The sequence below is a fragment of the Pseudonocardia nantongensis genome, assembly GCF_046546495.1.
Classification (GTDB): Bacteria; Actinomycetota; Actinomycetes; order Mycobacteriales; family Pseudonocardiaceae; genus Pseudonocardia; species Pseudonocardia nantongensis.
The window spans coordinates 115094-172032 of record NZ_JBKGXT010000007.1 but is presented as its reverse complement, the minus strand read 5'-3'; the positions used below and the strand labels follow the sequence as shown (position 1 = coordinate 172032).

The 56939-nt window shown below is 74.4% G+C and carries 50 protein-coding genes and 3 pseudogenes (2 of these 53 running past the window's edge); 30 read left to right on the top strand and 23 right to left on the bottom strand.

Going from position 1 to position 56939, the window contains the following annotated elements:
• A protein-coding gene (locus ACLFMI_RS09915; protein WP_410947467.1) for a 2Fe-2S iron-sulfur cluster-binding protein crosses the window boundary here: on the top strand, positions 1 to 962 show its 3' portion. The gene continues 250 nt to the left of window position 1, outside the view; 962 of the gene's 1212 nt are visible here — the last part of the coding sequence; its start codon lies beyond the left edge, outside the window; it ends in the stop codon at positions 960 to 962.
• Here ACLFMI_RS09915 and ACLFMI_RS09910 read toward each other — a convergent pair.
• Positions 913 to 1086: pseudogene (locus ACLFMI_RS09910) on the bottom strand (AraC family transcriptional regulator); the annotation flags it as partial. The gene ACLFMI_RS09915 and the pseudogene ACLFMI_RS09910 sit on opposite strands and share 50 nt — an antisense overlap.
• Positions 1087 to 1233: 147 nt before the next feature.
• Here ACLFMI_RS09910 and ACLFMI_RS09905 point away from each other — a divergent pair.
• Genes ACLFMI_RS09905 through ACLFMI_RS09895 form a run of 3 tightly spaced genes read left to right on the top strand, consistent with a single transcriptional unit; the run spans position 1234 to position 3038 of the window.
• Entirely contained in the window at positions 1234 to 2151 is a 918-nt protein-coding gene (locus ACLFMI_RS09905) for an SDR family oxidoreductase (RefSeq protein ID WP_410947466.1), read from the top strand.
• Positions 2148 to 2906 carry a TSUP family transporter gene (locus ACLFMI_RS09900; protein WP_410947465.1) on the top strand — a complete coding sequence of 253 codons (759 nt, stop codon included), beginning with the start codon at positions 2148 to 2150 and terminating at the stop codon, positions 2904 to 2906. Before ACLFMI_RS09905 ends, ACLFMI_RS09900 begins: the two co-directional genes overlap by 4 nt.
• Before the next feature lie 18 nt (positions 2907 to 2924).
• Entirely contained in the window at positions 2925 to 3038 is a 114-nt protein-coding gene (locus tag ACLFMI_RS09895) for a VOC family protein (RefSeq protein WP_410947464.1), read from the top strand.
• Between the two features lie 15 nt (positions 3039 to 3053).
• On the opposite strand, the gene ACLFMI_RS09890 is transcribed toward ACLFMI_RS09895, so the two are convergent.
• The 4 genes from ACLFMI_RS09890 to ACLFMI_RS09875 all read right to left on the bottom strand — a co-directional run bounded on the left by ACLFMI_RS09890 (position 3054) and on the right by ACLFMI_RS09875 (position 8172).
• Complete coding sequence (locus ACLFMI_RS09890; RefSeq protein WP_410947549.1) at positions 3054 to 4229, bottom strand: MFS transporter; 1176 nt, start codon at positions 4227 to 4229, stop codon at positions 3054 to 3056.
• Between the two features lie 65 nt (positions 4230 to 4294).
• Positions 4295 to 5137 carry a methyltransferase domain-containing protein gene (locus ACLFMI_RS09885; protein ID WP_410947463.1) on the bottom strand — a complete coding sequence of 281 codons (843 nt, stop codon included), beginning with the start codon at positions 5135 to 5137 and terminating at the stop codon, positions 4295 to 4297.
• A gap of 3 nt (positions 5138 to 5140) precedes the next feature.
• Positions 5141 to 6649, bottom strand: coding sequence for an amidohydrolase (locus ACLFMI_RS09880; RefSeq protein ID WP_410947462.1), 1509 nt, complete (start codon positions 6647 to 6649; stop codon positions 5141 to 5143).
• Positions 6649 to 8172, bottom strand: a complete 1524-nt coding sequence (locus tag ACLFMI_RS09875; RefSeq protein WP_410947461.1) for a phosphatase PAP2 family protein — start codon at positions 8170 to 8172, stop codon at positions 6649 to 6651. Before ACLFMI_RS09875 ends, ACLFMI_RS09880 begins: the two co-directional genes overlap by 1 nt.
• A 96-nt stretch (positions 8173 to 8268) precedes the next feature.
• Here ACLFMI_RS09875 and pafA point away from each other — a divergent pair, with 96 nt between their 5' ends.
• Complete coding sequence (gene pafA / locus ACLFMI_RS09870) at positions 8269 to 9627, top strand: Pup--protein ligase (protein ID WP_410947460.1); 1359 nt, start codon at positions 8269 to 8271, stop codon at positions 9625 to 9627.
• Positions 9628 to 9676: 49 nt separating this feature from the next.
• On the opposite strand, the gene glsA is transcribed toward pafA, so the two are convergent.
• Both glsA and ACLFMI_RS09860 read right to left on the bottom strand, forming a co-directional pair.
• A complete protein-coding gene (gene glsA / locus ACLFMI_RS09865; protein ID WP_410947459.1) occupies positions 9677 to 10726 on the bottom strand; it encodes a glutaminase A in 1050 nt (349 codons plus the stop codon).
• 47 nt (positions 10727 to 10773) lie between these two features.
• Positions 10774 to 11022 carry a hypothetical protein gene (locus ACLFMI_RS09860; RefSeq protein WP_410947458.1) on the bottom strand — a complete coding sequence of 83 codons (249 nt, stop codon included), beginning with the start codon at positions 11020 to 11022 and terminating at the stop codon, positions 10774 to 10776.
• A 201-nt stretch (positions 11023 to 11223) separates the two neighbouring features.
• Here ACLFMI_RS09860 and ACLFMI_RS09855 point away from each other — a divergent pair, with 201 nt between their 5' ends.
• The 10 genes and pseudogenes from ACLFMI_RS09855 (at position 11224) to ACLFMI_RS09810 (ending at position 22551) form a co-directional block, all read left to right on the top strand.
• Positions 11224 to 12132: an ABC transporter substrate-binding protein gene (locus ACLFMI_RS09855; RefSeq protein WP_410947457.1), complete on the top strand. Its 909-nt coding sequence runs from the start codon at positions 11224 to 11226 to the stop codon at positions 12130 to 12132.
• Between the two features lie 389 nt (positions 12133 to 12521).
• Positions 12522 to 13508 carry a helix-turn-helix transcriptional regulator gene (locus tag ACLFMI_RS09850; RefSeq protein ID WP_410947456.1) on the top strand — a complete coding sequence of 329 codons (987 nt, stop codon included), beginning with the start codon at positions 12522 to 12524 and terminating at the stop codon, positions 13506 to 13508.
• Positions 13505 to 14308 (top strand): annotated as a pseudogene (locus ACLFMI_RS09845) (helix-turn-helix transcriptional regulator); the annotation flags it as partial. The gene ACLFMI_RS09850 and the pseudogene ACLFMI_RS09845, both read left to right, overlap by 4 nt.
• Before the next feature lie 312 nt (positions 14309 to 14620).
• Positions 14621 to 14776, top strand: a pseudogene (locus tag ACLFMI_RS09840) (WCX domain-containing protein); the annotation flags it as partial.
• A gap of 211 nt (positions 14777 to 14987) precedes the next feature.
• Complete coding sequence (gene tatA, locus ACLFMI_RS09835) at positions 14988 to 15299, top strand: Sec-independent protein translocase subunit TatA (RefSeq protein ID WP_410947455.1); 312 nt, start codon at positions 14988 to 14990, stop codon at positions 15297 to 15299.
• Between the two features lie 61 nt (positions 15300 to 15360).
• Entirely contained in the window at positions 15361 to 16332 is a 972-nt protein-coding gene (gene tatC / locus ACLFMI_RS09830; RefSeq protein ID WP_410947454.1) for a twin-arginine translocase subunit TatC, read from the top strand.
• A 117-nt stretch (positions 16333 to 16449) separates the two neighbouring features.
• Positions 16450 to 17196: a UMP kinase gene (gene pyrH / locus ACLFMI_RS09825; protein ID WP_410947453.1), complete on the top strand. Its 747-nt coding sequence runs from the start codon at positions 16450 to 16452 to the stop codon at positions 17194 to 17196.
• A 71-nt stretch (positions 17197 to 17267) separates the two neighbouring features.
• The gene (locus ACLFMI_RS09820) at positions 17268 to 20294 is read left to right on the top strand and encodes a DEAD/DEAH box helicase (RefSeq protein ID WP_410947452.1); all 3027 of its coding nucleotides are present in this window, start codon (positions 17268 to 17270) and stop codon (positions 20292 to 20294) included.
• A 23-nt stretch (positions 20295 to 20317) separates the two neighbouring features.
• Entirely contained in the window at positions 20318 to 21265 is a 948-nt protein-coding gene (locus ACLFMI_RS09815; protein WP_410947451.1) for a DUF4333 domain-containing protein, read from the top strand.
• A 62-nt stretch (positions 21266 to 21327) separates the two neighbouring features.
• Positions 21328 to 22551, top strand: a complete 1224-nt coding sequence (locus ACLFMI_RS09810) for a GNAT family N-acetyltransferase (RefSeq protein ID WP_410947450.1) — start codon at positions 21328 to 21330, stop codon at positions 22549 to 22551.
• Positions 22552 to 22591: 40 nt separating this feature from the next.
• Here ACLFMI_RS09810 and ACLFMI_RS09805 read toward each other — a convergent pair whose 3' ends face one another.
• The gene (locus ACLFMI_RS09805) at positions 22592 to 23656 is read right to left on the bottom strand and encodes an NAD(P)/FAD-dependent oxidoreductase (RefSeq protein WP_410947449.1); all 1065 of its coding nucleotides are present in this window, start codon (positions 23654 to 23656) and stop codon (positions 22592 to 22594) included.
• A gap of 67 nt (positions 23657 to 23723) precedes the next feature.
• Between ACLFMI_RS09805 and ACLFMI_RS09800 the strand changes: the two genes are divergently transcribed.
• Positions 23724 to 24305: a helix-turn-helix domain-containing protein gene (locus ACLFMI_RS09800; protein ID WP_410947448.1), complete on the top strand. Its 582-nt coding sequence runs from the start codon at positions 23724 to 23726 to the stop codon at positions 24303 to 24305.
• A 45-nt stretch (positions 24306 to 24350) separates the two neighbouring features.
• Here ACLFMI_RS09800 and ACLFMI_RS09795 read toward each other — a convergent pair whose 3' ends face one another.
• From ACLFMI_RS09795 to ACLFMI_RS09780, 4 genes are all read right to left on the bottom strand, one after another.
• The gene (locus ACLFMI_RS09795; RefSeq protein ID WP_410947447.1) at positions 24351 to 24989 is read right to left on the bottom strand and encodes a TetR/AcrR family transcriptional regulator; all 639 of its coding nucleotides are present in this window, start codon (positions 24987 to 24989) and stop codon (positions 24351 to 24353) included.
• Between the two features lie 34 nt (positions 24990 to 25023).
• Complete coding sequence (locus tag ACLFMI_RS09790; protein WP_410947446.1) at positions 25024 to 26346, bottom strand: cytochrome P450; 1323 nt, start codon at positions 26344 to 26346, stop codon at positions 25024 to 25026.
• Between the two features lie 110 nt (positions 26347 to 26456).
• Positions 26457 to 27797, bottom strand: a complete 1341-nt coding sequence (locus ACLFMI_RS09785; RefSeq protein ID WP_410947445.1) for a M20 family metallopeptidase — start codon at positions 27795 to 27797, stop codon at positions 26457 to 26459.
• 21 nt (positions 27798 to 27818) lie between these two features.
• On the bottom strand, positions 27819 to 28796 hold the full coding sequence (locus ACLFMI_RS09780; protein ID WP_410947444.1) for a 5'-3' exonuclease: 978 nt from the start codon (positions 28794 to 28796) through the stop codon (positions 27819 to 27821).
• 132 nt (positions 28797 to 28928) lie between these two features.
• Between ACLFMI_RS09780 and ACLFMI_RS09775 the strand changes: the two genes are divergently transcribed.
• The 5 genes from ACLFMI_RS09775 (at position 28929) to ACLFMI_RS09755 (ending at position 34170) form a co-directional block, all read left to right on the top strand.
• Positions 28929 to 30056: a M24 family metallopeptidase gene (locus ACLFMI_RS09775; RefSeq protein WP_410947443.1), complete on the top strand. Its 1128-nt coding sequence runs from the start codon at positions 28929 to 28931 to the stop codon at positions 30054 to 30056.
• A gap of 157 nt (positions 30057 to 30213) precedes the next feature.
• On the top strand, positions 30214 to 30408 hold the full coding sequence (locus tag ACLFMI_RS09770; protein WP_410947548.1) for a PspC domain-containing protein: 195 nt from the start codon (positions 30214 to 30216) through the stop codon (positions 30406 to 30408).
• 253 nt (positions 30409 to 30661) lie between these two features.
• A complete protein-coding gene (locus tag ACLFMI_RS09765) occupies positions 30662 to 31471 on the top strand; it encodes a PIG-L deacetylase family protein (RefSeq protein WP_410947442.1) in 810 nt (269 codons plus the stop codon).
• 145 nt (positions 31472 to 31616) lie between these two features.
• Positions 31617 to 33398, top strand: a complete 1782-nt coding sequence (gene lnt / locus ACLFMI_RS09760) for an apolipoprotein N-acyltransferase (RefSeq protein ID WP_410947441.1) — start codon at positions 31617 to 31619, stop codon at positions 33396 to 33398.
• Positions 33391 to 34170 carry a polyprenol monophosphomannose synthase gene (locus ACLFMI_RS09755; protein ID WP_410947440.1) on the top strand — a complete coding sequence of 260 codons (780 nt, stop codon included), beginning with the start codon at positions 33391 to 33393 and terminating at the stop codon, positions 34168 to 34170. The genes lnt and ACLFMI_RS09755 overlap by 8 nt, the downstream gene beginning before the upstream one ends.
• Positions 34171 to 34221: 51 nt before the next feature.
• On the opposite strand, the gene ACLFMI_RS09750 is transcribed toward ACLFMI_RS09755, so the two are convergent.
• From ACLFMI_RS09750 to ligD, 6 genes are all read right to left on the bottom strand, one after another.
• On the bottom strand, positions 34222 to 35946 hold the full coding sequence (locus ACLFMI_RS09750) for a DUF885 domain-containing protein (RefSeq protein WP_410947439.1): 1725 nt from the start codon (positions 35944 to 35946) through the stop codon (positions 34222 to 34224).
• Between the two features lie 85 nt (positions 35947 to 36031).
• Positions 36032 to 36373: an RNA polymerase-binding protein RbpA gene (locus tag ACLFMI_RS09745; RefSeq protein ID WP_410947438.1), complete on the bottom strand. Its 342-nt coding sequence runs from the start codon at positions 36371 to 36373 to the stop codon at positions 36032 to 36034.
• A gap of 219 nt (positions 36374 to 36592) precedes the next feature.
• The gene (locus ACLFMI_RS09740; protein WP_410947437.1) at positions 36593 to 37957 is read right to left on the bottom strand and encodes an MFS transporter; all 1365 of its coding nucleotides are present in this window, start codon (positions 37955 to 37957) and stop codon (positions 36593 to 36595) included.
• Positions 37958 to 38033: 76 nt separating this feature from the next.
• Positions 38034 to 38645 (bottom strand): maleylpyruvate isomerase family mycothiol-dependent enzyme, encoded by a 612-nt coding sequence (locus tag ACLFMI_RS09735; RefSeq protein ID WP_410947547.1) that lies wholly within the window; start codon positions 38643 to 38645, stop codon positions 38034 to 38036.
• An 18-nt stretch (positions 38646 to 38663) separates the two neighbouring features.
• Positions 38664 to 39437 (bottom strand): glycerophosphodiester phosphodiesterase family protein, encoded by a 774-nt coding sequence (locus tag ACLFMI_RS09730; protein WP_410947436.1) that lies wholly within the window; start codon positions 39435 to 39437, stop codon positions 38664 to 38666.
• A 5-nt stretch (positions 39438 to 39442) separates the two neighbouring features.
• A complete protein-coding gene (gene ligD / locus ACLFMI_RS09725) occupies positions 39443 to 41401 on the bottom strand; it encodes a non-homologous end-joining DNA ligase (protein ID WP_410947435.1) in 1959 nt (652 codons plus the stop codon).
• A 176-nt stretch (positions 41402 to 41577) separates the two neighbouring features.
• On the opposite strand from ligD, the gene ACLFMI_RS09720 reads away from it, so the two are divergent.
• The 6 genes from ACLFMI_RS09720 to ACLFMI_RS09695 all read left to right on the top strand — a co-directional run bounded on the left by ACLFMI_RS09720 (position 41578) and on the right by ACLFMI_RS09695 (position 45467).
• Positions 41578 to 41775, top strand: a complete 198-nt coding sequence (locus ACLFMI_RS09720) for a (2Fe-2S)-binding protein (RefSeq protein ID WP_410947434.1) — start codon at positions 41578 to 41580, stop codon at positions 41773 to 41775.
• A gap of 124 nt (positions 41776 to 41899) precedes the next feature.
• A complete protein-coding gene (bfr, locus tag ACLFMI_RS09715; protein ID WP_410947433.1) occupies positions 41900 to 42385 on the top strand; it encodes a bacterioferritin in 486 nt (161 codons plus the stop codon).
• 98 nt (positions 42386 to 42483) lie between these two features.
• Positions 42484 to 42711 carry a DUF3072 domain-containing protein gene (locus tag ACLFMI_RS09710; protein ID WP_410947432.1) on the top strand — a complete coding sequence of 76 codons (228 nt, stop codon included), beginning with the start codon at positions 42484 to 42486 and terminating at the stop codon, positions 42709 to 42711.
• Between the two features lie 390 nt (positions 42712 to 43101).
• Complete coding sequence (locus ACLFMI_RS09705) at positions 43102 to 44304, top strand: alpha-amylase family glycosyl hydrolase (RefSeq protein WP_410947431.1); 1203 nt, start codon at positions 43102 to 43104, stop codon at positions 44302 to 44304.
• 151 nt (positions 44305 to 44455) lie between these two features.
• Positions 44456 to 45016, top strand: a complete 561-nt coding sequence (locus ACLFMI_RS09700; protein ID WP_410947430.1) for a histone-like nucleoid-structuring protein Lsr2 — start codon at positions 44456 to 44458, stop codon at positions 45014 to 45016.
• Positions 45017 to 45053: 37 nt separating this feature from the next.
• Positions 45054 to 45467, top strand: a complete 414-nt coding sequence (locus tag ACLFMI_RS09695) for a hypothetical protein (protein WP_410947429.1) — start codon at positions 45054 to 45056, stop codon at positions 45465 to 45467.
• Between the two features lie 95 nt (positions 45468 to 45562).
• Here the strand turns inward: ACLFMI_RS09695 and ACLFMI_RS09690 are convergent, their stop codons facing one another.
• On the bottom strand, positions 45563 to 48970 hold the full coding sequence (locus ACLFMI_RS09690) for an arabinosyltransferase domain-containing protein (protein WP_410947428.1): 3408 nt from the start codon (positions 48968 to 48970) through the stop codon (positions 45563 to 45565).
• 226 nt (positions 48971 to 49196) lie between these two features.
• On the opposite strand from ACLFMI_RS09690, the gene ACLFMI_RS09685 reads away from it, so the two are divergent.
• The 3 genes from ACLFMI_RS09685 to ACLFMI_RS09675 all read left to right on the top strand — a co-directional run bounded on the left by ACLFMI_RS09685 (position 49197) and on the right by ACLFMI_RS09675 (position 52798).
• Positions 49197 to 50936 (top strand): purine-cytosine permease family protein, encoded by a 1740-nt coding sequence (locus ACLFMI_RS09685; protein ID WP_410947427.1) that lies wholly within the window; start codon positions 49197 to 49199, stop codon positions 50934 to 50936.
• 220 nt (positions 50937 to 51156) lie between these two features.
• Positions 51157 to 52110, top strand: coding sequence for an esterase/lipase family protein (locus ACLFMI_RS09680; protein ID WP_410947426.1), 954 nt, complete (start codon positions 51157 to 51159; stop codon positions 52108 to 52110).
• Between the two features lie 34 nt (positions 52111 to 52144).
• Positions 52145 to 52798 carry a pentapeptide repeat-containing protein gene (locus tag ACLFMI_RS09675; RefSeq protein WP_410947425.1) on the top strand — a complete coding sequence of 218 codons (654 nt, stop codon included), beginning with the start codon at positions 52145 to 52147 and terminating at the stop codon, positions 52796 to 52798.
• A gap of 29 nt (positions 52799 to 52827) precedes the next feature.
• On the opposite strand, the gene ACLFMI_RS09670 is transcribed toward ACLFMI_RS09675, so the two are convergent.
• The 4 genes from ACLFMI_RS09670 to ACLFMI_RS09655 all read right to left on the bottom strand — a co-directional run.
• On the bottom strand, positions 52828 to 53481 hold the full coding sequence (locus tag ACLFMI_RS09670; RefSeq protein WP_410947424.1) for a hypothetical protein: 654 nt from the start codon (positions 53479 to 53481) through the stop codon (positions 52828 to 52830).
• Positions 53482 to 54871: 1390 nt separating this feature from the next.
• Complete coding sequence (locus ACLFMI_RS09665; protein ID WP_410947423.1) at positions 54872 to 55303, bottom strand: hypothetical protein; 432 nt, start codon at positions 55301 to 55303, stop codon at positions 54872 to 54874.
• A gap of 101 nt (positions 55304 to 55404) precedes the next feature.
• Positions 55405 to 56388, bottom strand: coding sequence for a 5-oxoprolinase subunit C family protein (locus ACLFMI_RS09660; protein WP_410947422.1), 984 nt, complete (start codon positions 56386 to 56388; stop codon positions 55405 to 55407).
• Positions 56385 to 56939 carry the 3' portion of a 5-oxoprolinase subunit B family protein gene (locus tag ACLFMI_RS09655; RefSeq protein WP_410947421.1) on the bottom strand. Its footprint extends 318 nt past the window's final position, so 555 of the gene's 873 nt are visible here — the last part of the coding sequence; its start codon lies off the right edge, out of view; its stop codon occupies positions 56385 to 56387. The genes ACLFMI_RS09660 and ACLFMI_RS09655 overlap by 4 nt, the downstream gene beginning before the upstream one ends.

Sequence of the window (56939 nt, the reverse complement as noted above, 5' to 3'; positions counted from 1 at the left end):
GGCTGGCCGGCGGACCGGTGATGCTGGGCCCGATCCGGCGGATGGTGACGCTCTCGCTGGACGGCGCCGAGGCCCGCGTCCCGGAGGGCTCGACGATCCTGGAGGCACTGCACGGGGAGGGCACCGCCGAACAGGCCGACACCCCGACGCTGTGCTGGGCCCCCAACATGGACCCGATCAACGCCTGCCGGGTGTGCGTCGTCGAGGTCGAGGGCTCCCGCACGCTGGTCCCGTCCTGCGCTCGGAAGTGCGAGGACGGGATGGAGGTGCGCACCGACACCGAGAAGGTGCGGCACAGCCGCCGGATGGTGCTGGAGCTGCTGGCCTCGTCGGTGGACATGGACCAGGCGAGCGATGACGTGCAGCGCTGGATGTCCGGCTACGGCGTCGACCCCACCCGGTACGGCCCGCCCGCGGCGCCCGCGGCCGCGGGGGAGCGGGACCGTCGGCACCCGGGGCACCACCCGCTGCCGGACGGGTCCACCGCGGCCACCGTCGCCCAGCCCGTCAAGATCGACAACGAGCTGTACGTGCGGGACTACTCGCGCTGCATCATGTGCTACAAGTGCGTCAACGCCTGCGGCACCGACGCCCAGTTCACCTTCGCGATCGCCGCCGCCGGGCGCGGGTTCGACGCCCGGATCGCCACCGAGCACGATGTCGAGCTGCCCGACTCGGCCTGCGTGTACTGCGGCAACTGCATCGGGGTCTGCCCGACCGGGGCGCTCAAGTCGGTGGCCGAGCACGACAAGCGCGAGGCCGGGGACTGGCACCCCGACGAGGAGACGGTCACGACGACGGTCTGCTCGTTCTGCGGGGTCGGCTGCAACCTGGAGCTGCACGTCCAGCAGGGCGAGATCGTGAACGTGACCAGCCCTTCCGACCACTCGGTCACCCACGGGCACCTGTGCATCAAGGGCCGGTTCGGGTTCCGGCACGTGCAGAACCTGCCGGAGGCATAGCCCGTTCGGGCCCGACGCCACGACCGGTGCGCCGGAACTCGCCGGGGTTGACGCCGCGGACGCGTGTGAACGCCGCGCTGAACCCGAAGGCGTCGGGGTAGCCGACGGCGCGGGCGACCTCGGCGGCCAGGAGGTACCGCACGGCGTCGGCACCCGGAGGCGGTGCACCGCTTCACGTTCTGAACGCCGGGCCCGGCCGGCCGGGGCTCCGGAACGCGGCGCGCCAGGTCGGGACGGGCTCGCTGTCGGGGGCCGGTGCGATGCTGCGCGCATGACAACTCCGGACCTCACCGGCACCGTCGCCCTGGTCGCGGGGGCGACCCGCGGCGCGGGCCGCGGCATCGCCGTCGAGCTCGGTGCCGCGGGCGCCACCGTCTACTGCACCGGGCGCAGCACCCGCGCGCAACGCTCCGAGTACGACCGCCCGGAGACGATCGAGGACACCGCCGACCTGGTGACCGCGGCCGGCGGCACCGGGGTCGCGGTCCCCACCGACCATCTCGACCCGGAGGCGGTCGCGGCCCTGGTCGAGCGGATCGAGGGCGCGCACGGCCGGCTGGACGTGCTGGTGAACGACATCTGGGGCGGTGAGCTGCTGGTCGAGTGGGAGACCCCGGTGTGGGAGCACGACCTCGCGAACGGGCTGCGCACGCTGCGGCTGGCGATCGACACCCACCTGATCACCGCGAAGAACGCGCTGCGGCTGCTGGCCCGGAAGCCGGGCGGGCTGGTCATCGAGGTCACCGACGGCACCGACGCGTACAACGCGGAGAACTACCGTCTCAACGTCTACTACGATCTCGCCAAGATCGCGCCGATCCGGCTCGCCCGGTCCTGGGCGCACGAGCTGCGCGATCACGGCGGGACCGCCGTGGCCGTCACCCCGGGCTGGCTCCGGTCGGAGCTCATGCTGGAGCACTTCGGCGTCACCGAGGAGACCTGGCGGCAGGCGTGCGCGGGCGTGCCGCACTTCGCGATCTCGGAGTCGCCGCGGTTCGTCGGCCGCGGGATCGCGGCGCTGGCCGCCGACCCGGACCGGCACCGCTGGAACGCCCGCTCCACCTCCTCCGGCGAGCTCGCGGCGACCTACGGCGTCGACGACCTGGACGGGTCGCGCCCGGACGCCTGGCGCTACATCGTGGAGGTGCAGGACGCGGGGAAGCCGGCGGACGTCACCGGGTACCGGTGATCCCGCCGGAACCGGGGGTCTTGCTCGCGCTCACCGTCGTCGTCGCGGCAGGGACGGCGGTCCAGGTGCTGCTCGGGTTCGGGGTGAACCTGCTGCTGGTCCCGGCCGCGCTGCTGCTGTGGCCGGGCCTGGTGCCGGTGCCGGCGATGGCGGTGAACCTGCTGCTCTCGGCCGGTGTGGCCGTGCGCTGGGGCCGGTACACCGATCCGCTGGTGACCCGGTGGGCGCTGATCGGCGCGGTACCCGGGCTCGCGGTCGGGGTGTGGCTGCTGGCCGTGCTCCGCCCCGCCACGCTCGGGGTGCTCGGGGCACTGGCGATCCTCGCTGCCGTGGCGATGACGGCCCGCCGACCGGTGCCGCCGACGGCCCACGGCCCGGCGGCGGTGCGGGTCGGGCCCGGGGCGAGCGGTGTCGCCGGGGCCGGGTCCGCGGTGCTGGGGACGACGGCGGCGGTCACCGGCCCGCCGATCGCGCTGCTCCTCGCCGGGGCCGACCCCCGTCGTGCCCGGGCGACGGTCGCGGTGACCGGCACGGTCACCGCCCTCGTCGCGCTGGTCGTGCTGCTCGCCGGCCCGCTGCGGGGCTCGACGGCCGACACGGTCGCGGGGGTGCTGTGGCTGCTGCCCGGGATGGCGCCGGGATGGGTCGCCGGGCACGTGCTGGAGTCGCGGGTGCGCCGCACCGCGCTGCGCCGGGCGGTGCTGGTGATCTCGGCCGCGTCGGCGGTGGCGGTGCTGGTACGGGCGCTCGTGTGATCCGGCACGATCGCAGGCGTGCACCACATCACGATGCCGGTGGCCGACATCGAGCGCAGCCGCGCCTGGTACGAGTCCGTGCCGGGCCTGCAGGTCGAGCACGAGATTCGACTGTTCGGCCCGCAGAACTGACCGACACCGGCGCGATCAGGCCGCTGCGCCGACGGTTTCGGCCCGCCGCGTGTTGCGGCGCTGCAGGACCAGCAGCGCCGCCAGCGCGACCGCGGCCAGCGCCGCGACCGCGACGGCGAACACGATCCCCGCGGTGACCAGGCCCCAGGCCATCGACGCTGCACCGATCCCGACCACCGGCAGCGAGATCGCCACGTAGAGCACCACGAAGTAGGACGAGGTGACCCCCGCCCGCTGCGCCGGGTCGACCCGCGCGTTCACCGTGGCCAGTCCCTTGCTGAACGACATGCCCTGCCCGACGCCGGCGACCAGGGCGCCCACCACGAGCTCGACGAACGATGCGGTCGCGATCGAGAGCCCGACCAGCAGAATGCCGACGATCAGCAGCACGCAGCCCAGGTTCAGGGTCCGGTCGGTGTCGAAGCGGCGCAACGTCAGCTGCGCCGTCGCGGACGCGGCGAGCAGCAGGAACGCCATCAGTCCCGCGACCGCGTGGTTCTCCACGCCGAGGACCTCGGACACGATCCGCGGCGAGATCGCGGTGAACAGCCCGAGAACCGCGAACCCGGCGAACCCGGCCGTCGCGGCGCTGACGAACACCCCGCGCACCTCCGGCGGGACCGACACCGTCTGCGGGCGCAGCCGCGGGTGCGCCGCCCGGGTGACCGTCTCCGGGGCCAGCAGCACGAGCACCCCGCACAGGGCGACCGCGACCGCGTGCACCACGAACGACAGATGCAGCGGTCCCGGCAGGAACTGGACGGCCAGACCGGCCAGGATCGGCCCCAGCCCGAGCCCGCCGGTGTTGGCCGCAGTGGCCACGGCGGGCCCGCGAGCGCTCCAGGACGGCGGTGCGGCCTCGATCACCGCGGCTGTCGCGGCCCCGGCGAAGATCCCGGCCGACACCCCGGACAGCAAGCGTCCGACCAACAGCACCGGTACCGGGCCGGCGAGCAGGAACACGATGGAGCTGGCCAGCGCGAACCCTACCCCGGCCAGCAGCAGCGGCCGCCGGCCGAGCAGGTCCGACCACCGCCCGAACAGCAGCAGCGCGGCCAGTACGCCGACCGCGTACACGGCGAAGATCACCGTCTGGACTACCGCGGAGAACCCGAGCTCCTGCTGGTACAGCACGTACATCGGGGTGGGCATCGTGGTCCCGATCATCACCACGGTGAACGTGACGACCAGGCCGGCGAACGCGGCGCCCTGCGGCAGGCGGGGGATGGCGGACTCCTTTCACTGCGCACTGACGTTCACGGTAGCCCGCCCCTCCTCGACCGGACCGGCCGGACCGGCCCGCGCAGGCGGTGCAGGAGCACGCCCGGCACCGCCGAGGCACGCGTGTCCACCTCGCGCCACCTGCCGCGGGCGTCGGCGAGGAACTCCGCGGCGAGCGGTCGGCGGGGATCGGTCAGCCACACCTCCCCGTCGTCCGCCACGAGGCGGGTCAGCAGCGAGGCCAGCACGGTCAGCGCCTCCTGGTCATAGATCACGTCCGCAGCCAGCACGACGTCCCACGGGCCCTGCTCGACGAGTGACCCCGCGCCGTCCCAGGCACAGGCGGCGCTGCACAGGCCGATGCCCTCGCGCGCGGCGGACGCGGCGACGTAGGCGACCGCTCCCGGGGAACGGTCGGTGGCCAGTACACGGGCGCCGGCACGGGCAGCGGCCAGCGCCGGTAGCCCGAGCCCGCAGCCGAGCTCCAGCACCGGCCGCCCGCGCACGACGATCCGCCCGCCTGGGCGGCCCGCGCGCTCGCAGTTCGCCCCGCCCTCCTCCCCGTCCGGCCCGGTCGCATCGGACGGGTCGGGCTCGATCGCGTGGGCCAGCGCGATGCCGGACGCCCACAGCCGCGCCCAGTGCGGCGGGTGCAGCTCCTCGACCGCGGTGCCCGGGGCGCTCACGGTCTCGAACGCCACGGCCTCCGGATCGCGCGGGCGCAGCAGGCGGATCGGTCCGCCCGGAAGCTCCACCGGCACGGCGACGACGTCGTGCGGCGGCTCCGCGGCGCCCCCGTGGCCGTCGATGCCACCGGTCGGCCGCTCTGCTGCCCGGACGATCGCGTCGACCAGAGGGGATCGTCCGGGCCGGTGCACGGCTCAGACCCCGGTGCGGTGTGTCCAGCGCCCGCCCAGCAGCGTCCCGGCGACCGGCATCGAGCGCAGCGTCGCCGGGTCGCAGGCGGTGGGGTCGGCGTCGGTCACCACCAGGTCGGCGCGTCGGCCCGGCATGATCGGGCCGTCCGGACCGGCCGAGGCAACCAGGGCGACGTCGCGGCCGATCTCCTGCTCCGGGTGCCAGCGTTCGCGCCCGTCCGCCGTGCGGTGCACGGCCGCGGCGATCGCGACCCACGGATCCAGCGGGGCGACCGGCGCGTCCGATCCCAGTGCCAGACCGGCCCCTGCGGCGTGCAGCGCCGCGAACGCGAACGAGCGGTGCGTACGACCCCGCCACAGGGCGTCGGCCACGTCTCGGTCGTCGAGGGCGTGCTCGGGCTGCACACTCGCGACCAGGCCCAGCTCGGCGAAGCGGGGGACGTCGGCGTCGTCGAGCAGTTGAGCGTGCTCCACCCGCCCGCGCGCTCCGGTGGCCGCGAACGCGTCCAGGACCTGGGTGTTCGCGTGGTCACCGATCGCGTGCAGCGCGGCGTCCAAGCCCGCACGGTGCGCCCGCGCGAGAAGCGGTGCCAGCTCGTCCGGCGGGACCAGCAGCAGCCCGCACGAGTTCTCCAGGGTCGCGGTGCCGGGCCCGACCCCCGGGTAGGGGTCGTAGCAGTAGGCGGTGCGGGTGTTCAGCGACCCGTCGGTGATCACCTTCAACGGGCCGGCGGTGAGCAGGCCGTCCGTACCGGGTACCGGGTCACCGGTGCGCAGCCCGGTCGCGATCATCTCGTCGAGCCGGTCCGGCCACACCGAGGCCTCGACCCGCAGCCCGGTCAGGCCGGCGTCGATCCGGCGCTGCCAGGCGGGCACCGACCAGGACGCCTCGAAGTCCACGATCCCGACCACGCCGCGCGCGGCGGCCGCCCGCGCCGCGTCGGCGACGAAGCCGTCCAGCACGTCCGGGGGCACGTCCTGCAGGGCGACGGTGACCGCGAAGAACTCCGACTCCCGGATCCGGCCGGTCGGGTGGCCGGGGTGACCGAACCGGTCGCAGGCCGCACCGTTGAGCCAGCCCTGGTGCAGGTCCCCGGACACCAGCACCACCGGGACGTCGCCGGCCACGTCGTCGAGCAGCGACCGGTGAGCCTGGTCCGGCCACAGCGCGTCCCGGAACCCGAACCCGACGAGCACCTCGCCCGGGTCGGGTGGGGCGTCCCGGAGCCGGGTGGCGACGCGGGCGGCGGCGTCCGCGGCCGAGCGGGCGCCGGAGACGTCGAGCCGGCGGCGGGCCAGCGCCCACTGCTCCATGTGCACGTGGTGGTCCCACAGCCCGGGCAGCAGGGCACGGCCGCCGCACTCGACGATCTCGGCGCCGCCGGCCGCGAGCCCGGGGCCGACCGCGGCGATCCGGTCGCCGGCCAGCAGCACGTCAACCGGCTCCCCGAGCCCGGCGTACCCGGGCCGCAGCGGGCGAACGGAGCGGAGCAGCACGGTTCGGCGGGGCATCAGGCCTGGAAGGGGCGGTCGCGGCCGGTCCAGCGGACCTCGTCGCGCCGGTAGACCGGGATCGGCCGTTCGGCGACCCGGAACGTGTACCGGCCGGCCTCCTCGACCACCTCGCCGTCGGTGGCGAGCATGCTCGGCTCGTACAGCTCGACGTCCAGGCGGGACACCTCGCGCTGGTGGTAGACCCGGGAGTGGCCGAGCGCGCCGAGGATCAGCGCGATCACCACGCGCAGCCGGGAGAACCGCACGTCGGCGCGCAGGTACCGGACGTCGAGCAGGCCCGAGTCCAGCGTCGGGCGCCACGCCGGGACCGCGCCCCGCGGGTGGTACGGCCCGTTCCCGACGAACAGGAACCACACCTTCCGCCACCGGTCGTCGATCTTGACGCTGATCTTCTCGGAGCGCTGCAGCACGGTGACCAGCGCGGCTGCGAACGCCGGCCACTTGCCGTAGCGGGGCTGCCACTCCTCGCGCAGCTGCACCAGCTCCGGGTAGGAGCCGATCGAGGCGGTGTTGAGGAAGAACCGGGTCCGGGTGACCGAGAAGTCCTCGGGGTCGTCCAGCCGGCCGGGGTGTGCCTCGACCAGTGCCAGGTCGACGGCGACGGCCTCGCCGGCCTGGGTGGCGTCCACCGCCTCCTGGGTGTCGTAGACACCGACGTCGCGGGCGAAGTGGTTCAGCGTCCCGCCCGGAACCACGACCAGCGGCAGCCCGTGCCGGTCGGCCACCGCGGCCGCGGTCCCGACCGTCCCGTCGCCGCCGGCGACGCCGACAGCCCGCACCCACTGCCCACGCTCGACGATCGCCTCCTCGAGCATGTCCATCACGTCCCGGCCGTCGCCGACGACCAGGTGGTGCGCGGCGGGCAGCCGCTCGGCGACCTCCTTGGAGACGTCCTGGTCCGGCGGCCCGGAGAACGGGTTCGCCACGATCACCAGGCCCTCACCCTGCGGCAGCACCGGCACAGTGTCCAGCGGCCGGGCCCGGGCCTCGTCGGACGGGCGGACCGGCCACCAGCGCCGGGTCAGCTGCGCGACCACGGTGCCCAGCGCGGCCCCGGCAAGCACGTCCGAGGTCCAGTGCACGCCCACGTGCACCCGCGTCCACCCGACGAGCGCGGCCAGCGGCACGATCACCGGTGCGACCCGGCGGTGCTCCATCACCACCGCGGTCGCGAACGCCGCAGCCGAGGCCGCGTGCCCGGAGGGGAACGACGACGACGACGGCGGGTCGGCCACCGTCCGGTAGGCCGGCAGCTCGGCCGCGGCCGGGCGCCGGCGCGGCAGCAGCGGCTTGAGGATGGCGTTCGCCGTCATGCTGGTCAGCGCGATCGACGCGACGCCGCGCATCGCGGCGTGCCGGCCGGCGCCCCGCCGGACGGCCAGGACGCCGCCGATCGCGAACCACAGGACGCTGTGGTCGGCCGTCCGGGTGAGTCGGCGCAGCGAGGTGTCGACGCGGCTGGGCGGGCGACTCGCGATGAACTCCGTGATCGCCCGATCCGTGCCACTGACGGCGGCCATACCTCCGTTCAGACGACGGGACCGGCGTACGACGCGCTCGAACCATCCGCTCACATCGCTGACAGTAGAGGGGGTCTGGCGCATACCCTGAAGGGCATGCAGCGTCGGATCTTCGGGATCGAGACCGAGTTCGGTGTCACGTGCACCTTCCACGGGCAACGCCGACTGTCCCCGGACGAGGTCGCCCGATACCTGTTCCGGCGGGTCGTGTCGTGGGGCCGCTCGTCGAACGTCTTCCTCCGCAACGGTGCCCGGCTCTACCTCGACGTCGGTTCGCACCCCGAGTACGCCACCGCCGAGTGCGACTCGTTGACCCAGCTCATCGCGCACGACAAGGCCGGTGAGCGGATCCTCGAGGACCTGCTCGTCGATGCCGAGCGGCGGCTGGTCGACGAGGGCATCGGCGGCGACATCTACCTGTTCAAGAACAACACCGACTCCGCGGGCAACTCATACGGCTGCCACGAGAACTACCTGGTCGCCCGGCAGGGCGAGTTCTCCCGGATCGCCGACGTCCTGCTGCCGTTCCTGGTCACCCGCCAGCTGATCTGCGGTGCCGGCAAGGTCCTGCAGACCCCGCGCGGCGCCGTCTACTGCCTGTCCCAGCGCGCCGAGCACATCTGGGAGGGCGTCTCCTCGGCGACCACCAGGTCCCGCCCGATCATCAACACCCGGGACGAGCCGCACGCCGACGCCGAGCGCTACCGGCGGCTGCACGTGATCGTCGGCGACTCGAACATGTCCGAGGTCACCACCCTGCTCAAGATCGGCACGGCGACGCTGGTGCTGGAGATGGTGGAGGCCGGCGTCCAGTTCCGGGACTTCACCCTGGACAACCCGATCCGGGCGATCCGCGAGATCAGCCACGACCTCACCGGCCGCCGCCCGGTTCGGATGGCCGGCGGGCGTGAGGCCGGCGCCCTGGACATCCAGCGCGAGTACCACGCCCGCGCCGTCGAGTTCCTGCGCGACCGGCCGGAGGACCCGGTGATGGACCGGGTCGTCGAGCTGTGGGGCCGCACGCTGGACGCCGTCGAGACCCAGAACCTGTCGCTGATCGACCGCGAGATCGACTGGGCGATCAAGCAGCGGTTGGTGCAGCGGTACCAGAACAAGCACGATCTGGAGCTGTCCAGCGCCCGGATCGCCCAGCTCGACCTGGCCTACCACGACGTCCGGCGCGGGCGCGGGCTGTTCGACATGCTGCAGCGCAAGGATCTGGTCGACCGGGTGACCGACGACGGCGAGATCGAGGCCGCCAAGGACACTCCGCCGCAGTCCACCCGGGCCAAGCTGCGCGGCGACTTCATCGCCGCCGCGCAGTCCGCCGGGCGGGACTTCACCGTCGACTGGGTGCACCTGAAGCTGAACGACCAGGCGCAGCGCACCGTGCTGTGCAAGGACCCGTTCCGGGCCGTCGACGAGCGGGTGGACCGGCTCATCGCGTCGTTGTAGGCGCTGCGCGCCTGTGAGTGGTTATCGCGGTCAGGACCGCGATAACCACTCACAGGCCCTCCGGCAACCACCCGTCGCCGGACGGGTAGATCTCGGCCGGCATCCCGTGCCGGCCGGGGCGCACGATCCGGCCCAGCGACGACTCGGACGGGTCGGCGAACACGTGCAGCCCGAACCGGTCCGACAGCGCCCGGCAGACCGCGACCCCGCGTACCGAGTTGCCGTTGCGGTCCAGCCCGGGCGAGTACACGCCGACGCCGATCGCGTCCGGGATCACCGCCAGGATCGCGCCGGACACGCTGGACTTGGCCGGGATGCCGACGTCGTAGAACCACTGGCCGGCCGCGTCGTACATCCCGCACATGCTCATCACGCTCAGCACGTCCCGGATGTAGGTGCGCGGCAGCGCGGGTACGCCGGTGAACGGGTTCGCGCCGCCGTGCGCCAGCGTCGCGGCCATCACCGACAGCTCGGTGGAGGTGACGGTGACCGAGCAGGCGGCCAGGTAGACGTAGAGGTTGTCCTCGATGTCGCCGTGCAGCATCCCGAGGCTGCGCATCAGGTAGGACAACGCCACGTTGCGGTCGTTGGAGACCAGCTGCTCGGCCAGGATCTCCTCGTCGACGGCCAGGTCCGGGTTGCCGGAGTAGATCCGCAGCCGGGTCAGCAGCCGCTCGACCTTCTCCTCCCGGTCCGCGCCGTGTAGCAGGTTCGACGCGACCAGCGCCCCGGCGTTGATCATCGGGTTGAACGGGCGGTGGTTCACCTCGTCGAAGGTGATCGAGTTGAAGGGGTCGCCCGAGGGCTCGACGCCGACCCGGCCGAGTACCTCCTCGCGGCCGTTGTCCTCCAGCGCGAGGCCGTAGGTGAAGACCTTCGAGATCGAGTGCAGCGGGAACCGTTCCTCGAAGTCGCCGACCTCCCACTGGGTGCCGTCGACGTTGGTCGCGGAGAGCCCGAACAGATGGGCCTGCGCCGCCATCGACGGGGGGTAGTAGGCGACGACCCGGCTGTCCGGGATCCCGCCCGGCCTGCCGCAGACCTGGTGCAGCTCGACGAGCTGCCGCTGCACGATCTCGCGCTCCACCTGCGCCACCACGGGACGGAACCTAGATCACCGATGCCCGGGGCGGTGCGGCGAGGCGCTCACTCGATACCGGGCATCATCTTCCGACGCAGCTCGGTCAGCTCGTCCTGGATCTCCGGGTCGGCCGGCCCGGCCTTGTCCGGCGCGGGGGCGATCCCCAGGGCACCCAGCAGGTCCTTCGCCGCGGCGGCGGGGTCACCGGTCTCGCCGAGAACCGGGTGCAGCCCCTGGTCGGCCAGGTGGTGGAAGACCAGGTTCACCACCGTCCAGGGGTTGAAGGTCTCCTGCTCCGGCTGCGACGCGGTCATGATCGTCCTCCCAGGTGGTGGCCCGCGGCCGTCGCCGCATCCTCCCGGGCAGACCCTTTCGCCGGAGGCGGGGAGCGTCAACACCGCCGGGGCCTCTGTCGCAGGATGAGACACCGCAGCACCGCCTGGAGATTATGTTAGCCTTCCCTTCCTCGCAGGCCGACGAAGGAGTCCACTGTGGTGCGACAACGAGCTGTATCGGTGGCGTTCCTGGGGGTGCTGGCCCTGGTGGCGACGGCATGCGGCACCCAGGACGATCGGCCGGCCGGCCCGACCCGCAGCGTGCCGCACGCGATGGGGACCGCGCAGGTGGGCGTCGATGCGCAGCGGGTGGTGGTTCTCGATACCGGTGAGCTGGACTCGGTCCTGGCCCTCGGGGTGACGCCGGTCGGGACGGTCAGCGCGGACGAGGCCACCGGGCCGCAGTCCTATCTCGGGCAGCAGGCGGCGCAGATCGGGCAGGTCGGCACGATCCAGTCCCCGAACCTGGAGGCGATCGCGGCGTTGCAGCCGGACCTGATCCTGTCCAACGCCGTGCGCCACCGCGACATCTTCCAGCAGCTCCAGGGCATCGCGCCGACGGTGTTCTCCCAGTCGGTCGGCAAGAGCTGGCAGCAGAACCTCCTGCTCGCCGGGGACGCCCTGGGCAAGCGCGCCGAGGCCGAGCGGATCCTGGCCGGCTACCGCGGCAAGGCCGACGAGGTCGGCGCGGCGTTCGGGGACCCCGCGCGGACCGAGGTCAGCATGGTCCGGTTCATGTCCGGCGGCGTCCGGCTCTACGGCGCAGGCTCCTTCATCGGCACGGTCCTCGCCGACGTCGGGCTCGGCCGACCGCCGATCGCACGGACCGACCGGACGTTCGTCGAGGTGGGGCGCGAGGAGATCGCGAAGGCCGACGGTGACCTGCTCTTCTACGCCGGCTACGGCGAGGACGGCCGGGCCCGGCAGGCCGAGCTGTCCGCGGGTCCGCTGTGGCAGCGGCTGACCGCCGTCACCCGCGGCGCGGCCCACCCGGTCGACGACGATCTCTGGTACCTCGGGATCGGCCCGCTCGCGGCGGACCGGGTCCTCGACGAGCTGCGCAGCTACGCCCCCGGAACCCGGGACTGAGCCGGTTCACCGCCGCGGGGACCGGCCTCCCGGGCGCGGACGATCGCCTCCGCCCGGTCCGCCACGCCGAGCTTCACGAAGATCCCCGACACGATGATCTCGCCGCCGGGGCACCCCCCCGGGGGGCCCGGCAGAGGCCAGAGTGCCCCTCGGGGCGTTCGAACCGGCGCAATGCGCACTCCGGCGGGCACTCCGGTAGCGGGGACCGGAGGAGCGCCGCGAGCACCGTCCGATACCGCTCTGACTCGGCCGGGGCCGGCACGGTGATCGACGCCGAGGGCCACCGGTCATCCCGCCGGACCGCGTGCGAGGGGGAGCGTGCGCGGTTCCCGGTGCCGGACGCCCGGGGCGCCGGGGTCCGGGACCGGTCCGCCGATACGATGCCGTCCGTGTCCACCGTCCGTGCCGAGCGACTGGTCAACCTGGTCCTCTGCCTGATGTCGACGCGGCAGTACCTGTCCGCCGAACGGATCCGGGCGACCGTCCCGGGCTACGCCGAGGCACCGAGCGACGAGGCGTTCTTCCGGATGTTCGAGCGGGACAAGTCCGAGCTGCGCGAGCTGGGCGTCCCGCTGGAGACCGGGCGGACCTCGGCGTTCGACACCGGTGACGGGTACCGGATCGCCCGCGCCGACTACGAGCTCGGCGAGATCGAGCTGGCGCCGGACGAGGCGACCGCGGTGGCGCTGGCCGGGAACCTGTGGGACTCCCCGGAGCTGGCCGGGGCCGCGCACGGCGCGCTGGTGAAGCTGCGTGCGGCCGGCGTCGAGGTGGACGAGTCGCCCGCCACCGCGGTCCGGCCGGGGGTGCATGCCGGGGAGCCCGCGCTGGCCCCGCTGCTGGCCGCGACCCGGTCCGGGCGGGTGGTGAGCTTCGAACACCGGCGCGGGCCCGGTGGTGAACCGGTGACGCGCACCGTGGAGCCGTGGGGCGTGGTCTCCTTCCGCGCCCGCTGGTACCTGGTCGGCCACGACCGGGACCGGGACGCCGTGCGCTGCTTCCGGCTCTCCCGGGTCCGCGGAGCGGTGCGGACGACCGGCCGGGACGGTGCCGTGCGGGTGCCCGACGGCGTGGACCTGCGCGCCGTCGTCCGCGAGTCGGCCGGGCCGCGGCCGGTGTCCGGCACGGCCCGGGTCTGGGTGGCCCGGGACCGGGCGGCCGGGCTGCGCCGGCTGGGCCGGGACCGGGGCCCGCTCGAGCACGCCGGGCGGCCCGGCGTCGCCCTGGAGCTCGACGTGCGGGACCCCTCGACGGTCGCCCGCTGGCTGGCCGGGCACGGCCCGGACGTCGCGGTGCTGGACCCGCCGGAGCTCGCCGCCGCGGTGCGTGCCCTGTGGGCGGGCGCGGCCGGGGATCTCGCGGAGCGTCCGGCATGAGCCGGCAGGGGGTGGCGCAGCGGCTGCCGCGGCTGCTGTCGCTGGTGCCCTACCTGCGCGCGCACCCCGGGGTGCCGGTCGCGGAGGCGGCCGCCGACTTCGGGGTCGACGAGCGGCAGCTGCGCAAGGACCTGGAACTGCTCTGGATGTGCGGGTTGCCCGGGTACGGGCCGGGGGACCTGGTGGACCTGTCGTTCGCCGGGGACACCGTCGACGTCGTGTTCGACGCCGGCCTGACCCGGCCGCTGCGGCTGACCACGGCCGAGGCGACGGCGCTGCTGGTCGCGTTGCGCCAGCTGCACCAGACGCCCGGCGTGGTCGACTCGGACGCCGTCGCCCGGGCGATCGGCAAGATCGAGGCTGCTGTGGGCACGGTGGGGGAGTCGGCCGGGCCGGACGCGCTGGACGGGGTCGTGGCCGTCGAGGGCGGCGGCGACGAGCGTGCGACGACCGCGGTGCTGCGCGGTGCGCTGAGCCGCGGACGGGCGCTGCGCATCGTCTACTTCACCGCCGGGCGGGACGCGGTGTCCCGCCGCGTGGTCGACCCGATGCGACTGCTCGTCGTGGAGGGCCGCGGCTATCTGGAGGCCTGGTGCCGGCGCGCCGAGGGGGTGCGGCTGTTCCGGCTGGACCGGGTGGAGCAGGCCGAGGAGCTGGACGAGCCGGCCCGGCCGCACCCGGACGCCGAGCCGACCGACGTCTCGGCCGGGTTGTTCCGTCCGCAGGCCGGCCAGCGGCACGCCGTGCTGGAACTGGCACCGGACGCGCACTGGGTCGCCGAGTACTACCCGGTCGACGAGTGGAGCACCGACCGGCCCGGGCCCGGCGCGGGCCTCGCCACGGACCCGGATACGGACACGGGCGCCGGTCCGGACACCGCCGGTGACGTACCACCGGGCGCCGACCGCGCGACACCGCCCGGGCCCCCGGCTGCCGCTCGGTCGGAGGCCGCGGGGACCGGCCCATCGGACGACGCGGTAACCGGCCGGGTAGGCCATCCTTCCGGCGGCCGGTCGGACGGCCCGGGAGCAGGCGGGCCGGGAGCAGGCGGACCGGGTGACCCGGCCGTTGACGGCACCGCCCCGGACGGGCCGGGCGCGCCGGGGCCGGACGGGCGGCTGCGGGTGCTGATCCGCTACACCGATCCGGACTGGCTGGTGCGGCTGGTGCTCGGCCTCGGCGGGGCGGCCCGGATCGTCGAGCCCGCCGCGCTGGCCGGCACGGTCCGCGAGCGCGCCCGGCAGGCCCTGGCCCTCGCCGACGGCTGACCCGGCCGGGCCCGCGCCCAGGCCCGCATGCCCGCGCCGTTCCGGATCCGCTCGACGGGCGGTCGGTCCCGGATGCCCAGCGGTCGAACCGGACGCGTCCGGCACCCGAACTTCGGGCGAGTGGCCGAGGCCACGCGCGGGGACACCGACCGGGGATGCGTACCCTGGGCGAGCAAGCCGCACCCGTGCCGACATCAACGGAGGTTGCCCCATGCCCGGTGGCTACGAGTGGCTGATCATCATCGTGGTTCTGCTGCTGTTGTTCGGCGCGAAGAAGCTCCCCGACATGGCGCGCTCGGTCGGGCAGTCCGCCCGCGTGTTCAAGGGCGAGATGAAGGGCCTCAAGGACGACGAGAAGGCCAAGGACGAGAAGGCCAAGGACGAGAAGGCGAGGAACGCCGAGGAACCGCCGGCCGCCGCGCCGCAGGAGCTGCCCACCGCGCAGCCCGCCCCGCGGGCCCAGGCCGACCCGACGGCGTCGCAGAGCGGGCCGCAGGAGCGCGGCACCGGTTCCGCGAGCTGAACCACGCCCGGTGGTGAAGTCCCCGTCCCGGCGGCGGAGCCCGAAGAGCACCGACGGGACCATGACGCTCGTCGAGCACCTCTACGAGCTGCGGAACCGGCTGGGCATCTCGCTGGCCGCGATCGTCGTGACCACGGTGTTCGGCTACATCTGGTTCGAGGTGCCGTTCTTCGGTATGCCGAGCCTGGGTGAGCTGCTCAAGGCGCCGTACTGCGAGCTGCCGGCGTCGTCGCGGGCCTCGTTCAGCGCCGACCCGAACGCCTGCACGCTGCTCGCTACGACGCCGTTCGACCAGTTCATGCTGCGCCTCAAGGTCGGCGCGACGGCCGGGGTCGTCCTGGCCTGCCCCGTCTGGCTGTACCAGCTGTGGGGGTTCATCACCCCCGGTCTGCACCGCAAGGAGCGGCGGTACTCGCTCGGCTTCGTCTCGGCCGCGGCCGTGCTGTTCGTGGCCGGCGCGGTGCTGGCCTACTTCGTGATCTCCGAGGCGCTCGGCTTCCTGCTCACCATCGGCAGCGAGATCCAGACCACCGCGCTGACCGGCTCGTCGTACTTCAGCCTGGTCGTGAACCTGATCGTCATCTTCGGGGTCAGCTTCCTGATCCCGCTGGTGGTCGTCGCGCTGAACGGCGTCGGGGTCGTGTCCTACGACCGGCTCCGCCGCTCCCGGCGAGGGCTGGTCTTCGGCCTGTTCGTGTTCGCCGCGATCGCGACGCCCGGCCAGGACCCGATCTCGATGATCGCGCTGGCGGCCGCGCTGACCCTGCTGTTCGAGATCGCGATCCAGGTGGCGCGGTTCAACGACCGGCGCCGGGCCCGCCGCCGCGCCGCCGAGGGCTGGGACAGCTGGGACCCGGACGCGCCCTCGCCGATCGACACGACGCCGTCGGACGTCGGCGGGCCGTCGCCGGTCGCCGAACCGTCCGAGATCGACCCGGTGGCCCCGGTGCCCGGCCCGGCCACCCCGCCGGCACCCGCCGCGGGCGCTGACCCGGCCGGTCCCACGGCCCCGCGCTACGACGACATCACCTGAGCGACTCGCACCGCGGTGGTCCGGGCGCACCCGCGCCCGGACCCGGCCGGGGCGCTCCGTACGATCCGCCCGGCACGACATCAGGGGCGGGCACCGGCGAGGAGTGGGTCGACGCGCATGAAGTACAACCGGGTGGTCATCAAGCTCAGCGGCCAGGCGATGGCCGGGGACGACGGCTTCGGGTTCTCCGCGCAGGCACTGGCCCATCTGGCCGAGCAGATCTGCCAGGTCCGCGCGCTGGGTGTGCAGATCGCCGTCGTCGTCGGCGGGGGGAACGTCTTCCGCGGCAACCGCTCGGACGACTGGGGCATCGACCGCGTCGAGGCCGACAACATCGGCATGCTCGGTACTGTGATCAACAGCCTGCTGCTGCGCGGCAAGCTCTCGGCCGGTGGCGAGGACAACGTCCGGGTGATGACCGCGATCCCGATCAACGCGGTCGCCGAGCCGTTCCTGCGGCTGCGGGCGAAGCGGCACCTGGACAAGGACGCCATCTTGATCTTCTCCGGCGGCAACGGCCAGCCGTTCATCACCACCGACTACCCGAGCGTCCAGCGGGCCCTGGAGATCGGCGCGGACGCGCTGCTGGTCGCCAAGCACGGCGTGGACGGGGTCTACGACACCGACCCGCGCAAGGACCCGTCGGCCCGCCGGTTCGAGCGCCTGCCCTACGACGACGTGCTGTCCAAGCGGCTCGCGGTGATGGACCAGACGGCGTTCATCCTGGCCCGCGACCACGGCCTGCCGCTGCACGTGTTCGATATCGAGCGGGACGGGCTGATGGCCGCCCTCTGCCGTGGCGAGCACCACGGCACCGAGATCAACGCCGACATCACGGAGCCGGAGTTCGCGCTGCCGGTGTGACGCGCACCGGCGTGACGGAGCGGGTTGTCGGGGGCGTGTGACAGCCTGGGGCCGTGAGTACGCGGTCAGGCGTGAGCGGTTCCGCCCGGGAGCAGGGTGACGATCCGGTCGTGGACCCCGCGACGGCCTACGCCGCGGCGCGGGAACGGGCCGCGCGCCCCCGGCTGGCCGAGTTCGCCGGCCTGCTGCCGTTCGACCTGGACGGTTTCCAGCGCGAGGCCTGCGAGGCCCTCGAGGACGGGCACGGCGTGCTGCTCTGCGCCCCCACCGGTGCGGGCAAGACGGTGCTCGGCGAGTTCGCGGTGCACCTGGCGCTGGCCGAGGGCCGCAAGTGCTTCTACACCACGCCGATCAAGGCGCTGTCCAACCAGAAGTACGCCGACCTGGTCGAGCGCTACGGGGCCGCCTCGGTCGGCCTGCTGACCGGCGACACCGCCGTGAACGGGGACGCCCAGGTGGTCGTGATGACCACCGAGGTACTCCGGAACATGATCTACGCCGACTCCGACCAGGCGGCGAACCGGCGGCTGGACCACCTCGGCTACGTGGTGATGGACGAGGTGCACTACCTCGCCGACCGGTTCCGCGGGGCGGTGTGGGAGGAGGTCATCCTCCAGCTGCCCGAACACGTCGCCGTGGTCGGCCTGTCCGCCACCGTCAGCAACGCCGAGGAGTTCGGCGACTGGTTGGTCGAGGTCCGCGGGGACACCACGGTCGTCGTCGACGAGCACCGGCCGGTGCCGCTGTGGCAGCACATGATGGTCGGCAACCGGCTGTTCGACCTGTTCGGCGAGATGCGGCCGACGGCGCAGCACGGGCGCGACCGGCGCGCCGGCACCGACACCCCACCGGACCGGACCGAGCTGGTGGTCGACCCGGACCTGGTCCGGCATACCCGGGAGATGCAGCGCCGGGACTCCGCCGGGGACCGTCCGGGCGGGCGCGGCCGGGGTGGTCCGGGTCGCGGTGGTCCGGGTCGCGGTGGTCAGGGTCGCGGTGCTCCGGACCGGGGCGCGCCGGGCCGGGGCCGCGAGCGCGGCCGCACCCGGGGCGGCCGGGACGACCGCACGGACTCCACGGCCGTCGTCGGGCGCGGGCCGGGCGGGCCGGCACGCGGGGGGTTCCGTCCGCCGTCCCGGGTCCAGGTGATCGACCGGCTGGACCGCGAGGGGCTGCTCCCGGCGATCACCTTCGTGTTCTCCCGGGCGGGCTGCGACGCCGCCGTCGGGCAGTGCGTGCGGGCCGGGGTCCGGCTCACCGAGCCCGACGAGGTGGAGGAGATCCGCCGGGTCGTGGAGAAGCACACGGGTGACCTGCCACAGGCAGACCTCGGCGTGCTCGGGTACTGGGAATGGCGCGAAGCCCTCGAGCGCGGCGTGGCAGCGCACCACGCCGGGCTGCTGCCCGCGTTCAAGGAGACCGTCGAGGAGCTGTTCGTCCTCGGCCTGGTGCGCTGCGTGTTCGCCACCGAGACACTCGCGCTGGGGATCAACATGCCGGCCCGCACCGTGGTGCTGGAGCGGCTGGTCAAGTTCAACGGTGAGGCGCACGTCGACCTGACACCGGGGGAGTACACCCAGCTCACCGGCCGGGCCGGGCGGCGCGGGATCGACGTCGAGGGGCATGCGGTGGTGCTCTGGGCCCCCGGCATGGACCCGGAGCAGGTCGCCGGCCTGGCCTCCACCCGCACCTACCCGCTGCGCAGCTCGTTCCGGCCGGTCTACAACATGTCGGTCAACCTGGTCGGGCGGCTGGGTACCGAGGAGGCCCGCGAGCTGCTGGAGCGCTCGTTCGGCCAGTTCCAGGCCGACCGGTCGGTGGTGGGCCTGGCCCGCCGGATCGACCGCAACACCGAGGCGCTCGCCGGCTACGCGGAGTCGATGACCTGCCACCTCGGTGACTTCGCCGAGTACGCCGACCTGCGCAGGCGGATCTCCGAGCGGGAGAAGTCGCTGCGCCGGCAGAACACCGCCGCCGCCCGGGACGAGACCGCCGAGTCGCTGCGCGAGCTGCGCCCCGGCGACGTGATCGCGATCCCGGCCGGCAAGCGCGCCGGGCTCGCGGTCGTGCTGGACCCGGGCGTCGGCGCCTTCGCCGCCAGCGGCCGGGACGCCGAGCCGCGCCCCCTGGTGTGCACCGAGGACCGCTGGGCCGGGCGGCTGTCCGCGTCGGACTTCACCGCAGCGGTCGAGGCCCTGGGCCGGATCAAGCTGCCCAAGCACGTCGAGCACCGTTCGCCGCAGGTCCGGCGAGACCTGGCGTCGTCGCTGCGGAACTCGCGGATCAGCCCGCCACACGGCGACGGCCGGCGCAAGCGCGGCGGCGTACAGGACGACCCGGAGCTGGTCACGCTGCGCCGGGCGCTGCGCGCGCATCCCTGCCACGGCTGCGAGGACCGGGAGGCGCACGCCCGCTGGGCCGAGCGGCACGGCCGCCTGGAACGCGAGACCGAGTCGCTGCGACAGAAGGTGCGGGCCACCACGCACTCGCTGGCCCGGGCGTTCGACCGGATCCGGGGGCTGCTCACCGAGCGCGGCTACCTGGTGCCCACCGAGGAGGCCGCGCCGGGCGAGGGCGAGGTCACCGAGCACGGCCGGGTACTGGCCCGGCTCTGGGGCGAGTCGGACCTGCTGGCCGCGGAGTGCCTGCGGCACGACGTCTGGGACGGCCTGGAACCCGAGGAACTGGCGGCGGTCGTGTCGTCGCTGGTGTACGAGTCCCGCCGGGACGACGCGCCGATGCCGCGGCTGCCCGCCGGCCCGGTGTCGGACGCCTGCGAGCGCACCGTGCAGCTCTGGGAGGACCTCGACGCCGACCAGCGCCGGCACAAGGCCGAACGCACCCGCGCACCCGACCTGGCCTTCGCCTGGCCGATGCACCGCTGGGCGCGCGGCGAGTCCCTCGCGCAGGTTCTGGAGGCCGCCGAGCGCAACGGGCACGAACTGTCCGCGGGCGACTTCGTACGCTGGGCCCGGCAGGTCCTCGACCTGCTCGACCAGATCGCCGGTGTCGCCGGCCGGTCGAGCGGGGTCGGCCGGGCCGCGCACCGGGCCTCCGGTGCGGTGCGCCGCGGCGTGGTCGCGGCCGGGATGGCATGAGACGAGAGCACGAGAGGTCGGCGATGAGCAACCCGCAGGGCCCGGACCGGCATCCGGAAGACGACGCCGGTGCCACCGAGCGGACCGGGGAGCTGCCCGCCGTCGGCGCCGCACCCCCCGGTGGGTGGGACGACGCGGGCAGCCCGGCGCACTCCGCCCCGGACTGGGCGGACCGGGGACCGGTCGACGCGGGCTGGGACCCGCGCACGGCCCGCCAGGACGCCGGCCGCGACGCTGCAGGAGGCGGTGCCGGATGGGACGCGGGCTGGTCCGGTGCGGACCCGGCCGGCCCCGGTGGCCGGCCCCCGCAGGCCCCGGGCTGGGACACCGGAGGCTGGGACACGGGAGGCTGGGACACGGGAGGCTGGGACGCCGGCGGCCGGCACGGCCAGGGCGACCCGGACGGTGCGACGCAGGCGACGCCGCTGTGGGGCGACGACGCCGCAGGCCAGGACGACGGCTGGGCGGTCCCGACCGGGCGCCGCGCCCGTCGCCGGGCAGAGCAGCAGCACGAGCCGGTCGACGCGGTGCCGGAGAGCTCGCCGTCGTCGGGCTGGGGCGCGCAGCCGGCCGGGGCGGGCGAGGACGCGTGGGGCGCCGAGGGCGACGAGCCGTGGGCGCCCCGGGAGAACGTGCAGACCCCGCGCACCGGACCGTTCGGGCTCGGCCTGAAGGTGTGGGGGCTGATCGGTGCGGGCGTGCTGGTGCTCGCGGTGCTCCTGGTGACGGCGTTCGCGGTGCCCGGCTGGGCGGTGACCACGCACCTGGACCAGACCGCGCTGCAGAACGGCGTCACCAAGGTGCTGGGCGAGGACTACGGCCTCGGCGTCGGCGCCGTGCAGTGCCCGGACGACGTGGTCGTCTCGACCGGCACCGAGTTCCGCTGCCAGGCCGTCGTCGACGGTGAGCAGGTCGAGGTGCCGGGCGCGGTGACCAGCGAGGAGGGCGACTACCAGGTCGACCGGGTCTGACCCGCCGTGCCCGGCGGAAACCGGGTGGCGGGCGGCGCGGCCGGCCGGAAGGCTCGGGCGACGTGGCCGAGGATCATGACGTACGTACCCTGACCGACCCCGCCGACCGGCGCGCCGCCACCGACCTGTTCCGTGCCTCGGTGCACGCCGGGCCGATCGGCGACGCGGTGTGGGAACGACACGGCCACGCCGCCGACGAGCACTGGCTCGGTGCCCGCACCGACGACGGCGAACTGGCCGGCACGGCGTTCTCCTTCCCGACCCGGCTGACCCTGCCTGGCGGCACCCGGGTGCCGGCGGCCGCGGTGTCGGCCGTCGGGGTGCGTGCCGACCGGACCCGCGCCGGACGGCTGTCGGCGCTGATGCGCGCCCAGCTGACCGCGGCCGCCGACCGCGGCGACGTCGCCGCGGTGTTGCGGGCCAGCGAGACGGGGATCTACGAACGGTTCGGTTACGGCATCGCCGCCCGCGGCGAGCACGTCCGGGTCGGCGCGCACCCGCGGTGGCGGCCGGAGGCCCCGGCCGGCGGCACGGTCCGGATGCTCGGCCCGGACGAGGCGGTCACCGTGTTGCCGCCGCTGCAGGAGCGGCTCGCGGGCGCCCGGCCCGGCGGTATGACCCGCAACGAGCGCTGGTGGACCCGCGCCGTGCACCCCGGCGGCCAGGAGGACGAGTACCGCGGGTTCGCGGTGCACCGCGGCCCGGACGGCGACGACGGCTTCGTCCAGTGGGGCCTGCGGCGCGGCGAGCCACGGACCCCGGGTGGCGGCGACGTGCTGGAGGCGCAGCAGCTGTGGGCGGCCGGCCCGGACGCGGTCGCCGGGCTCTGGCGGTTCCTCACCGGGATCGACCTGACCTCGGCGGTGATGTCCTGGTTCCGCCCGCTCGACGAGCACCTGGACCTGATGCTCGTCGACCCGCGCGAGGTCCGGGTCGAGGGCCGCGGCGACGACGTGTGGCTGCGGCTGCTCGACGTCCGTGGCGCGCTCGCCGCGCGCAGCTGGGGCCCCGCGGACCCGGTGGTGCTCCGGGTCCGCGACCCGCTGTTCGACGACCGCAGCGGCACCTGGCGGATCGGCCCGGACGGTCCGGCGCCGGCCGGCGCCGCCGCACCGGAGCTGGAGTGCGACGTCGCCGGGCTGGGCACCGCGTTCCTCGGGGACCGGCTACCGTCGGTACTGGTCGCCACCGGCCGGTGGACCGAGCACGTTCCCGGCGCCGCCGCGCGTGCGGACCTCCTGTTCGGCACCGGCGGGCCCGCGCCCTGGTGCGGCACCTTCTTCTGATCCCGGGCACCGGACCCCGCCGGACCCGAGCCGGGTGCACTCAGGGAGCGAGGCCGTGCACGCGGTCCCCGGCGGTGCGGGCCGCGCAGCGGGCCTCGGAGGCGGCCGAGAACGGGTCCTCGTCGGCGTTCTCGTCGCCGGTGGGCCGGGACGCAGGGGACGCAGCCCCGCGGGCCCGGTCGACGTAGTCCATGATCAGGTCTCCGGTGATGGCGGCGGCGGCCGTGGCGCCGGCGGCCACGGCGGCGGGCACGGTCGCCATCGGGTCGGTGACGTTCCCGGCGAGGTACAGCCCGGGCACCTCGGTCTGCCCCCGCGGGCCGGCCGGGACGTGGTCGCCGAGGCCGGACGGGTGCTCGACGGCGGTGAGCCCGAGCGCGGTCAGGAACCCGCCACGGGCGACCGCCCGCGGGGAGATCGTCAGCGCGTCCACCGGCACCACGGCACCCGAGGCCAGCCGCAGCCCGGCCAGCCGGCCGCCGTCGAGTGCGGTGCCGGTGACCTGCCCGTCGACGACGGTGATCCCGGTGGCCGCGAACCCGGCCCACTGCTCGTCGTCGGGCTCGGGGCCGGTGTGTAGGAACAGCGTGACATCGTCGCTCCAGCGGGCCGCGATGTGGGCCTTGACCAGGTCGTGCGGTCCGGTGGACAGCACCCCGATCCGGGTGTCGCGGTGCTCCCAGGCGTGGCAGAACGGGCAGGCGAACACCTCCGCACCCCAGCGCTCGGCGAGCCCCTCGACCGCGGGCAGCTCGTCGATGAGCCCGGTGGTGACCAGCAGCCGCCGCCCGGTGACCCGGTCGCCGTCCGCCGTGGTCACGGTGAACCCGCCGCTGGGCAGCGCCTGCGCGCCGGTCACCCGGGCGTCCCGGACGACGCCGCCGTAGCCGATCACCTCGGCCCGCCCGATCCGGGCGATCTCGGCGGGCGGCAGGCCGTCGCGGGTCAGCCAGTTGTGCACGCCGTCGGCGGGGGCGTTGCGCGGGGTGCCGTCGTCGAGTACCAGCACCCGCCAGCGGGCACGGGACAGGAACAGGGCCGCCGACAGCCCGGCCGCGCCGCCGCCGGCGAGGATCACGTCGTACTGAACAGCGTTTTCACTCATGTCGGCGAGAGTGCACCGCGCCGGGTGGGTATGGCAACTATGATTGCCGTTCTGGCAAACTGGCCGGGTGGACGACGAGATCGCCGGCACGCTGGCCGGGGTGGGATCGCGACTGGCCGGGCTGCGCACGCAGCGCGGGATGACGCTGGCCGAGCTCTCCGGGGCGACCGGGATCTCGGTGAGCACGCTGTCCCGCCTGGAGTCCGGCGGCCGCAAGCCCACCCTGGAGCTGCTGCTGCCGATCGCCGCGGCGCACCAGGTGCCGCTCGACGAGCTCGTCGCCGCCCCGCCGGTCGGCGATCCGCGGGTCCGGCTGCGCTCCCGCACGTCGCACGGGATGACGGTGCTTCCGCTGACCGAGCGCCCGGGCGGCCTCCAGGCGTTCAAGATGCTGATCCCGTACCGGGGCGACGACCCCGACCCGCGGGTGCACGAGGGCTACGAGTGGCTCTACGTGCTCGACGGCCGGTTGCGCCTGGTGCTGGGCGCGCACGACGTCGTGCTGGGCGCCGGGGAGGCGGCCGAGTTCGACACGCACGTGCCGCACTGGTTCGGCGCCGCCGACCGCGGCCGGTCGGTCGAGCTGCTCAGCCTGTTCGGGCCGCAGGGGGAGCGGGTGCACACCCGGGCGGCGCCCCGGGACCGCTGACCGCCGCCGGCTTCATGGCGGCGCCGGCGGGCGGACCCGTCCGGGTCAGGACGGCCGGTCGATCCCGCGGCCCAGGTCCCCGAGCACGGCGTCGATCTCCGCCCGCAGCGCGTCCGCCCGCTCCGGGGCTGGTCCGTCCGCGTCGAGCCAGCGGTCCAGCGCGATCCGCAGCGCGGTCAGCGAGGTCGCCGCGCAGAGCATGGCGTAGCGGTGGTCGGCCTCGGTCGGATCCGGGCCGAGCCGGTCGGCGATGGCGGCGGCCAGCGCCCGCTCCTGGGTGGTCAGCACGACCATCTGCCGGGCGAGCAGCGCCGGCGTCCGGCGGATCAGCCGCAGCGCGACGAGGTGGTCGTCGCCGAGCGGGTCCGCCCGGCCGAGCACGGTGACCGCGGCCTCGCGCACCGCCTGCAGCACGGACTCCTGCGCGGGCCGCCGCCGGAACTCGGCGACGAGCTCGTTCGCCCGGGTCTCCGCGGCGGCGAAGACCGCCTCCTCCTTGCTGGAGAAGTGGTTGAAGAACGTCCGCAGCGAGACGTCGGCCTCGTCGGCGATCCGCTCGACGGTGACCGGCTCGACACCGTGTGCCACCGCGAGCCGTACGGCGGCGGCCCGGATCGCCTCCCGGGTCGCCAGCTTCTTCAGCTCGCGCCGGCCCGGCCGCTCCGGTGCGCTGCCCTCGGACACCGTGCCTCCCACCCCTCGTCCGGCTCGCGGCACCCTATGGGGACGCCGGTGCCGCGTCCCAGGCGACCGGCAGGGCGTGCACCCCGAAGATCAGCATGTCGTTGCGCAGCGGCACCTGTGCGGCCGGGGTGTCCAGCCGCAGCCCGGGCAGCCGGCGCACCAGCTCGGTGAAGCCCACCCGCATCTCGACCCGGGCGAGCTGCTGGCCCAGGCACTGGTGCACGCCGTGCCCGAAGGCCAGGTGCGGGACCCGCTCGCGGCCCAGGTCCAGCCGGTCCGGGTCGGCCAGCCGGCGCGGGTCGCGGTTGGTCTCCGGTGTCCCGACGATCACGGTCGCCCCGGCCGGGACGTCGACGTCGCCGACCCGGACGGTCTCGGTGGCCACCCGGGTCACGCCCAGCTGGATGATGCTCAGGTATCGCAGCAGCTCCTCGACGGCGTCGTCGACCAGGGCCGGGTCGTTCCGCAGCGCGGCGAGCTGGTCCGGGTGTGACAGCAGCGCGTAGGTGCCCAGCGCGAGCATGTTGGCGGTGGTCTCGTGGCCGGCGCCGAGCAGGACCAGCGCGACGTCGATCAGCTGCGCGTCGGTCAGCGGTCGCTCGGTGTCCTGCAGCAGCCCGGACGGCAGGTCGTCGGCCGGCGCCTCCCGCTTGGCCGCGACCAGCCGGGCGATGTACCCGTAGAGCTCACCGCCGGCCCGGGCCCGCTCCTCGTCGGTGGAGGTGCTGTTCAGCGCGATCGCGGTGTTCTCCTGGAACGTGGCGCGGTCGGCGTAGTCGACGCCCAGCAGCTCGCAGATGACCAGCGAGGGCAGCGGCAACGCGTACGCCGGCACCAGGTCGGCGGTGTTCCCGGCGGCCCGCATCGCCTCGATGTGCTCGACGGCGATCTCGACCACCCGCTCCTCGAGATCCCGCATCCGCCGGACGGTGAACTGGCCCTGCAGCATCCGCCGGATCCGGGTGTGTTCCGGCGGGTCCATGAACACGAACATCCCGTCGGTCCGCTCGCCGATCTCGGCCGGGGCGACCGGGCACCCCTCGGCCGCGGCGACCTCGTGCGGCTGCATCTGGGTGGCGTCCCGGTAGCGGAGCCGGTCCGAGCTGAAGCGCGCGTCGGCGAGCACCTCGCGAGCCTCGTCGAACCCGGTGACCAGGTAGGCGGTCGCGCCGCCCCGCAGCTCCAGCCGCTGCACCGGGCCGTCGCCGCGGCGGGCCGCGAGCCCCGGGGCCGGGTCGAACGGGCAGCCCGGGGCGCGGTCGAGCAACTCGTCCGGGACCAGGCGGCGCAGGGCGGTCGGTGCGGCCGCCGGGGCGGGCTCGCCGGGGCTCGGCCCGGTGCTGGATCCGGTGCTCATCGTCGCTCCTCGCTGCGCGGGGTCGGGTGTTCCGCGGCGTACCGCCACCCTAGCGACATCGTTGCACGGCAGGCAGTGATGCACGTCGTGCAACGAAATCCGGACCCTGCTCAGTCGAAGAACGACGGCACGTCCACCGGGCCGCCGTCCGCGGCGAACTCCGCGGCCACGGCCGCGCGCAGATCGGCGTCACAGAGCAGGTCGGCGACGGTCAGCGCCAGCCCGGCCGCGCCGTCGGTGACGCCGCGGTCGCCGCCCGGGCCGCGGGCCGCCTCGGCGAACTCGACGGTGTGCAGCGCCGTGCCGGGCTCGGCGATCGCCAGCATCGGATGGATCGACGGAACCCGCAGCGAGACGTTGCCGAGATCGGTCGACCCGGTCTCGGCCTCCGGCACCACTCCGCGCGGGTACACCGTGCGGCCACGGACGGCCTGGTGCACCGCCCAGCGGGCGGCCAGCGTGGTGTTGTGCCGGATCGGCAGGTAGGCGGGCATCGGGTCCCAGGTGAGGGTGTAGCCGCAGCCGGTCATCGCGGCCGCGCCGACAGCGATCGCCTGCACGCGTGTCGCCATGTCGCGCAACGAATCCGGGTGCTGCGAGCGGAGGTAGTAGCGGGCCGCGGCCCGCTCCGGGACGACGTTCGGCGCCTGCCCGCCGTCGGTGATGATCCCGTGCACCCGGTCCGGGTCGGGCAGGTGCTGGCGCAGCATCGCCACCCCCTGGTACCCGAGGACGACGGCGTCCAGGGCGTTGCGACCGCGGTGCGGCTGGGCGGACGCGTGCGCCGCGACGCCGTGGTAGGTCACCTCGAGCTGGCGCCGGCCCAGGAACGGGTGGTCGGCGATGTCGTGGGCGAACGGGTGCAGCATCACCGCCGCGTCCACGCCGTCGAGGGCTCCGGCGCGGGCCATCGTCTCCTTGCCGCCGCCACCCTCCTCGGCCGGCGTCCCGAGCAGCAGCACCGTGCCGCCGGGGGATCCGTCCCGGCCCAGCCACCGGGCGAGTGCGAGGAACGCGCCGACCGCGGACGCGCAGATCACGTTGTGCCCGCAGGCGTGCCCGATCCCGGGCAACGCGTCGTACTCGGCGAGCAGCGCGACGGTCGGCCCGTCCCCGGTGCCCACCGTGGCGCGCAGCGCGGTCCCCAGGCCGTGCACGCCGACCTCGGCGCCGATGCCGTGCCGGGCCAGCAGGTCGCGCACCGCGGCGACCGCACCGTGCTCGGTGAACGCGGTCTCGGGGTCGTCGTGCAGGTCGTGCGAGAGCTCCAGCAGCTCTGCGGTGAGCCCGTCGACGGCGCGCTCCAGCGCGTGGCGGACCGGCTCCGGGGCGCCGGCGTGCGGGGAGGTGACCGGGTCGGCGGCGGCCGCGCGGGCCGCCGTCAGCCGGGCGACGGCGTCGTCGTGGGCGCGGCTCGGAGGCTCCGGGCGGTGGTGGTCGGGGCACGTCACACCCCGATCATCGCACCGGTGTCAGGTCGTCGCGGCCGCCAGCGCGGTACGCAGCCGCTGCACCGAGGACTCCAGGCCCCAGCGCTGCGCCAGCTCGTCGAGCCGGTCCGGGTCCGCGGGCCGCGCCGGGAGCGAGGTGTCGCCGGACAGCTCGATCCCGGCGTCGGTCACCACCCGCACCACCGGCCCGACGACGGCGAGGTAGTCGTGCGCCGCGGCCAGCTTCGCCCGCACCCCGGACGCCAGCCGGGCGTCACCGCCGTCGGACACGGCCGCCAGCAGCTCGTCCCACGAGCCGAACCGGCCGGCCAGGGTGGCGGCGGTCTTCGCCCCGACGCCGGGGACGCCGGGCAGCCCGTCCGAGGGATCGCCGCGCAGCATCGCCATCTCCGCGTACGCCGCACCGGCCCGGCCCCGGGGGAGCGCGTACTTCGCGGCGACCTCGTCCGGACCGCAGTTCTCGGCCCTGTTCAGCCCGCGCCCGATGTAGAGCAGCCGCACCGCGGCGGCACCCGGCCCGCCGTCGCGCACGATCTGCATGAGGTCGCGGTCCCCGGAGACGGCCAGCACCGGGTCCGTGGCCTCCCGGTGCGCGAGCGTCCCGATGACGTCGTCGGCCTCGTGCCCGGCCGCGCCGCCGGTCGTGAGGCCGGCCGCGGCCAGCACGTCCATGATCACCGGCACCTGCGGTGCGAGGGTGTCCGGCACCTCCTCCGGGACGCCGGCCGGCACCGCATCGGCCTGCCGTTCCTGGACGACCCGGTGCGCCTTGTACGACGGCAGCGCCGCCACCCGGAACGCCGGGCGCCAGTCCAGGTCCAGGCAGGCCACCAGCCGGGCCGGCCGGTGCTCGGTGACCAGCCGGGAGATCATGTCGGTGAACCCGCGGACCGCGTTCACCGGCGTCCCGTCCGGGGCGGTGATGCTCTCCGGCACTCCGAAGTAGGCGCGGAAGTACATGCTGGCCGAGTCCAGCAGCAACAGCGGGCGCTCGCTCATGGCCGGTGAGTCTCGCAGGGCCGCCGCGCGGGCGGTCGAGAGGCACGCTCGCTCGGGCACGACGGCCCGGCGGACCCCGCTGGGCCGGGTGGCGGTCGGAGCCCGCGTCGGTCCGGCCTACGCTGCGGGACCATGACCGACGCCGTCCCCACCGAGCTGCTCGCCGACCGGTTGCGCCGGGCCGGCGAGCACGCCGCCGACCAGGGCACCGACGTACTCTTCCTGACCCCGGGCACCGACCTGCGCTACCTGACCGGCTTCGACGGGTCCTCGCACGAGCGCCTGACCTGCCTGGTGGTCCCGGCCGCCGGGCACCGCGCGCCGCCCGCGCTCGTCGTCCCGGCGCTGGAGGCGCCGGGCTTCGCCGACGTCCCGCTGGAGTCGCTCGGCATCGACCTCGTCACCTGGACCGACGGCGAGGACCCGTACCTGCTGGTCAGCGACCTGGCCGGGGGGCCGACCCGGATGGCCGTCGACGATGACATGGCCGCCAGGCACGTGCTCGGCCTGCGGCACACCTTCCCGGACGTCCCGCAGTCGCTGGGCGGCGCGGTGCTGCGCGAGCTGCGGATGCGCAAGGACCCGGCCGAGGTCGACCGGCTGCGCGCGGCGGGGCAGGCGATCGACCGGGTGCACGCCCGGATGGGCGAGTTCCTGCGGCCCGGCCGCACCGAGGCCGAGGTCGGCGCGGACATCACCGCCGCGATCCTGGCCGAGGGGCACGCCGAGGCCGCGTTCGTGATCGTCGGGTCCGGACCGAACGGGGCCAGCCCGCACCACGACGTCTCGGACCGGGTGATCGAGTCCGGTGACGTCGTCGTGATCGACATCGGCGGGCCGCTGCCGGACGGCTACAACTCGGACTGCACCCGGACCTACGCGGTCGGCGGCGAGCCGGGCGCGGAGGTCAAGGAAACCTACGCGGTGCTGCAGGAGGCCCAGGAGCGGGCCGTCGCCGCGGTGCGCCCGGGCGCGACCGCCGCCGAGATCGACCGGGCGGCCCGCGAGCACATCGGGGCTGCCGGGCACGGGGCGCACTTCATCCACCGCACCGGGCACGGCATCGGCCTCGACGTGCACGAGGAGCCCTACATCGTCGACGGCAACGACCTGGCCCTCGAGCCGGGCATGGCGTTCAGCATCGAACCGGGCATCTACCAGGCCGGCCGGTGGGGCGCGCGGATCGAGGACATCGTCGTCGTCACCCGGGACGGGGCGGAGCGGCTCAACCGCAACCCGAGGGACCTGGTCGTTCTCTGATCGCTCCGCCGGGCGGTCCTCGGACGCGCATCCGTCCGGGGGAACCCTGGGCGGTCCCCGGGTGTTCCCCGAGGCCGGTCGACGCCCGCGATGTCATCGTGGGCGTCACGATGTCGAACTCGGCCACCCGGCCGGGACGGAAGGAGCCACGGTGACCATGCCGCAGTCCGGAGCCCTCGTCCGCCCACGTCGCGGGAAGGTGATCGCCGGGGTCTGTGCCGGACTGGCCGACCGGGTCGGCTGGGGACGCAACACGGTCCGCCTGCTGTTCCTGCTCTCCTGCGTGCTGCCCGGCCCGCAGTTCGTGATCTACATCATCCTGTGGATCATCATGCCGAAGTCGCAGTACTGAGCCGCGTGGCGCGCGTCGCAGGGGGCCGGTGTTCCCCTGCGGCGCGACCGCTGCCATGCTGTTCCGCGTGATCGCCCCGACGACCGCCGCCGCCGTGCACCCCGACGTGCACCGCGCCGCGTGTTGCTGTCGTCCGGGTCCGCACCCGCGCGGCTGAGTTCCTCCCTTCGCCGCCGCGTCGGGTGTCGACCCGTTCCGGCCCCGTCCCGCCCGGCCGCCCGATCCTGCGGCCCCGCACGCGAAGCGATCACACGTGAACCCCGATCTCTCCGGCGAGACCGTCCTCGCCCTGCACGCCCACCCCGACGACGAGTCGATCTTCACCGGGCTGACCCTGCGCCGCCTCGCCGACGCCGGCGCCCGGGTCGTACTCGTGATGGCCACCCGTGGTGACGTCGGCGGCTCCCACGTCCCGCTGGCGCCGGGGGAGCGGATCACCGAACGCCGCACCCGCGAGCTGGAGGCCGCCGCCGCGCTGCTCGGCGTCTCCCGGCTGGTGCTGCTCGGGCACCGCGACTCCGGGTTGCCCGGCGGTCCGGACGTCGCGCACCCGCTGGCGCTGGCCGGGGCGGACCCCGTCGCGCTCGGGCGCAGCGTCGCCGAGCTCGTCGACGCAGAGGGCGCCGGCACCGTGATCCACGACGACGACGCCGGCATCTACGGCCACCCCGACCACCGCGCCGCGCACGCCGCCGGTGCGGTGGCCTGCGCCCTGACCGGAGCCGCGGGATTCCGGATGACGGTCGATCGCGAGCATCTCGCGCTCTCGGCCCGCGGCCGGCACCTGGTGCACGGCGCCGCCCACGCCGCCGGGGTCGGCTTCGGCCGGGTCACCGCGGAGATCGGCGTCGCCGTCACCGGTTCGGACGCGGACCTGGCCGCCAAGCGGGAGGCGATGCTCGCGCACGCCAGCCAGATCGTCCCGGACACCCTCCCGGCCGACGGTTTCGCCGACGCCTACGGCTACGAGTGGTTCCTGCGCGGGGAGCGCGACGGCGGCACCGCCGCCCCCGGCGTCCTCGACGCCCTCGGCAACGCGCACCTCCTCGCCGGCGCCCGCTGACCCGGCGCCGGCGCACCTCCACCGATGTCCCGAGGGGCACCCTCGTCCCTGCCGGGGCCCGAGGGTGCCCCTCGGGACTCGACACCGGGGGAGCGGGGGAGCCGGGGGCGTCGGGGCGGGTGGGCGCGGACGTAGGCTCGGCGCCGTGGCGTCGTTGCGCGTGCCCCCCGCTCCCGGCGAGACCGTCGACGTTCCCGGATCCTCCCGCGGCCGACGGCTGCTCGACGCGGGTGTCGCGGCCGCGATCGCGCTGCTCGGCGGGGTGCTGCTCTACCTGTCGTTCCCGCCCCGGGACGGTCTGTGGTGGCTGGCCTTCCCGGCGTTGGCGCTGCTCGGCGCGGTCGTCCACGGCGCCCGGCCGCGCCGCGGGTTCCTCGCCGGGTTCGCCTTCGGGCTCGGGTTCCTGCTGCCGCTGCTGGTGTGGGTCAGCTCCCTGGTCCAGACGCTGCCGTGGGTGGCGCTGTCGGTGTTCGAGGCGCTGTTCTTCGGGCTGACCGGCGCGGTGATGGCGCTGACGACCCGGGTGTCCGGCCGGCTCGGTGCGTTGTGGCCGGTGTGGGCGGCCGCGGTGTGGGTCGGCGGCGAGCTGCTGCGCGGCAGCGTCCCGTTCGGCGGGTTCCCGTGGGGACGGGTCGGCTTCGGGCAGCCCGAGTCGCCGCTGCTGCCGCTGGTGGCGCTTGGCGGGGTGCCGCTGCTGTCGTTCGGCACCGTGCTGGCCGGCCTGGCGCTCGCCGCGGTGCTCGTCCCGGTCGGGCACACCCTCGCGGCCCGGGCGGCCGCCCGGGCCCGTTCCGCCTCCGCCCGGACCGGGAAGGGCGGTACTGAGGAAGCCGGTTCCGGGCGAACCGGTCCCGGGACGCCGCACGACGGCGCCGCCGGTCGCCGGACGTGGTCCCGCACGGTGGCGGTCCCGGTGGTGCTGCTCCTCGCGGTCGGCGCGGCCGGCCCGCTCGCATCGCTGGTCCCGGCGGCTCCCGGCCCCCCGGCCCGCACCGTGACGGTCGCGGCGATCCAGGGCAACGTGCCCCGGCTCGGCCTGGACTTCAACGCCCAGCGCCGCGCCGTGCTCGACAACCACGTCCGGGAGACCGAGCGGCTCGCCGCCGACGTCGCGGCGGGCCGCAGGCCACAGCCGGACGTGGTGATCTGGCCGGAGAACTCCTCGGACATCGATCCGCTGCGCAACCCGGACGCCGCTGCCCGGATCGACGCCGCCGCGGCCGCGATCCGCGCCCCGATCATGGTCGGTGCGGTGCTGGTCAACCCGGACCGCACCACCAGCAACGCCGCGCTGGTCTGGCAGGCCGGGCAGGGCGTCGTCGACCGGCAGGACAAGCGCCGGATCCAGCCGTTCGGCGAGTACATGCCGTGGCGGTCGTTCTTCCGGCTGTTCTCCTCCTACGTGGACCGGGCCGGGTTCTTCGTGCCCGGCGACGGTGACGGCCTGATCGACCTCGGCGGGATCCCGACCGCGGTCGCGATCTGCTGGGAGATCGCCTTCGACGACGCGTTCGGCGACGCCGTGGACGCCGGTGCCCAGCTGCTCGCCGTGCCCAGCAACAACGCCACGTTCGGGCTGAGCGAGATGACCTACCAGCAGCTGGCGATGTCCCGGGTCCGGGCCGTCGAGCTCGACCGGCCGGTCGTCGTCGTGACCACCAGCGGGGTGTCGGCGATGATCGACACCAGCGGCACGGTCACCGACAGCACCGGTCAGTTCACCCCCGGCGTGCTGGTCGATACCGTGCCGTTGCGGACGACGACTACGCTGTCCGCACGATTGCGCTCCGGACCGGAATGGATGCTCACTGTGGTGGCACTGCTGGCCGCCGGCGTCGCTGCCGGAGCGTCGCGGCGATCGGGGCGGGGCGACGCAGTAGGGTCGCTCGATCGGGGAGCGCGGGCGGGGAAGGACGAGAATGGCTGAGCCACCGGGACCGGTTCTGGTCGTCGTGCCGACCTACGACGAGCGGGAGAACCTCGGCCCCGCGCTGGCGCGGCTGCACGCGGCACTGCCCGACGCCGACGTGCTGGTGGTCGACGACGCCAGCCCGGACGGCACCGGCGTGCTCGCCGACTCCCTCGCCGCCGACGACGAGCGGATCCAGGTGCTGCACCGCCCCGGCAAGAGCGGTCTCGGCGCAGCCTACCTGGAGGGGTTCCGGCACGCGCTGTCCGGCGAGCACCAGGTCGTCGTCGAGATGGACGCGGACGGCTCGCACGCCCCCGAGGACCTCCCGACGCTGCTGGCGGCGCTGGACGACTCGGACGTCGTCCTCGGTTCCCGCTACGTGCCGGGCGGCCGGGTGCTGAACTGGCCGTGGCACCGCGAGGCGCTCTCCCGTGGCGGCAACCTGTACTCCCGGACGGCGCTCGGCGTGCCGATCCGCGACATCACCGGCGGCTACCGCGTCTTCCGCCGGGACGTGCTGGAGCGCCTGCACCTGACGACGGTCGCCTCGCAGGGCTACTGCTTCCAGGTCGACATGGCGTGGCGCGCGATGCAGGCCGGCTTCCGGATCCGCGAGGTCCCGATCACGTTCACCGAGCGTGAGCGTGGTGCGTCCAAGATGAGCTGCACGATCGTCGCCGAGGCGCTGTGGCGGGTCACCTGCTGGGGGCTGGCACACCGGTTCGGCCGGGGCGACCCGCCGCGCTCGAACCCGGCAGGCCCCCTCCCGGACGCCGCCCACTCCTGACCCACACCCGCTCCCACGACACCTGGATGGGGTTGGGGCGGGTGGGGAGAGTCAGCCGGGGAGGGTGGACAGCTCGTCCACCAGGTCGTCCAGGCCGAGGGTGCCCTGGGCGAGGGCGGCGGCGTGCCAGGCGGCCAGGTCGAAGTCCCGGCCCGCGGCCCGGTGCGCCGAGCGCGCCGCCTCCCGGCCGGCCAGCCAGGCCCGCTCACCCAGCTTGTAGCCGATCGCCTGGCCGGGCCCGCCGAGGTAGCGCAGCAGCTCGGAGTCGGCGAGCGCGTCCCCGCCGCCGACGTGCCGGCCGAAGAACTCACGGCCGAGCTCCGGGGTCCAGCGCCCGCCGGCACCGACCGGGGAGTCGGCCGGGATCTCCAGCGACAGGTGCATCCCGAGGTCGATCACCACCCGGACCGCGCGCAGCATCTGCCCGTTCAGGTAGCCGAGCCGGGAGCCCGGGTCGGCATGGTGGCCGAGCTCGTCCATCAGCAGCTCGGCGTAGAGCGCCCAGCCCTCCAGGTCCGCCGACACCCCGCCGACCAGCGACGCCTGGAACACCGACAGGTCACCGGCCCGCAGCGCCCAGGACGCGAGCTGCAGGTGGTGTCCCGGGACACCCTCGTGGTACCAGGTGCTGATCAGATCCCACATCGGGTAGCGGTCGTCCGGGGTGGCCGGGAGCCAGGTCCGGCCCGGCCGGGTGAAGTCCAGCGACGGCGGCGTGTAGTAGGGCGCGGCCGCGCTGCCGACCGGGGCGAGCATCGCCTCGACCTCGCGGATCCGGCCGGACAGGTCGAAGTGCGTGCCGTCCAGCTCGGCGATCGTGGCGTCCATGATCTGTTGCAGCCGGGCCCGCGCGGCCTCCCCGCCCTCGACGACGCCGGCGGTCCCGCCGTCGCCGTCCAGGTGCGCCATCGCCTCCGCCACGGTCGCGCCGGGCAGCACCCGGTCCGCCTCGACCTCCATCTCGTCGCGCAGCCGCCGGAACTCCGACCAGCCCCAGGCGTAGACCTCCTCCGGGTCGATGTCGGCGCCGTTCCAGTACCGGGAGGCGATCCGGTACCGGTCGGCCCCGACGCCGTCCGGCGTGCCCTCGGCCGCGGGCAGGTAGTCCTCGCGCAGCCAGTCCCGCAGCTCGACCAGCGCCGCGGCAGCGGCGGACGCCCCGCGGTCCAGGTCGGCCCGCACCGCGTCGCCCACCCCGGTGGCGCCGGCGGCGAACGCGGCGAACCAGCCCCGGCCGCCCGCGTCGGCGGCCCAGGTGCCGAGCTGGTCGGCGACCCGCCGCACCTGGCGCGGCGCGGCGAGCAGGCCGCGCCGCCGCCCCTCGGCCAGGCTCTCCCGGTACCCGGCGAGCGCCCCGGGCACCGCGGACATCCGCGCCGCCACGGTCGCCCAGTCCTGTGCGGACGCGGTCGGCATCAGCGTGAAGCCGGTCCGGATCGTCGCCGGCGGGCCGAACAGCTCCTGCACGGCGCGCAGCGGCTCACCGGCCTCGTCGTGCGCCAGCTCGGCGTGCAGCCGCTCGGACAGCAGTCGGGCGCAGCGCCGCTCGTCGGGATCTGACGGCGTCCCGGGCGCGGTGAGCGCATCGAGCCGGGACAGGGTCTCGCGGCGCAGGGCGGCGCCGGCGGCACGGCCGTCGGGGGAGAGGTCGGGCAGCTCGTCCTGGCGTACGTCCCAGCCGAGGTCGCCGGCCAGGATCGGGTCGAGGTCGGCCAGCCGGCGGACGTGGTCGTCGGCCAGGTCGCGGAGCGGGCGTGCGGGACCGGGATCGTTCATGACCGTCATCATGCCGCGCGCACGCGACGGAGCCGGACCCCCGTACGGGGATCCGGCTCCGTGTGACCGGCTAGGTGCCCGTCGCTCAGGCGATCTCGGCGCGACGCTCGCGCAGCACCTCGAGCCGCTCGTTCAGCAGCTCCTCGAGCTCGGCGATCGAGCGCCGCTCCAGCAGCATGTCCCAGTGCGTACGCGGGGGCTTGGCCTTCTTGCCCTCCGGCTCGGTCCCGTCGACCCGACGACCCACCCCGCCCTGGGGGGATTCCCAGGTCGCGGGGGCCTCGGCGTCGTTCGCGAACGGCACCTCGAACTCGTGGCCGGACTCGGACACATAACGGACCATCTGCCGCGGCGCCAGGTCGTGGTTGCGGTCGGTCTCGTAGCTGACAGCCCCGAGCCGGCTGCCACGCAGAACGCGGTCGGCCATGCGTCGTCACCCTCCTTGCGTCTGTCGAGGCGGCGGCACCTCGACGGTTACGTCGCCGCCACCGGGTGTAACGTCAGTGGCGCTACCGTATTCCGGCGGCGGGGCAGCCCGATCCGCCGGGTCCCTACCCGGCGGTAACCAGCTCTGCGCCCGATGCGCCAGTGTTCCCCATCCGCCGCCGTTACACACGCTGATGTGACGTGTCAGCCATGTGTGACGCTACTCACGGCACGAGTCCCGGGTGTTCATCTGCCGGTTCCCGGGTCCGTCACAGCGTGGTCGGCTCCCGACCGGGATCGGGGTGCGGACCGGCAGCAACGCCACCAGCCCCGCGAGCAGGACCAGCACGATCCCGATCGTCCCGGCCCGGTCCGAGCCGAGCAACGCGGTGAACAGCCCGATCAGCGCGGGCGCCAGGAACGACACCGCGCGTCCGGTGGTGGCGTAGAGGCCGAACAGCTGTCCCTCGGTACCGGTGGGACACAGGCGGTTCAGGTACGACCGGGAGGACGCCTGCGCGGGACCGACGAACAGGCCCAGGATCAGCCCGAAGGTCCAGAACATCGTGGGCCCGGACACGAACAGCAGGACGACGGCGACGACGACCGCCCCGGCCAGCGAGCCGACGATCACCGCCTTCGGACCCAGCCGGTCGTCCAGGGAGCCACCGACCAGGCAGCCGAGCGCGGCGACCACGTTGATCGCCACTCCGAAGATCAGCACCTGCCCGGGCTCGAGCCCGTAGACGGTCACCGCGAGCACCCCGCCGAACGCGAAGATCGCGTTCAGGCCGTCCCGGTAGAGCGCGCTGGCGCCCAGGAAGTACACCGTGTGCGGGCTGGTCCGGTAGAGCGCGCGCAGGTCGGTGACCAGCCGCCGGTACGAGCCGACGATGCCGAGCCGGGGCCCGCGCGGACCGGCCGGCGGTGTCTCGGGCAGCAGCAGGAACATCGGCAGCGCGAACAGCGCGAACCAGCCCGCCGCGACCAGCATCGTGATCCGGACATCGATACCGGCGGCCGTCGGGACCCCGAACAGCCCACCGTTGCCGGACAGGAACCCGAGGTAGACCCCGAGCAGCAGCACGATCCCGCCCAGGTAGCCCAGTGCCCAGCCGAAGCCCGACACCCGGCCGACCGTGGACGGCGTCGACACCTGCGACATCAGCGCGTAGTAGGAGACGTAGGCGAGCTCGACGAAGATCGAGGCGGCGCCGAGCAGCAACAGGCCGAGCCAGAGGTCCGTCCAGTCGTCGCGGACGAAGAACATGCCGGCGATACAGAGGACCACCAGCGCCGTCCACACCGCCGTGGCGCGCAGCCGCCGCCCGGCCCGGTCGGCGCTCTGCCCGACCACCGGGGCCATCAGCGCGATCGCCAGCCCGGCCGCCGCGGTGGACCAGGCCAGCCAGCTGTTCGCGCTGATGGTGCCGGGCAGGTCGGCGCCCACCGCGTCGGTCAGGTAGACCGAGAACACGAAGGTCAGCGCGATGTGCTGGAAGCCGGCCGAGCCCCAGTCCCAGAGCCCCCAGGCCCACACCCGGCGTCGGCGGGGCGGGGTCGCGACGGGGGCGGCGGCGGTCACCCGACGAGCGTATCGGCGGGTCCGCACGGGCCGCCTCGGTGTGATGACGCAGGTGCGATCCCCGACGCGCGACGGCCTATCCGAGCCGGCGGACGAGCACGTCCCGTCCCGGCCCCGACAGCTCCCTGGCCACGCCTCGTCGCCCGGCCAGAGTCATCAGGACGGCTTCGGCCGGTCCCCGGGCCTCGGGGCCCCGGCCGGCGGACCAGTCCACGTCCGTGGCGACCAGCCGGACCCCGCGCCCGTGCCAGAAGCCGCGCAGCGGCGGAGCGGTTCGCGCGAACGGCAGGGCGTAGGCGAGGCGTTCGACCGGGACCTCGCGCGCCAGCCCCAACGGACGACGGATGTCCTGGTGGTGGACGAGGCCGTCGACCAGGCCCACGCCTCCACCCCGGGTCGCGGTCACCCCGTGGGGCTCGAGCCGCGCCCGCAGCAGACCGACCAGCTCGGCCGGCTCCCGCGTGCTGAACCCCTCGACTCCGACCTCGTTGAGGCGGCTCGGGCGGAACCGGGCACGCAGCAACCGGCCTGCCATCCCGGCCCGGTCCAGATCCTGGTAGCTCACGATGTGGGCAACCACGTCGCGCACCCGCCAGCCCGCACACAGGCTGGGTTGCTCCCATGCCTCGAGGGGCAGTGTGCCCAGGAAATCGGCCAGCTCCGAACGCTCCTGCCGCGCCATCTCCATGGTGTCCAAGGTCTTCTCCTAGCCGGGGCTCGCGCGGTCGCCGAGCACGGTGAGCAACAGGTCCGGCCAGTCGGAGAGCAGGCCGTCCACCCCGAGGTCGAGCAGCCGGTTCATCTCGGGAGTCTCGTCGACGGTCCACACGTGCACCTCGCGCCCGCTCGCGTGCGCGGCGTCGACGAACCGCCGGTCGGTGGCCACCGGGATCCGCCCGAAGTGCGGTGGGACCTGGGCCAGGTTCCCGGCCCGGCCCGGCAGGATCCGCGCGGGGACACCCCACGCCCGGGCCCGCAGACCGGCGACCGCGACCTGGCCCATCGAGGTGCAGAGCCGGTCGCCGGCCGCCCTCCGCGCCGTGGCCAGCCGGCGCTCGGAGAACGAGCCGAGGCAGACCCGGTCCCAGGCGTCGGCGGCCTCCAGCACGGCCAGTGTCGGCGCGACGACGGCGTCGTCCTTCAGCTCGATCGTGACCCGGACGCCGGGCAGCGCGGCCAGCACGTCGGCCAGCCGGGGCAGCGGCTCCCGGCCGCGCACCCGGACGTCGTCGAGCTGCGCGGCGGTGCGGGCGTCGATCCGGCCGGACGTGTCGGTGGTCCGGTCCAGCTCCGCGTCATGGTGCACGAACGGGACGCCGTCGGCGCTGGCGTGCACGTCCAGCTCGACGTAGCGCAGGCCGTGGTCGGCTGCGGCGACGAACGCGGCGAGCGTGTTCTCGCAGCCGGCCAGCTCGTCGAGGTGCCAGCCGCGGTGGGCATAGGCGCGGGGGTACGGGCCCTCGAGGTACGGGTGCGGCACGACGGTCAGCTTGACACGGCGTGGAGCGTGCCTCCACGGGGCAGCCGGAAACCCTCGGTGTCGAGCAGGGGACGCATCAGGTCCCCGTAGGCGTCCAGCCGGGCGGGCAGGTCGTCGCAGGTGAAGACCAGGTCCGCGGGCTCGCGGCAGGCGTCGACCTCGTCCCAGGTCAGCGGGGTGGCGACGGTCGGTCGCTCGCGCCCGCGCAGCGAGTAGGACGCGATCGTCGTCTTGGCGGTGTTGTTCTGGCTCCAGTCCACGAACACCTTGCCGCGCCGCCGGGCCCGGGTCATCACCGCGATCACCTGCTTCGGGTGCTCGGCGGCGAGCCGCTCGGCGACCTCGCGGGCGAACTCGGAGGTCCGCTCCGGCTCGGTGACCCGCACCGGCAGGTAGAGCTGCAGCCCCTTCCCGCCGGACGTCGACGGGTACACCGGCAGGCCGTGCTCGTCGAGCAGGTCGGCGAGCCACCTGGCGACCCGGGCGCAGTCGACGACCGTCGTGCCCTCACCCGGATCCAGGTCGAACACCACCCGGTCCGGCGGGTGCCTGCCATCCCGAGGCCCGAGCCGCCACTGCGGGACGTGCAGCTCCAGCGCGGCCAGGTTCGCCGCCCAGGCCAGCCCCTCGGCGTCGGCGAGGACCGGGAAGTCCGCGGTCTCGGAGCGGCCGCCCGGTGTCCCGACCCGGGCGGTGCGCAGCCAGGCCGGTGCGTGCCGGGACACGTTCTTCTCGAAGAACGACGGCGCCTCCACCCCGTCCGGCCAGCGCTTGAGGGTGACCGGGCGGCCGTCGAGGTGCGGGAGCATCGCCTCGGCCACGGCCAGGTAGTGCGCGAGGACCTCCGCCTTCGTCGTCCCGGTGGCCGGGTACAGCACCTTGTCCGGGTTGGACAGCGCCGCCCGCCCGTAGCCGTCCCGGTGCAGCGGTGTCGCCCGGGGCCCGCCCACGCGGACCCTCCGCCAGTCGTCGGTCGGGCCGTCCGGGTACGCCGACCCCTCCCGGACGGCGACGGCACCGGGCAGGCCCTGGGCCGCGACCGCGTCGAGCAGCTGCATCCCCGCGTTCGGGTACAGCGGCGCGACCCGCCGGTGCGGCCCGTCCAGGGGGAGCGTCTCGAGCAGGGCGCGGCGCTCGTCGAGGGGGAGTGCCCGCACGTCCCGGCCGCCGGTGTGCAGCACGTCGGCGATCCAGAGCTCGCCGCGCCCGGTGAGCTCGGCGTCGAGCAGGTGCCCGCCCGCGCCCAGAGCGGGGCCGAGGTCGCGCAGCGCGCCGGGGGTGTCGATCGGGTCGCCGGGCACGCCGTCGTCGGTGACGGGGCGGGCGGTGAGCCGGCCACCGTCGACGCGCAGCAGCACCCGCCGTCCCCCGAAGACCGGCCGGACCCGCCAGCCGGTCCCGGACGGCAGCGTCTGCGCCGGGGCCGGCACGGCCAGCGGCAGCTCGCGGGGGAGCGGTGCGCGGTCCCCGGATCCGCCGAGGTCGGGCTGCTCGCGGGTCCGGCGCAACAGCCAGCGGTCGGTGCGCTCGTGTCCCTGCCCGTCCGTCCGGTGCAGCAGCACGAACCGGCCGCGGGCCCGGTCGCCGTGCAGCACGAACGCGACCTCGCGGTCGTTCCACTTCTCGGTGTCGTAGCGCCCGGTGTCCCAGACGGTCATCGCCCCGCCGCCGTACTCGCCGCGCGGGATCTCGCCGTGGAAGTCGAGGTACTCCAGCGGGTGGTCCTCGGTGCGGACCGCCATCCGGACGGTCTCGGAGTCCTCGGGCAGTCCCTTGGGCACAGCCCAGGAGGCCAGCACGCCGTCGCGTTCCAGGCGCAGGTCCCAGTGCAGCGCGGTCGCGTGGTGCTCCTGGACGACGAACCGGTCGCCGGCCGCGTCCGGGCCGGCATCGGGATCCGTGTCCGGGACCGGCTCGGGCGTGCGCCGCCGGTCGCGCTTGCGGCGGTACTCGTCCAGCGGCACGCCGGCGAGCGTAGTGGCTCCGCGGCGCCGGAGGACGGTCCGACGCTGCGCACACGGCCGACGCGGCCGGCGGGTTCCGGCAGCACGGGTGCCCGCCCGGGACGGCGAGCGGGTCTTGTGGTCGGCACACGGGGGATGTCAGGATAGGGTTGCCTATTCCCAAGCAAGGGGGCGCTGTGTTCGCGTGCATCTGTGCTGCTGTCACCGAGGTCGAGGTTCGTGCATGTGTGCGTGAGGGCGCTCGCTGCGTGGACTCGATCGGCGACGCGTGCGGCGCCGGCACCGGATGCGGGAGCTGCCACGGGCGGCTCGAGACCCTCCTGTTGACCACCAGCGCCGGCGATCAGGTCGGGGAGCTGCCCGCGTCCGCATGATCACCGGCTCACCGCAACTCAGGTGAGCCTGTACGACCGTGAGCCGGTCCTGATCGCCGGTGGCCTCTGTGGGCTGACTTACATTCGTCGTCCGACAGCACCGAACCGACGGATCGGATCAGTCATGCGCGGCGACGACGAGATCATCAGCCTGTTGAACGAGCAGCTGACCAGCGAGCTCACGGCCATCAACCAGTACTTCCTGCACGCCAAGATGCAGCAGAACTGGGGCCTGACCAAGCTCGCGGCCTACACCCGCAGCGAGTCGATCGACGAGATGCGGCACGCCGAGGAGCTCACCGACCGGATCCTGTTCCTGGAGGGGCTGCCGAACTACCAGCGGCTGTTCACGGTCAATGTCGGGCAGACCGTCCGCGAGCAGCTGCAGGCCGACCTGGCGATCGAGCAGGGCGTCGTGGAGCGCCTGCGGCCCGGGATCGCGATGTGCCGCGAGAAGGGCGACATCACGTCGGCGAACCTGTTCGAGAAGATCCTCGCCGACGAGGAGCACCACATCGACTACATCGAGACCAACCTCGAGCTGATGGACCGGCTCGGTGAGCAGCTGTACCAGGCCCAGCTCGTCGACCAGCCGCCGACGGCGGGTTGAGCGAGCGGGACGCTCCGGCGCGCGGAATTATGACAGCTTTCGCGCGCTGGAGGGCGCCCGGAGTGCGGGGACGGGGAGTCGAAGGTACGTTCGATCGCATGGCTGACGACCACACGACCGACGCCGTCGACCCCGGACCCGCCTCGAAGAACCCCGACGACTGGACGACCGGCGAGGAGCCGATCACCGGACCGCAGCGCTCGTATCTGGAGACGTTGCTGCAGCAGGCCGGCGAGGACACGCCCGCCGACCTGGACCGGCTGAGCAAGGCCGAGGCGTCCCGCCGGATCGACCAGCTCCAGGAGTCGACCGGCCGCGGGCAATGACCCGCCGGGACCCGCCGGGACGCGTCGTAGCGTGCCGTCGGTGCGGTGCGGATCCGACCGCGTCCGCCCGCTCCGCCGCTTGAGCCGATAATGCACGTTATGACAGAAGAGTCCACGGTCTCGGCAAGCTCGCCGACCGTCTGCCGGCGGGACCTCCGCGGCGCACAGGCATCGGGTATGCGCACCGCCTACCTCGATCGTCGCGGCGGCGACCCGCCCGCCCCGACGACCGCTTCGACCTCCACCTGGCCGTGTTCGACGCACTCCCCGGCCTCCTGGCCGGGATCCGCCGCTGACGGGGGCCGACGGATGTCCCCCGCCGGGCGACCGGCCGTGGTCATGGCGCACCCTGGACCCGGCCGCTCCTCCCCCGATCCTGAGAGGACCTCCGTGAGCGAACCGGACTGGGTCCAGCACGCCATCTGGTGGCACGTCTACCCGCTCGGTTTCACCGGTGCGTACCCGGACCCGGGACCGGGCGACCACGACCTGCGCCGGCTGATCCCCTGGCTCGACCACGTGCAGCGGCTGGGGACCAACGGCGTCCTGCTCGGGCCGGTGTTCGCGTCCGACACGCACGGCTACGACACCACCGACCACCTGCGGATCGACCCGCGGCTGGGCGACGACGCCGCCTTCGACGACCTGGTCGCCGCCGCCCGCGAGCGCGGCCTGCGGATCGTGCTCGACGGCGTGTTCAACCACGTCGGCCCGGACCATCCACGGCTGCTCGCCGCCCGTGCCGATCCCGGCGGCCCGGACGCCGCCTTGTTCCGGCACGACGACGACGGGGAGATCGCCGTCTTCGAGGGTCATCCCGGCCTGCACCAGCTCGACCACTCCCGCCCGGAGGTCCGCGACCACGTGGTCGAGGTGCTGTGCCACTGGCTCGACCGGGGCGCCGACGGCTGGCGGCTGGACGCGGCCTACACGGTGCCGGACGAGTTCTGGGCCGAGGTCCTCCCCCGCGTCCGCGGGCGGCACCCCGGGGCCTGGTTCCTCGGCGAGGTCATCCACGGCGAGCACGACGAGATCGTCGCGGCCACCACGATCGATTCGCTCACCCAGTACGAGCTGTGGAAGGCGATCTGGTCCAGCCTCAACGACGGCAACCCGCACGAGCTGGCCTGGGCACTGGGCCGGCACGACCGGTTCGTGGCGGGCGGAACGGTCCCGCAGACCTTCGTCGGCAACCACGACGTGACCCGGCTCGCGACCCGGCTCGACGACCGCCGCCACCTCCCCCTCGCCGTCGCCGTGCTGTGCACGGTCGCCGGCACCCCGTCCGTCTACGCCGGCGACGAGTTCGCGCTCACCGGTCTCAAGGAGGAGCGGGAGGGTGGCGACGACGCGGTCCGGCCGGCGTTCCCGGCGGATCCGGGGACCCTGCCGGACGGCGCCGACCCGGACGGACTGGCCCTGCACCAGGAGCTGATCGGGCTGCGGCGGCGGCACCCGTGGCTGCACGCCGCTCGCACCGAGGTCGTCGAGGCGACCGACGACCGGCTGGTCTACCTCAGCCGGGGCGACGGCGACGCGCTGCGGGTGACCCTCGACTACGGCGCCGGCAGCTGGGACGTGCAGCCGGCCTGATCAGGCCGGTGCGGCCAGGTCCAGCCGCATGTGGATGCTGTGCGGCACGCGTCCATCCGTTCCGTCCTCCCCGCAGGCTCCCGACCGGGCGTCATTATGCTCGGCGCGACGTCCGGAGCACCCGGAAGCCCCCACGGCGAGAGGACCATCAGTGGCGACAGTCGAGACGACCCGGTATGTCGACGACCTCACCGGCGGCGATGCCGACGAGACCGTCGCCTTCGGCCTCGACGGCGACCGGTTCGAGATCGACCTGAGTTCGCTGAACGCCGAGCGCCTCCGCAGCGAGCTGGCCCCCTTCCTGGCCGCGGCCCGGACGGCCGACACCCCGGGCGCGCGCCGGGCACGGGCCCGCGCGGCCTCCGGCCCGGCCCGCACCGGGCGATCGGCCGGCGTCCCGAAGGGGGCTGCGCCGAAGGCGACCGTGTCGGATGCCGCGTCGCGGGCCCAGAACCACGTGGTGCGGGCGTGGGCGCGGGAGAACGGGTTCACCGTCTCGGAGCGCGGCCGGATCCCGGCCGCGGTCGTCGCCGCCTACCACCGCGGGAGCCCGGCCGACGGTGCGGACGCCACGACCACGGGTACCGAGCGCGCAGGCGCCTCGACCACGGACACCGGCACCGACGAGACCGCCGCCGCGGACGCGGATGTCCCGGCCACGGACACCGGCACCGAGGCGCCCAGCCCGATGACGGTCCGCTTCAGCGGCTGAGCACGGATACCGCGGCGGCGCCCGCCCAGGAGGACAGATGGCTGCGATGTGGGTGGCCGCGACGTGGGTGTGGCTCGGGATGGTGCTGGCGATCTCGTTCCTCGAGGCGCCGCTCAAGTTCCGGGCACCCGGGATCACTGTGCCGCTCGGCCTGGGGATCGGGCGGCTGGTCTTCCGCGCGCTGAACGGGGCCGAGCTGGTCCTGCTGGTACTCGCCGTCGTCGGGGCCGTGGCGAGCGGTGCCGGCCCGGTCGGTGCCGGGCTGCTCGGCGGGCTCGCGGTCGTCCTCGGTGCCCAGCTCGTCGTGGTGCGGCCGGCACTGAGCCGCCGCACGGACGCGGTGCTGCGCGGCGGCGAGGCCCCGCGGTCCCGGGCGCACTTGGGCTACGTGGCCCTGGAGATCGTCAAGGTCCTGCTGCTGGTCGTGCTCGGAGTGACGGCCTCGGCCTGAAGCCCTCGTCCCGTCCATGATCGGCTCGGTTCATCCGGGCCGGGCACCGGGATGACGTCCGCTGCTCACCGGCGCCCACCCGGGCGTACGCCGGGTCAGCGCTCCGGGGACGGCACGCCGGGCGGCGGTTCCGGCAGCGGACCGGAGCTGTAGAGGCCGGAGCGCTGCACGTCGGTGGTCTCCAGAGTCGGCCCGACCGCGTTCGGCCGGTACGGCTGGATCGACTGCACCTTGCCCCAGTCGCGGGCCGGATCACCCTCGAGGTAGGTCGGCAGCTCGGTCTGCTTCCCGATCACGCTGATCCAGCCGAGCGGCCCACCGGCCTGCGGCGTGGACCAGCCCTCGCCGTCCTCCCGCATCCGGCTGGCGTCGGCCTGCAGCCGGTAGGCCGGGATCTCGGCGATCCCGCCCGCGGTGTCGAACGGCCGCAGGCACGGGCTGGCCAGCGACACCGGGTACTCCAGGAACATCGCCTGGTCCCCCACCACCTGCGACAGCGGCGCGAGCTGCGGGGCGCGCAGCGGCGCGACGGCCAGCCAGCCGTCGGCCCCCAGCGAGTTGTCCTGGGCCACCAACCGCACCTGGGTCGCCGTGCGGGCCTGCTCGGACAGGTCGAACCGCAGCTCCCGCCACGGGGCCTCGTCGCCGCGGCCGTCGTCGAGCACGGCCTGGTCGACGACGCGGACCCGGCCGTCGTCGAGCCGGGTGGCGTACTGGATGGTCAGCCGGTTCCCGCCGCCGAGCCGGCCGGCGGCCGTCACCACCAGCGGTGTGGTGCCCGCGCGCTGGCCGTCGGTGAGTTGCGTCCACGGGGTGCGCAGGGTGCCGGTGCCGCGCCCGGTCGGGTCGAAGCTGCCGAACGCCGGCGCGGAGTCCCTGCCGAGGCCGCCGGACAGCGTGTACTCGAACCCGGAGACACCGCTGCCGCCACCGGTCGGCGGGACGCCGTCCCGGCGGAAGCCGGTGCCGCCGGACGCCGGGTCCCGCAGCTGCGCCTCCGGGCTGTTCGCCGGGACCGACCCCTCCGGCAGCGGCGCGGGGGTCGTGGTGGCGGCACCGGACGGCGGCGGGGGCGCCACGGTGGGCAGCAGGTCGGCCCGCGCGGGCGGGGCCATCCCGGTCGGCTCCGGGGCGGGGGCCAGCACCCCGTCGACCGGGCGGCGCTCGGCGAACACCTGGCTGGCCAGCCCGCAGGACCCGCCGAACGGATGGGTCAGCGCGTCCTCGCCCATCGACCAGGACCCGGCCTGGTTCTGGATCGCGCTGGTCATCGACCACATGTTGAAAGCCACCAGCAGACCGCACAGCAGCGCCAGCGGCGCCGAGGTCAGCCGCAGCGCCCGGGAGGCGCGCAACGCCGACGCCGGGGCGCGCCAGGACCGGCTCTGCCACCAGGGCCCGAACCGGGGGATCCGGGCCACCGCCCGCTCGAACCAGGCGACCTGATCGGGGTGCCGGTCCTCACGCAGCCCGCGCAGGTGCTCCACCCCGGCACCGGCGGCGAGCAGCAACGCGATGCCGAGGATCAGCGTGGACAGCTCCCACTCGCCGAGCATGATCTGCTGGTCGGCCCAGGGCACGCCCCAGTTGTTCGTGTACCACCAGGTGTTCGGTCCCGCCGCGCTGAGCGCGGCGACCAGCAGCACCCCGGACAGGAACGCCAGCCGGTTCCGCAGCGAGCGCAGCGCGTCCGAGCCGGTGGCGATCGCGGCGAGGGCCACCATCCCGGCGCCGAGCCCGACCAGGTCGCCGAAGTGGTGGGTCCACTTCGTGGGGGTCAGCGCGAAGATCAGGAACGAGATGATCGTGCTGCTGATCAGCCGCTGGGCCGGGCCGAGCGCGGCCCCCGGGATCCGGGAGCGGCGCACCACCACGACGACGCAGGCCAGGGTGCACAGTATGACCAGCAGGATCGGGAAACGGCGGGCGATCGAGCCGTCGGCGAGCCCCCCGAACAGCGGCGCGTAGCGGGTGGCGATCTCGGTGTACCAGGACCAGTCCGGCCCGATCTCCTGGCGCAGCCGGGTCGACTCCGCCACCGCGGCCCAGCTCTGGTCGACGTAGGCGACCATCAGGATCGCCGTGCCGGAGGCCAGCAGCGGTCCCAGTACCGGCAGGGCGCCGACCGCGCGGAACCGTGCCTGGAACAGGTGCCACAGCGGGCGGACGGCGGCCAGGTACGGCGCGACCGCGATCAGCCCGGCCGGGTTCGCGCCGATCGCGAGGGTGGCGGCGATCAGGCCGAGGAGGACCGGCAGCAGCCGCTGCAGCGCGACCGCGCGCTCCACCGCGACCAGCGCCAGCAGCGAGCAGACCACGACGACCGGTTCCGGCCGCAGTCCCGAGTTGTAGGCCATCCAGAACACGAGGAACGCCGATCCCGCGGCCCAGGTGGCGGCGTGCGAGCGCCGGGCCTGCCGACCGAGCCGGGGCAACAGCCCGCGGGACACCAGCCACCACGCCGTCACGCCCATCAGCACCGAGGGCAGCCGCAGCCACAGCAACGAGTCGGAGACCTGCACCCACAGCGCGTAGAGGTCGTAGAACCAGCCGAACGGCGCCTCGGCCGCGTTGTACCAGCGGTAGTAGTTGCCGACGTAGCCCGAGCTCGGGACGTTCCGCACGATGCCGAGGGTGAAGCCGTCGTCGGAGGTCTGACCCCCGATCGCCATCCAGGCCAGCAGCACCAGCCCGACGACGGCGTCCACCGGTCGCGGCCGGGATCTCGACCACCAGCGGCGCAGCCGGGGCGGCCAGCGCTCGGCGACCCCGCCGACGGCGTCCCGGAACGCCCGGTGCGGGCGGCGGCCGAGCCGGCGGTCGGCCCCGGAGAGCGCCCAGAGCGACCCGGCCAGGGCGAGCGTCCCGACGACGGTGGCGAGCGTCTTCCAGACCGTCGGGCTGGTGTCGAAACGGGTGTCCGGGGTGATCCGGACGGTCGCCCCGGCCATCGGGTCGAGGTCGGCGTCCAGGTCCGAGTAGACACCGACCGACTGCGGCCGGACGTCGCCGCCGAAGCTCTGGGCCCCGGTCCCGAGGTCGGCGATGGTCTCCCCGCCGTCCGAGCTGATCGTGACCGCGCAGCCCTCGCGCAGCGGTGCCGCCGCGAGCTGCTGGCCGCGGTTGAGCAGGGTCAGCTGCCCGTCGGCGACGGTGAGCGCCATCCCGAACCGGGCACCCTCCGGGGACTCCGGCGGCACGGTGGACAGCACGGTCGCCGGGCCGGAGGTGCGCTCGTCGAGGCTGCTGATCGTGGGGCACGGGACCGTGACCGACATCGCCTCGGGACGCAACGCGACCAGGGGTGCGTTGACGTCGGCGGTGCCGGTGGTCGCCGACGGCCACAGGATCGTGTTCTGGTGCTGCACCACGGGCAGGAACGGCACTGCGACGGCGAGCACGAAGGCGAGCAGGCCGAGCCAGCCGGCCCAGCGGAGCCGGGTCCGGTCACGGTCGGTGTCGACCGCCTGCCGCTGCGCGACGACCGGGTCCGAGGTGAGCACCGAACGACGGTAGCGACCGGTGCGGACGGCTCAGCCGACCGGGTGTCGGTACCGGTCACGGAACCGCGCTCAACGACAGCACGCGCGCAGGAGCCACGACATTCCGGGAACTCCGCGGACGTAGCCCCCGCGGGGTCGACCGCGGGTCCTGCGGCCTCGACCAGATCATCGTACTGTGCCCGAGGCGTAGATCACAGCCCGCCGGTGGAGCGGAGCGGAGGAGCGTATGGCCGAGAACACTGTGGCCGAGGTCGACCGGCAGATCGCGGGCCTCGATGCCGAGCAGCTCCCCGTCGGCAAGCACGAGCTGCACGGACCCGGGCACTTCGGGGGGCTCTATGCCGCCGAGAACGTCGCAGGAACCGAGTTCGTCTTCGGCGCGACCTTCGTGAGCCTCGGCGCCGGGGTCGTCGACGTCCTCATCGGTCTGGCGCTCGGTAACCTGCTCGCGGTGCTGAGCTTCCGGTTCATCACCGCGCCGATCGCCACGCAGACCCGGCTGAGCGTCTACACCTACCTCGATCGGGCCGCCGGTGGGCTGACCTCGAAGCTCTACAACGGGGTGAACGCGGTCGTCTTCGCGGTCATCTCCGCCGCCATGATCACCGTCTCGGCGACCGCCCTGCGCATCATCTTCGGCTTCCCGGCGCAGGAGGAGGCCTATCCCACCCACTGGGGCTTCATCGTCCTCGCGCTGGTGTTCGGCGGGGTCGCGGTCCTGGTGGCGGCCTACGGCTTCAACGCGCTCGCCGAGTTCGCCAGCATCTGTGGTCCCTGGCTGATGGTCATGTTCGCGACCGGTGGCCTGGTGCTGATACCGGCACTCGCCGACGCGGTGACCGGGAGCCCCACGCTGAGCAGCTGGAGCGAGTTCATCGAGATCGGCGGGAGCGCCGTCTTCACGGGTACGACGCCCAGCGGCGAGGCGGGGATCACGCTGGTGGGGATCATCGGGTACGCCTGGGCCGCCAACAGCTTCGCCCACGCCGGGCTCATCGACATGTCGCTGTTGCGGTACGCGAAGAAGAGCTGGTACGGCTACCTGTCCGGCACCGGGATGTTCCTCGGTCACTACATGGCCTGGGTCTCGGCGGGGTTCATGGGCGCGGCAGCGGCGGCGATCGTGTCGACCAGCATCGAGGTCATCGAGCCCGGAACCGTCGCGTTCCAGGCTCTGGGTTACGCCGGCCTCGTCACCGTCGTCATCGGTGGGTGGACGACGGCCAACGCCAACCTCTATCGCTCCGGGCTCGCCGGCCAGGGCATGTTCCCGCAGCTGTCGCGACAGAAGACGACTCTGATCCTCGGCGCGGTCGTCGTCGTGGCGGCGCTGTTCCCGTTCATCTACCGGGGTTACCTGAACCTGGTGACCTACATCGGGATCGTCCTGGTGCCGATCGGCGGGATCCTGCTCGCCGAGCACTACCTGCTGCCGCGCCTGGGGATGACGACGTTCTGGGCGCGCTACAGGGGCACGCGCAACACCCCTGCGCTGCTGGCCTGGGGAATCCCGGTCGCGCTCGCCGTCCTGACGCTCGTGTTCGGCCTCGTCCCCGCCTACCTCCTGTTCCCTCCCGTGTTCCTGCTCTCCATCCCCCTGTACCTCGTCTTCGCCAGGAGGATGGGTGCAGCCGAGCGGTACCCCGATGGCGAGGCCGCCGACGAGCTCTTCGCAGAGCGGGTTGAGGTGTTCCACGCCGAGCAGGCCGAGAAGGCTGCCACCGGCGTCGACACGACCGACCGCAGGACGCTGACCAGTGTGCTCAAGGTGGTGTGGATCGTCGACCTCGTCGTGATCTCCGCCGGCGCCGTGTTCGTGCTCTTCTTCAGTCCGGACGTCGCCACCTACCTCGAACACCGCGACCGGTTCTTCTGGATCGCAGGCGCCGGGACGATCATCTACTTCGTCGCCGCCTACTGGCGGCTGCGTCGCATGAAGTCCTACGCCCAGCGCGCCTTGGCTTGATCTTTCCTCACCCTCGTCGAGCACCCGCTGCTCGGATACGCCGCTGCGAGCCGGGTCCTCGGCGGGATCGGCCAGACGGTGGTGCCGCTCGCGGATCGACCGCCCGCGACGACGGTCGGGCGTCAGGTTCCGGTGACGACGCCGTCCGATCGTGCGCGTCACCTTCGGAGGGGTCGTTCGTTGTACCGGCCGGTAACCGGGTTGCGAGGAGGCGGCGAGGATGGAACGACGGCGGTGGGCCGCGATCGGAGCGGTGACGCTCGCGACCGTGGTGGTGGGGCTCGCGCTGGTCGCGCCCGCGCAGGCGGCGCCGCTCCCGGCGGAGCCCGCGCCGTCCGCGCAGGACCTGCTCGACCCGCCGCCCCCGGGGTCGAACGACTGGGACTGCGAGCCGTCGGACGCGCACCCGAACCCGGTCGTCCTGGTGCACGGCCTGACGGCCAACCAGGCCAACAACTGGGGCTACATGGCCCCACAGCTCAAGCAGCGCGGCTACTGCGTCTTCTCGCTCACCTACGGCCGCAACCCGCTCGCGCCGCCGCCGCTCACCCAGGTGGGCGGCCTGGCGCCGATGGAGGAGAGCGCCGAGGAGCTGTCCGGCTTCGTCGACGAGGTGCTGGAGGCCACGGATACGGAGAAGGTCGACATCGTCGGCCACTCCGAGGGCTCGCTGATGCCCAACCACTACGTCAAGTTCCTCGGCGGCGACGAGCACGTCGACCGTTACGTCGGGCTGACCCCGCTGTGGGACGGCACGAAGACCGCCGGGCTGGCGTTCCTCAACCGCACCGGCGAGCAGCTCGGGCTCGGTCCGGCCATCGGGACCGTCCTGGACCCGCTCTGCGCGTCCTGCCGGCAGTTCCTGGTCGGGTCGGAGTTCCTGCAGGACATGAACGCCGACGGCGGCCCGCGGGTCGACGGCGTCGATTACACGATGATCCTCACCCGGTACGACGAGCTGGTCGTTCCCTACACGTCCGGGCTGATGGACGGTGCGGACAACATCGTCCTGCAGGAGGGGTGCCCGGCGAACCTGGCCGAGCACGTCGCCGTCGCGTTCGACCCGGTCACGCTGCAGCACGTGACCAACGCGCTCGACCCGGAGCACGCGCAGCCGGTCCGCTGCGTCCCGGTCGGCCCGGACGCCCCGCCCGGGGCCCCGCCGGTCGCCTGACCCGCTTCCGACCGGTGCTGGCAGGGTGCCGGCGGTGACGCCCGACGATCTCCGCAGTGCCGCCCGTGACGGAACCCCGGTCGAGGACGCCGCGCTGGACGAGGCCCGGCTGCGCGACGCCGACCTGGCCGGGCTGCGGCTGCGCGGCGGTTCGCTGGCCGGTGCCGACCTGCGCGGTGCCCGGCTGGACCGGGCCCGGATCGAGGGGACCTCGGTGGCCGGGGCGGACCTGCGGGAGGCGGACCTGACCGACGCGGTGCTGACCGGCGTCGACCTGTCCGGCGCCCGGTTCGCCGGTGCGCTGCTCGGCGACACCCGGTTCGACGGGTGCCGCATGATCGGGACCTCGCTGCGCGGGGTGCGCGGGCTGGCCGCGTCGTTCGTACTGACCGGCTGCAACCTGCAGGTCGCCGACCTGGGCGAACTCGGGTTGCGCGGGCTGCGGATCACCGAGTGCGACCTGTCCGAGGCCGACCTGTCCGGCGCCGACCTGCGCGACGTCGAGTTCGGACGCTGCCGGTTGCGCGACACGGTGCTGCGCGGCGCCCGCCTCGCCGGGGCCGACCTGCGCACGAGCGACCTCGGCGAGATCACCGAGTTCACCCCGGCCGAGCTGCGTGGGGCGATCGTGTCCCCCGCCCAGGCCGCCGCGGTCTGCACGGCTCTCGGGCTGACGGTCCTGGGCTGACGCTGCTCCCGCCGGGCGGTGCCGGACGATCAGTCGTCGTCCATCTCGTCCCCGTCCCGCAGCTGGTCCTCGATCCACGGGTCGAGGCCGCACCCGGAGGCCGGGCCGGACATCGTCAGCGGCCCGAGCTTCAGCAGATCGTCGGACGTGCAGGCCGCACCCGGGTCGGCGGCGCCCGTTCGGCCGGCGTCCCGGGTGACGTCGTCCCCGGTGACGTCGTCCCCGGTGCCATCGTCACTGACGACGACCGCGCGGGAGGTCGGCTGGGCCTGTTCCTGCCGCTGTGCCTCCTGCTGGTGGTAGTCGACGAGTTCGGCGTTGCCCGCGGTCCGGGCCTGCTCGGCGCGCTCCGCGGCCTGGCCGCGCAGCTCCTCGGCCACGGTGCTGACCCGGCGCTGGGACGCCTCCCCTGCGGACTGGCGGGCGGTCGCCGCGTCCCGGGCGCCGCCGACGGCGTCCATCGCGGTCTCGCCCTTCCCGGGCAGCGTGCGGGTCACGTCGCTGCCGGTGGCTGCCGCGGCCGTCGTGCCCGGCAGCACGGTGGTGGCGGCGCCGCCGCCACCCGGGGTCATCCCGGTCAACAGGCTCGCCGCCGCCACCCCTGCGGTGCCGACGAGCGGCACCGCCCCGAGCAGTGCGCGCCGGGCCGGGGTGATGTGTGCGGTTCGATGCCGTCCGGTCATCTGATCGCCTCCCGTCCCGGTCCTGGTATCCGGGAACGACAGGGGTGAAACCTCGCCGGCGCCCTGGTGCCCCGCCCGCAGGGCAGATCAGCAGCTCAGGGCCTCGCCCGGTCCCGCGACGGCATCGACGAGTCCCCACTCGGGTGCGCACCGGCACCGCCGCCGGCTGCACCACCGCCACCGCCACCGCCACTGGCAGGGCCACCGGCAGCACGGAGCACAGCGCGAGGTGGGAGGTGCGCCACCGTTCGATCCGGCGCGGACGGCTGCGCGCCGCCGGCGTGACTCACCGCCCGGACGGTTCGGACTGTGCCGGAGGCTGTGCGCCCGTCGTCGGCGAGGGGGCGGTGTGCGGCGGCGGATCGGTGGGGGCCGGCGGACCGGTCGGGGTCGACGGGCCGGCAGGGGCCGACGGGCCGGTCGGTGCGGAGGGGGCCGTCGGTGAGGATGGGCCGGCCGGTGAGGATGGGCCGGCCGGTGAGGATGGGCCGGCCGGTGAGGATGGGCCGGCCGGTGAGGATGGGCCGGCCGGTGAGGATGGGCCGGCCGGTGAGGAGGGGTCGATCGGGGTCGGCGGAAGGGCCGGTGGTGCCGAAGCGCGTGGTCCAGGGGCCGGGGCGGTCTGTCGGGGTCGTTCCGCCCGCTGCGCGCGCTCGGCGGACCGGTGCGCGGCCCGCCGGGCCCCAGCCCGCTGCCGGGCGGCGGTGTCCTCGGCCCGCTCCCGGGCGGCCTGCTCGGCCCGCTGCCGCGTCACGATCCGTCGCTGGCCGACGACCGCGCCCGCCGCCCGGGCGGCCTCCCACGCGGCGCCCGCGGCGTCGTGCTGCGGCCCGGATCCGGCCCGCGCCCCCGGGTATGGCGGGGCCGGGGACGTGCTCGACCCCCCGGCCGGGACACGGGCCGGTGTCCTGGTCGGAACCGTGCTCGGCGCCGGAGCGGCGGGCCCATCCTCGAAGGTCGGAACCGGGACCGCCCGCTCCGCCGTCCGGCGATCGGCCGGGGCCATCCCGGCGAACGACCCGCCGAGCACCCCGGTACTCGCCAGCACGGCCGCGACCAGCGACAACGCCAGCAACGCCGGCACCCCACCGATCAGCGCTGCCCGGAGCCGGGTGGTTCCCGGCCGCTCCTGCGGACGGTGCCGGGCCAACATCAGACTCGGACCGTTGGGCCGATCGGCGCAGTCATGATCCCGATCATGCAGGTCCGATCGACGCCCTGGGCAGGCGCTGAATGGGTGAGTCGCGGGCTCAGGCGGTTCATGATCGCCGTCCTGGGAGCGCTGGTGCCTCCACGTGTGCGCAGCGCTCCCAGGACGGCGATCATGGCGCTCGGGACCACCTGCTCCCGGGCACGGATCGGCCCGGGACGCGCCGTCGTCAGGCAGAGGTCAGCGGCCGAGCAGCGACAACGCGGGCCCGGCCGCTCGGACGCCCATCGCCGGGACCGGGTCCTGCTCCAGCCGCCGCCGCAGCAGCAGCAGCGAGTCCCCGGAGTCCCCAGAGCCCCCGGAGTCCCCGGACGTGTCCGGCGCCGCGGGGGTGTTCGGGCCGGGCCGCCCGGCATGCTGTGCCGGCGCGGCACCGGCCGGGGCGGACGCCCGGAGCCGTGTCCCCGTCGCGCGGTCCCCCGTGGCACGCCCGGTCGGGCCGCTCCGGCGCGCGGGGCCGGACCGTCCGGAGGGCCGGGTGGTGGTCATGCTGCCCACCACCGCGACGGCGGCCGCGAGCGCGACCACCCCGAGCGACGGCACCGCGACCGCCACCGCCTGCCGCAGGAAACGGCCACGCCGTCCCGAGCCTGCCCGGTGTCGTCCCGCCATCGCCGAACGCCTCCCCCGTATCGTGTCCGTCCGGTCACCGAGCGTCGAGTGTGGACGATCTGAGCGCTCCTGGCCACCCCGGACAGGTGATCGGGCCCGGATCAGGTGAGCGCGGCGTGCAACCGGGCGATCCGGTCCTTCCGCTCGGCCCGGATCTGCAACGCCGTCTCCAGATCCACCTCGACGAACCTCGTCCTCGTGCGCGGAGCCGACTGGGCGACGATGTCGAGGTCTCCGGACAGCACGGTCGCGACCATCATGTAGCCGCCGCCGGACACCGCGTCGCGGTGCAGCACGATCGGCTCGACGCTGCCGGGCACCTGGATCGACCCGATCGGGTACGGCGAGTCGACGATGTTCGACGGGTCCTGCCCGGCCCCGAACGGCGGCTCCCGGTCGACGGTCTCCAGCTCACCGCCGGCGTAACGGAAGCCCATCCGGTCCGCGACCGGGGTGAGCGTCCACGTCGTGTCCAGGAACGTGGCGCGGCCGACGTCGGTCAGTCTGTGGTCGTAGAGCCCCATCACGACCCGTACCTCGACGTCCTTCGACAGGGTCGGGCGCAGGTCGGACGGCACCGCCAGCCCGGCGCGTCCCGCCGTACCGGAGCCGACCGGCAGCACGTCGCCCTCGGCGATCGGTCGCCCGTCCACCCCGCCCAGCGAGCCGATCACATAGGTGGAGCGGCTGCCCAGGTCGATCCGGGTGTCGAGCCCGCCGGACACGGCCAGGTAGGCCCGCGAACCGGCCTTGAGGTAGTCGAAGTCGAGCACGTCGCCCTCGGCGACGTGGAACGACTCCCACTGCGGCCGGGCCTCGCCGTTCACCCGCGGCGCGATCTCGGCACCGGTCACGGCGACCACGGCCGGGCCGGTAAACCGCAGCTCCGGCCCCATGTAGACGATCTCCAGCGCCGCGGCGTCCGGGCCGTTGCCGACGAGCGCGTTCGCCGCGGCCAGCGAGTACTGGTCCAGCGCGCCCGAGGGCGGGATGCCCAGGTGGTAGTACCCGGAGCGCCCGCCGTCCTGGATCGTGGTGGACAGGCCCGGCTTGCGGACCTCGATGGTTGTCGCCGGTGCCGTCATGCCAACTCCCCCAGCAGGCGCTTGTTGTAGCCGTCCGGGTCGTCCAGGAACGGCTGCAGGTCGAACGACACGTCCCGGGCGGTGATCCGGTACTCGCCCGCCTCGGCCTTCGACTGCGACTCGTCGTACTCGTCGCGGTCGATCCGCCGGAACTTGATCATGTCGCCGGGCCGCATGAAGACCTTGTGGTCGGCGAAGTCCGGCTTGGTCTGCCGCGGGTCGTAGATCGGGGCCGGGGTGATGCCGAACATCTGGTAGCCGCCGGCGCCGCGGACCGAGTAGATGCAGGAGAAGCAGCCGCCGTAACCGACGGTCTGTTTCGGGGTGTCGGTGCGCGGGCGCAGGTACTTCGGCACCACGATCTGCCGCTCCCGGGGCACCATCTGGTACTTGAACGGCAGCCCGGCGACGAACCCGACCATCGAGGTGAACCACGGCGAGCCGGAGTGCGCGGTGATGAACTCGTCGACCGAGCCGAACCCGTTGATCCGGGCCGCGTACTCGATGTCGGTGGCCTCCGGGTCCTGGTGCCGGTCCCGGAACCGCATCAG

Coding starts and splice junctions, on each gene's coding strand:
- tatC (WP_410947454.1), top strand. CDS start 15,361: ATGACGCTCGTCGAGCACCTCTACGAGCTGCGGAACCGGCTGGGCATC.
- ACLFMI_RS09680 (WP_410947426.1), top strand. CDS start 51,157: ATGGAACGACGGCGGTGGGCCGCGATCGGAGCGGTGACGCTCGCGACC.
- ACLFMI_RS09770 (WP_410947548.1), top strand. CDS start 30,214: ATGCCGCAGTCCGGAGCCCTCGTCCGCCCACGTCGCGGGAAGGTGATC.
- ACLFMI_RS09875 (WP_410947461.1), bottom strand. CDS start 8,172: ATGGCCGCCGTCAGTGGCACGGATCGGGCGATCACGGAGTTCATCGCG.
- ACLFMI_RS09860 (WP_410947458.1), bottom strand. CDS start 11,022: ATGACCGCGTCGCAGCCGGAGCAGGAGACCTTCAACCCCTGGACGGTG.
- ACLFMI_RS09745 (WP_410947438.1), bottom strand. CDS start 36,373: ATGGCCGACCGCGTTCTGCGTGGCAGCCGGCTCGGGGCTGTCAGCTAC.
- ACLFMI_RS09880 (WP_410947462.1), bottom strand. CDS start 6,649: ATGCCCCGCCGAACCGTGCTGCTCCGCTCCGTTCGCCCGCTGCGGCCC.
- ACLFMI_RS09905 (WP_410947466.1), top strand. CDS start 1,234: ATGACAACTCCGGACCTCACCGGCACCGTCGCCCTGGTCGCGGGGGCG.
- bfr (WP_410947433.1), top strand. CDS start 41,900: ATGCGCGGCGACGACGAGATCATCAGCCTGTTGAACGAGCAGCTGACC.
- ACLFMI_RS09780 (WP_410947444.1), bottom strand. CDS start 28,796: ATGAGCGAGCGCCCGCTGTTGCTGCTGGACTCGGCCAGCATGTACTTC.
- ACLFMI_RS09735 (WP_410947547.1), bottom strand. CDS start 38,645: ATGGAGATGGCGCGGCAGGAGCGTTCGGAGCTGGCCGATTTCCTGGGC.
- pafA (WP_410947460.1), top strand. CDS start 8,269: ATGCAGCGTCGGATCTTCGGGATCGAGACCGAGTTCGGTGTCACGTGC.
- ACLFMI_RS09695 (WP_410947429.1), top strand. CDS start 45,054: ATGGCTGCGATGTGGGTGGCCGCGACGTGGGTGTGGCTCGGGATGGTG.
- ACLFMI_RS09790 (WP_410947446.1), bottom strand. CDS start 26,346: ATGAGCACCGGATCCAGCACCGGGCCGAGCCCCGGCGAGCCCGCCCCG.
- tatA (WP_410947455.1), top strand. CDS start 14,988: ATGCCCGGTGGCTACGAGTGGCTGATCATCATCGTGGTTCTGCTGCTG.
- ACLFMI_RS09750 (WP_410947439.1), bottom strand. CDS start 35,946: ATGAACGATCCCGGTCCCGCACGCCCGCTCCGCGACCTGGCCGACGAC.
- ACLFMI_RS09660 (WP_410947422.1), bottom strand. CDS start 56,388: ATGACGGCACCGGCGACAACCATCGAGGTCCGCAAGCCGGGCCTGTCC.
- ACLFMI_RS09775 (WP_410947443.1), top strand. CDS start 28,929: ATGACCGACGCCGTCCCCACCGAGCTGCTCGCCGACCGGTTGCGCCGG.
- ACLFMI_RS09755 (WP_410947440.1), top strand. CDS start 33,391: ATGGCTGAGCCACCGGGACCGGTTCTGGTCGTCGTGCCGACCTACGAC.
- ACLFMI_RS09710 (WP_410947432.1), top strand. CDS start 42,484: ATGGCTGACGACCACACGACCGACGCCGTCGACCCCGGACCCGCCTCG.
- ACLFMI_RS09685 (WP_410947427.1), top strand. CDS start 49,197: ATGGCCGAGAACACTGTGGCCGAGGTCGACCGGCAGATCGCGGGCCTC.
- ACLFMI_RS09805 (WP_410947449.1), bottom strand. CDS start 23,656: ATGAGTGAAAACGCTGTTCAGTACGACGTGATCCTCGCCGGCGGCGGC.
- pyrH (WP_410947453.1), top strand. CDS start 16,450: ATGAAGTACAACCGGGTGGTCATCAAGCTCAGCGGCCAGGCGATGGCC.
- ACLFMI_RS09815 (WP_410947451.1), top strand. CDS start 20,318: ATGAGCAACCCGCAGGGCCCGGACCGGCATCCGGAAGACGACGCCGGT.
- ACLFMI_RS09665 (WP_410947423.1), bottom strand. CDS start 55,303: ATGGCGGGACGACACCGGGCAGGCTCGGGACGGCGTGGCCGTTTCCTG.
- ACLFMI_RS09670 (WP_410947424.1), bottom strand. CDS start 53,481: ATGACCGGACGGCATCGAACCGCACACATCACCCCGGCCCGGCGCGCA.